The organism is Acidimicrobiales bacterium (assembly GCA_016794585.1).
Classification (GTDB): Bacteria; Actinomycetota; Acidimicrobiia; order Acidimicrobiales; family DATDAH01; genus JAEUJM01.
Genome location: JAEUJM010000005.1, coordinates 1 through 54,976, shown reverse-complemented (window position 1 = coordinate 54,976; position 54,976 = coordinate 1). Strand labels below are relative to the sequence as shown.

Here is a 54,976-nt window from a genome sequence, read left to right as displayed (position 1 = left end):
ACGTCACCCGGGAGGACCACGTCCAAGGGCTCATCGACGCCACCGTCGACGCCCACGGCGCGCTCGACGTCCTGGTCAACAACGCCGGCCTCGGCGGTACCGCCTCGATCATGGAGATGACCGACGAGCAGTGGTCGAGCGTGCTCGACGTCACCCTCAACGGCACCTTCCGCGCCACCCGCGCCGCCCTCCGCCACATGACCGCCCGTGGCACGGGGGTCATCGTGAACAACGCCTCGGTGGTGGGCTGGCGCGCCCAGGAGGGCCAGGCCCACTACGCCGCGGCCAAGGCCGGTGTGATGGCCCTCACCCGCTGCGCCGCCATGGACGCGGCGCCCTACGGCGTGCGCGTCAACGCCGTGTCGCCCAGCCTGGTGATGCACCCCTTCCTGGCCAAGGTCACCACCGACGAGCTGCTCGACGACCTGACCCGGCAGGAGGCCTTCGGCCGCTCGGCCGAGCCGTGGGAGATCGCCAACGTCATCGTCTTCCTGGCGAGCGACTACTCGACCTACCTCACCGGCGAGGTCCTCTCGGTCTCCTCGCAGCACCCCTGACACTGGCTCCTCGTCCCTCGGAGCGCCTTCGGCATCCGGTTCGGCCTCGGCGCGGCTCCGCTCCGCTCCGCCACGTCAACCGCGAGCAGGACCGGCTCCTCGTCCCTCAAGGCGCGCGACGATCGCGCGGCCGGTGACCATCACCCACTTTCGTGGCGCGAGGTGGGATTCTGGTCCCCATGGCGCCCGAGACGCTCACGCTCGAGTTGGAGGAGGACCGGGCCGCCACCGCTGTCGAGGACGAGCCCCAGAGCGGCCTCGGCAAGGGCCTCGCCGCCATCCTCGCCGCCACCGCGGTCGAGAAGCCCCGCCGCGGTGGCCTCGCCAGCCTGATCCCCGAAGCGTCCGGGTCGACCGCGCCCGCCGCACCCGAGGACGACGGGCCCGAGCTGCTCACACCGCCCACGCTGGGCCACGGCGGCGACACCGACGCCGACGACCTCGGGGCCGACCTGGTCCGGGCCCTGCTCGACGGCCTCGGCTCCTCCATGCCGCTCGACCTGTGCGCCTACCTGCACCAGGGGCGCACGGAGCGCCCCCGCCTCACGCTCCGCTCTCCCTCGTTCTCCTCGTTCGAGCCCTCCGACGGCTTCGAGCTGTGCGACCTGCTCGGGCGGCGCCTCCGCAAGGGCCAGTCCGGCCCCTTCGAGGCCGCGGGCTACGTCGGTACCACCGTGGCCACCGCCGGCTGGGCCAGCAGCGGGATCTACGCCGTCGGTCGCCGCCGTGGCCTGCTCGGACCGCCCGAGATCGCCGCGGTCGAGGCCTTCTGCACCAGCCTCGGCGCCAGCATCCACCAGCTCTCCGAGCACCACGACGAGCCGCTCTACGTGCCCGAGTTCCAGATCCGCTTCGCCGAGGCCGCCATGGGCGCCGAGGCGGCGGTGCGCCTGGCCACCCCCAACGGCCCCCGCCAGGCCCACGCCTGGGCCACGGGTCGGGTCGAAGCCGTCGCCACCGCCCTGCTCAAGGCCATCGACTGCGGCCGCATGTTCCGCTACGCCAGCGAGACCGAGGTCGACGGCGAGCGCCGGGCCCTGGCCCTGCTCCAGGGCGACGACGGCAGCACGGCGCTGCGGGGTGCCTCGGTGCCCGGCGGCACGCCCGGGACGGCGGTCGTGCTGGCCACCTTCCGGGCGGCGGCGGCGCTCCAGGCCGCCAGCGACCGCCTCGAGCAGGGCGAGGCCCTCAGCGACGGCGAACGTGCCGATCTCGAGGCGATCGAGCGCGGCGCCGGCCTCGCCCGCACCGCCGAAGCCTCGTAGCACCGGGGCGACAGGACCCGTCGAGCCACGGGGGTGGCCCCACCGAGTCACCCGTAAAGAGCGAGGTCCTTGGCCCGAAGCCGCGCCGCGAGGGCGGCGAGGATGGTGCGGGCGAAGCCGGGTGAGCTGTCCATCAGGCCCACGAACTCGCGTTGGCCGAGCACCAGCAGCCGCATCGCGGTGACCGCGGTGACGGTGGCGTTGCGGGGCGACCGGTCGACGAGGGCCATCTCCCCGAAGGGGGCGCCCGGCCCGATGGTGGCCACGTTGGTGCCGTCACGCGAGACCGTTGCCTCGCCGGACACGATCACGAAGGCCTCCTTGCCCATCTCGCCTTCGGTCACCAGCACGCGTCCGGCCTCGACCTCGATCTCGTCCACCGCGGCGGCGATGGCGGCGAGATCCGCGTTCGTGCAGTTCGAGAACAGCGGGACGGCCCGCAGGTGCTCGAGGTAGTCGTCGGCCATGGCCGCCGAGCTTAGGGCGGCCACCCGTACCACGCTGCCGCGACAGGGTCCCGACGAGGGCGGGGCGTCGTTCACGCCCTATGCTGGAACGTCGGGCATTTCGCCCCTCGCACCACCACACCAGTAGGAGATCAGTGGCCAGGCAGAAAGACGACGTCATCGTCACCGAGGGGATCGCCACCGAGGCGCTTCCCAACGGCATGTTCCGGGTGCAGCTCGAGTCGGGCCACGAGGTCCTCGGGCACATCTCCGGCAAGATGCGCCGGGCCCGCATCCGCGTGCTCCCCGGCGACCGCGTGCAGATCGAGGTCTCGGCCTACGACACCTCGCGCGGCCGCCTCACCTACCGCTACAAGTAGCGGACACGTTGGCTCCCGCCGAGGCGGGCATCGGGCGCGCCCACCGGGTGGTCGCCGAGGTGCTGGCCGCACTCGTCCTGGCCCAGGCCGTCGTGGCCGGCCAGGCCCTCTTCGGGGACTGGTCGATCCGCGTCCACGGCTTCATGGGCAACGCCTCGTTCGTCCTGGGCCTGGCACTCGTCGTGCTGGCCGCCGTAGGTCGCGCCGATCGCATCCGCCTGCTCTGGTCCGCCGTCCTCGTGGCGGCCCTCTTCGCCCAGACCGGCCTCGGCTATGTCGGGCGGGAGACCGCGGAGGCGGCCGCATGGCACGTTCCGTTGGGCGTGGCCATCTTCGGCCTGTCCGTGTTCCTGGGCACCCGTGCGTCGTCGTCGGCGCCGTCCGCGCCCTCGGCCTGATCAGCCGGCCGTCCGACCCGGCCGCACCGACGGTCAGCCCGCCGACGCGGCCTCGAGGAACGGGGGGCGCTCGCCGGCGGCGTCGACCACCAGGTTGGCGCCGCTGATGTAGGACGCCAGCGGCGAGGCCAGGAACACGCAGGCGTCGCCGATGTCAGCCGGCGTGGCCAGGCGGCCCAGGGGGACGGTGGCAGCCACACGGGCGATACCGGCGTCGTCGCCGTAGAAGAGGTGGGACTGCTCGGTCTCGATCATGCCGCCGGTCACGCAGTTGACCCGGACCTTCGGGGCCCACTCCTGGGCCACGCTGCGGGTGAACCCGATGACCCCGGCCTTGGCCGCGCTGTAGGCCGCGGTGCCCGGGGAGGGGCGCAGCGCGCTGACGCTGGTGATGTTCACGATGGCGCCGCCGTCGTCCTGGTCCTGCATGACCCGGTTGGCGGCCTGTGACACGTGGATGACAGCCAGCAGGTTGAGGGCCACGATCGAGGTGGTGAAGCGGGGGGAGGCGCTGGCGGCCTCCGCGGCGGGCGAGCCGCCGGCGTTGTTCACCACGGCGTCGAGGCGGCCGTGGCGCTCGACGATCGCCGCCACCAGAGCGTCGACCTGCTCGGGCTCGCGCACGTCGGCGGCCACGAACATCGGACGCCGCCCGTCGACCTCGGGCCCGTCCTCGGGCTCGTTCCGCCCGCAGATGGCCACGTCGGCGCCGGCGGCGAGGAAGCGCTCGGCGATGCCCCGACCGACGCCACGGGCCCCGCCGGTCACGAGGACGACGCGTCCGGTGAAGTCGAGGAGGTCCCCTGGTGCAGGCACGGCCCGGAAGCTACCGGAACCCTGCGCGTCCGGCCCATCCGCCCATCGGGAACTAGCGGAGGCCGCAGCCCCGGCCGTACGGTCTGACGGTCCGTCAGATCCGCCGGGCCGCGCGCTCGCGTGCGGCCCGGCACGCACAGGAGGCATCGGTGGGGAACAGCTACCAGGTCGACGACCTCGGCATCGCCGAGATCGTCATGGACAACCCACCGGTCAACGCCCTGACCGTCGCCGGGTGGTTCGAGGTCGCCGAGCTCTGTGACCGCGCCAGCGCCGACCGCGCGGTGCGCGCCGTCGTGTTGCGCGCCGAGGGCCGGGGCTTCAACGCCGGCGTCGACATCAAGGAGATGCAGGCCACCGAGGGCTACGACGCGCTCATCGGCGCCAACCGGGGCTGCTATGCCGCGTTCGCCGCCGTGTACGACTGCGCGGTGCCCGTCATCGCCGCCGTGAACGGCTTCTGCCTCGGCGGCGGCATCGGCCTCGTGGGCAACGCGGACATCATCATCGCCGCCGAGGACGCCACCTTCGGGCTGCCCGAGGTGGACCGGGGGGCGCTGGGCGCCGCCACCCACCTCGCCCGCCTGGTGCCCCAGCACAAGATGCGGGCCATGGTCTACACGAGCGCCACCGCCACGGCGGCCGAGCTGCACCACTTCGGCTCGGTCCTCCAGGTGGTGCCGCAGGCCGAACTGCGCGACGCCGCCTTCGCCGTGGCCCGCGACATCGCGGCCAAGAGCCCCACCGTGGTCCGGGCGGCCAAGGAGTCCCTCAACGGCATCGACCCCATCGACGTGAAGCGCAGCTACCGCTTCGAGCAGGGCTTCACGTTCGAGCTCAACCTCTCGGGTGTGGCCGACGAGGCCCGCCAGGCGTTCGTCGACAAGCGCGACGCCGACTTCGACCAGTAGGGAGCGCTGACACCCATGCCCGACAAGCGCATGACCATCGACGAGGTCGTGTCCGAGCTGTCCGACGGGATGACCATCGGGATCGCGGGGTGGGGGTCGCGGCGCAAGCCGATGGCCTTCGTGCGCGCCATCCTGCGGTCGTCGCTGAAGGACCTGACCATCGTCTCCTACGGCGGCCCCGACGTGGGCCTGCTCTGCAAGAGCGGCCAGGCGCGCAAGATCGTCTACGGCTTCGTGTCGCTCGACTCGATCCCGCTGGAGCCCCATTTCCGGGCCGCCCGCCAGAACGGCACGGTCGAGGCGGAGGAGTACGACGAGGGCATGTTCGTCCTGGGCCTGCGGGCGGCGGCCCAGCGGGTGTCGTTCCTGCCCACCCGGGTGGGCCTCGGCACGGACCTGCTCGAGTCCAATCCCCGCCTGAAGCTGGTCACGTCCCCCTACGAGGACGCCGAGCAGTACGTGGCCATGCCCGCGCTGCACCTCGACGTCGCCCTCGTGCACATGAACCGGGCCGACCAGGGCGGAAACGCCCAGTACCTGGGGCCCGACCCGTTCTACGACGACCACTTCTGCCTCGCCGCCGACAAGCGCTACGTGTCGTGCGAGCGCATCGTCGAGACCGAGGACTTCCTGAAGGAGGGTCCCATCCAGAGCCTGCGCCTCAACCGCCTCATGGTCGACGGCGTCGTCGAGGCCCCTGGCGGCGCCCACTTCACGCTGTGCGCCCCCGACTACGGGCGCGACGAGGCCTTCCAGCGTGAGTACGTGGCCACCGCGGGTGACGAGGACAAGTGGCTCGAGTTCAAGGCCCGCTACCTCGACGTGAGCGAGGCGGACTACCAGCGAGCCGTGAAGGAGCGCGACCAGTGAGCGACGTGACCACCTCCGCACCCGCCGAGACCTTCACCCGGGGTGAGGTCTGCGTGGCCGCCCTGGCCGACGTGTTCCGGGGCGACGGCGAGATCCTCGGCAACCCCATCGGCAACGTGCCCGTGATAGCCGGCCGCCTGGCCCGGGCCACCTTCGAGCCCGACCTTGTGATGACCGACACCGAGGCCCTGCTCGTGGCCAACACCCTGCCCGTCGGGGTGGCCGTGCCCTTCGAGGACAAGCTGGTCGAGGGATGGCTGCCCTTCGCGTCGATCTTCGACGTGGCGGTCTGGCCCGGCCGGCGCCACATCATCATGGGCCCGAGCCAGATCGACCGGTACGGCAACATGAACATCGCCTGCATCGGCGACTGGCGCCAGCCCAAGGCGCAGCTGCTCGGCGTTCGGGGTGCCCCCGGCAACACCATCAACCACACCTGCTCGTACTGGGTGCCCAACCACGGAACCCGCTCGTTCGTCGAGAAGGTCGACTACGTGTCGGGCGTGGGCTATGACCGGGCGGCGGCGCTGCCGGGTGACTCCGCCCGCTTCCACGAGATCCGCCGGGTGGTGTCCAACCTCGGCGTGTTCGACTTCGAGACGCCCGACCACACGATGCGACTGCGCTCCGTGCACCCTGGCGTGACGGTGGACGAGGTGATCGAGGCCACCGGCTTCGAACTCGTCGTCCCCGACGACGTGCCCGAGTCCCGGCCGCCGACGGTGGAGGAGCAGCAGCTCATCCACGAGGTGATCGACCCCAACGGCCTCCTGGCCAAAGAGGTCAAGGAGCCCGAGTGAGCGAGGCCTCCGCTTCCCCGGTTTCCCCTTCGCCCTTCCACACCCGGTTCTGCGACCTGGTGGGGGTGCGGTACCCCATCGTGCAGACCGGCATGGGCTGGGTGGCCGGGCCGCGCCTCGTGGCCGCTTCGGCCAACGCCGGCATCCTCGGCATCCTCGCCGCCGCCACCATGGACTACGACCAGCTGGTCGGAGCAATCCGTGAGGTGAAGGAGCAGACCGACCGGCCCTTCGGCGTGAACCTGCGGTCCGACGCGCCCGACGCCGGCGACCGCATCGACCTGCTCATCAAGGAGGGCGTGAAGGTCGGATCGTTCGCTCTCGCGCCGAAACCCGACCTCATCAAGAAGCTGAAGGACGCCGGCGTGGTGGTGATGCCCTCCATCGGGGCGAAGCGCCACGCCGAGAAGGTGGCCGAGTGGGGCGTCGACGCCGTGCTCGTCCAGGGCGGGGAGGGCGGTGGCCACACCGGCGACGTCCCCACCTCCCTGCTGCTGCCCCAGGTGGTCGACGCGGTGGACCTGCCCGTCATCGCCGCCGGCGGCTACTTCGACGGCCGGGGGCTGGTGGCGGCACTGGCCTACGGCGCCGCCGGCATCGCCATGGGTACCCGCTTCCTGCTCACGTCGGACTCACCTGTGGGCGACGACGTGAAGCAGGTGTACCTGGGCAAGGGCGTGAACGACACGCTGCGCACCACTCAGGTCGACGGCGTGCCCCACCGGGTGCTGCGCACCGAGTTCACCGAGGCCCTCGACCGCACGGGCCCCGTCACGTCGCTGCCCCGGGCGGTCAGCAACGCCCTGCGCTTCAAGAAGCTGTCGGGCACCCCGTGGAGTCAGATCATCCGTGAGGGCGTGGCCATGCACCGCTCCCAGGAGCTGAGCTGGAGCCAGGTGATCATGGCCGCCAACACCCCGATGTTGCTCAAGGCCTCGATGGTCGACGGCCGGCCCGACCTCGGCGTGATGTCGAGCGGTCAGGTGGTCGGCATGATCGACGACCTCCCGACGGTGGACGAGCTGGTGCAGCGCATCGTGGCCGAGGCCGAGCAGGCCCGCGGCCGCCTCTGCCCCTGAGCCGACCCGGCCCCCGCCCGACCGCCGTTCGACTCAGGCCGCGTGGCCGGTCGAGTCCGCAGGGCCCTCGCCAGGCGGCAGGTGGTCGAACACCACGGCCTGGAGCGAGCCCAGCACGTCCTCGAGGAGTTGGCGCGCCCGGGGGTCGGCCGTGGTCCGGAGCGACTCGTAGGCCTCGTCGAGGTCCGCGAGGTGCTCACGGAGCGTCTCCCGGGAGACCGGGATCGGATCGGGACGCGACGCCCGCCGGCGCTCGTCGCGAGGTTCGGGGGTTCCGCCCATGGCTTCGACTCCTCGTCTGCCAGTTCCAGAAACCGAGAACATAGAAGGTTCTATGTGGAAGGTCAACGGCCGGTTCGCCTACCGTGGTACCCGTGGCGGAGCGCAGGCGACGGCGGGCCCGACGCAACTCGGAAGAAGGCCGACGTGCGCTGCTCGACGCCGGTCGCTCGCTGGCCCACGAGCAACCCGCCGGGCCGCCGCTCGAGCACATCCGCCTGACCGACGTGGCCGAGCGCGCCGGGGTGTCGGTGGGGGCCCTGTACCACTACTGGGACAGCCAGGACGACTACCGGGACGACCTGCTCGACGAGGTCTTCGCTCCCGCCCGCTTCGAGCCGCCGTCCGAGGCGCCGGTGTTCGCCGGGCCGCTCGACGAGGTCATCCGGGTCGGTGCATCAGCCGAATTCGAGCGCCTGCGGTCGAGTGCCGACCTGCGGGTGTTGATGGCCATGTGGTCGGCGGCCGACCCGGACATCACCCCGCGTGTCACAGAGCACTTCCGCACCGTGGGGGCGCAGTGGGCGACCTTCTACGAGGCCGCCTTCTCGGCCTACGGCCTCGAGGTCCGCCCGCCCTTCACCTACGACTCGCTCGCGGCGCTGCTGGCGGCGATCGGCGACGGACTCGCGGTCCGGGACTCGGCCGACCCGGGTTCGGTCCCGACGACGACGGCTGCGAACCCCGCGACCGACGAGGAGGCCGACGCGGCCTGGACGCTCCTCGGGGCTGCGCTCGTGGCACTCCTGCCGGCCTTCAGCCGCCCGCGGGGCAGCGACGCCACCTTCGCCGACTTCCTCGACGAGCTCCGTGCCTCGTTGCCGGCGTCGGCGGACGACGCCTGACGGACGCAGCCCGGGCCGGGGACGCTCAGTCCAGGCGCTCGATGATGGTGACGTTGGCCTGCCCGCCGCCCTCGCACATGGTCTGGAGGCCGTAACGGCCGCCGGTGCGCTCGAGCTCGTTGAGCAGGGTGGTCATCAGGCGCACGCCGGTGGCGCCGAGGGGGTGGCCCAGGGCGATGGCGCCGCCGTTGACGTTGACCTTGGCCAGGTCGGCGCCGGTCTCCTTCTGCCACGCCAGCACCACCGAGGCGAAGGCCTCGTTGATCTCGACGAGGTCGATGTCGTCGATGGTCATGCCCGCCTTGGCGAGGGCGTACTCCGTGGCCGGGATCGGCGCCGACAGCATGAAGATCGGGTCGGCGCCCCGCACCGAGAGGTGGTGGATGCGGGCCCGGGGCTTCAGGCCGTGCTCCTCGACCGCCTTCTCGGAGGCGATGAGCATGGCGGTGGCGGCGTCGGAGATCTGGCTCGACACGGCGGCGGTGAGGCGCCCGCCCTCGACCAGCGTGCGCAGTCCGGCCATCTTCTCGAGGGTGGTGCCCCGGCGAGGGCCCTCGTCGGTGGTGATCTCGCCGTAGGGCAGGATCTCGCGCTCGAAGCGGCCCTCGTCGATGGCCGTCAGCGCCCGCTCGTGGCTCTCGAGGGCGAACGCCTCCATGTCCTCACGGCTGATGTCCCACTTCTCGGCGATGAGCTCGGCGCCGCGGAACTGGCTGACCTCCTGGTCGCCGTAGCGCTTGACCCAGCCCTCGCTGCCGGAGAACGGGTCGGTGAAGCCGAACTGCTCGGCCACGGTCATGGCGGAGGCGATGGGGATCATCGACATGTTCTGCACGCCGCCGGTCATGATCAGGTCGTTGGTGCCGCTCATCACTGCCTGGGCGGCGAAGTGCACGGCCTGCTGCGACGAGCCGCACTGGCGGTCGATGGTGGTGCCGGGGATCTCCTCGGGGAGGCCGGCGGCCAGCCAGGCGGTGCGGGCGATGTCGCCGGCCTGCGGGCCGATGGCGTCGACGCAGCCGAAGTAGACGTCCTCCACGGCGGCGGGGTCGACGTCGACCCGCTCGAAGATGCCGTTCAGCACGTGGGCGCCGAGGTCGGCGGGGTGGGCCTCGCTGAGCCCGCCGCCCCGCTTGCCAACGGGGGTGCGCACTGCGTCGATGATGTAGGCCTCGGCCATGTCAGTTGCTCCTGGTGCTCGGATCTCGTGCGATTCGTTCGTTCTCGACGCAATGACTGTCGCTTTCCGACAGCTATTGCGTCGAGTTCGGTGGGGGTGGGTGGCTAGCGGGTGACGATCACGGACGAGCCGTGGCCGAACAGGCCCTGGTTGACGGTGACGCCGACCGTGGCGCCCTCGACCTGGCGGCCGGTGGCCTGGCCCCGGAGCTGCCACGTCAGCTCGCAGACCTGGGCGATGGCCTGGGCGGGAACGGCCTCGCCGAAGCAGGCCAGGCCGCCGCTCGGGTTGACCGGCACGCGGCCGCCCAACGAGGTGTCGCCGTCGTTGAGGAGGCGCTCGGCCTCACCCTCCTTGCAGAGCCCGATGTTCTCGTACCAGTCGAGCTCGAGGGCCGACGACAGGTCGTAGGCCTCGACCACGTTGACGTCCTCGGGGCCGATGCCGGCCTCCTCGTAGGCGGCGGCGGCGATGGCGTCGCGGAACGGCAGCGCCGGCTCGGCCGCCACCGCGGACGAGTCGGTGGCGAAGTTGGGCATCTCGATCACGGTGTTCGGATACGTCGGCGTGACCGTCGAGACCGCCGCCACCTTCACGAAGCTGCTGGCGTGCTTGCGGGCGAAGTCCAGGCTCGACACCACCAGGGCGGCGCCGCCGTCACTGGTGGCACAGATGTCGAGCAGGTGGAGTGGGTCGGCCACGACCGGGGACTCCAGCACGTCCTCCACACTGACCTCCTTGCGGAAGCGGGCGTAGGGGTTGGCCAGGCCGTGGCGGGCGTTCTTCACCTTGACCTTGGCGAAGTCCTCCTGGGTGGCGCCGTACAGCGCCATGCGCCGGCGGGCGTAGAGGGCGAAGTAGGTCGGGTTGGTGGCGCCGATGAGGCGGAAGCGCAGCCAGTCGGGGTCGTCCTGGCGCTCGCCCTTGTTCGGGGCGAGGAAGCCCTTGGGGGTGGTGTCGGCGCCGACCACGAGGGCGACGTCGCACAGGCCGGCGAGGATCTGGGCCCGGGCGATGTTGAGGGCCGTGGCGCCGGACGCGCAGGCGGCGTAGCAGCTCGACACCCGGGCGCCCGTCCAGCCCAGGGCCTGGGCGAAGGTCGCGCCCGCGACGTAGCCGGGGTAGCCGTTGCGCATCGTGTCGGCGCCGGAGACGTACTGGATGTCGGACCACTGCAGGCCGGCGTCGGCGAGGGCGTCGTTGGCGGCGGCGATGCCGTACTCGACGAAGTTGCGCCCCCACTTGCCCCACGGGTGCATGCCCGCACCCAGGATCGCGATCTCGTTGCTCATCGGACCACCTTCCACTTCCAGACGAGGTGCTCGGCCTCGTCGTCCTCGTACAGGGGCTCGAGCACCAGCTCGACCTGGTCGCCGACGGCCACGTCGGCGGTGGTCGAGCCGGCGGTCAGCTGGCCCAGGATCACGAGGCCCTCCTCGGCGAGCTGCACCGCGGCGATCACGTAGGGCTCGAAGGGGTCGGGCGAGATGTAGGGCTCGGGCGGCTGGTAGCGGTTGTCCGTGAAGGACCAGACCGTGCCGGTGCGGCTGAGCTCGACGGTGTCGAACTCGGTGCCGGCGCAGGCCGGGTTGCCGCAGAAGTGCGAGGCGGCGGGGAAGGCGTAGGTGCCGCAGGCGGTGCACTTCGACCCGAGCAGGTGGGGCTGGTCGGCGTCCATGGTGAACCAGCCCTCGATGGCCGGCAGGCGATTCACCTTGCGCCTCGTCCCTCGGCGCCCCTTCGGGATCCGTGTCGAATCTGTGCGGCTGCTCCGCTCCGCTGCGCAGCGTCAGTGTCCATCTCGAGAGCGTACCGGTGAGGTTGCACCGAATCTGACGAGGCGTCAGGCTTCGCCCCCGTGGACCTGACCTTCTCGCCGCAGCACGAGGCGTTCCGGGCCGAGGCCCGGGTGTGGCTCGAGGCCAACGTGCCGTCGGGCCTCGCCTCCATGAACACCGCCGAGGGCTACCGGCAGCACCTCGAGTGGGAGCGCAAGCTGTTCGACGCCCGCTGGGCCGTCGTGTCCTGGCCCGAGGAGTACGGCGGGCGCGAGGCCGACCTCATGGAGTGGCTGATCTTCGAGGAGGAGTACTACCGGTCGGGCGCCCCGGGACGGGTCACCCAGAACGGCATCTTCCTGCTCGCGCCGACGCTGTTCGAGCACGGCACCCAGGACCAGCGGGATCGGTACCTGCGCGACATGGCGTCGGGCGCCAAGACCTGGGCCCAGGGCTGGAGCGAGCCCAACGCCGGCAGCGACCTCGCCGGCCTCACCAGCCGCGCCCGCCAGGACGGCGACCACTGGGTGCTCAACGGCCAGAAGACGTGGTCCACCCGGGCGGTGTTCTGCGACTACCTGTTCGGCCTCTTCCGCACCGACCCGGAGGCCACCCGCCACCGGGGCCTCACGTACTTCCTGGTGCCGCTCGACGCCGAAGGCGTGACCGTCCGCTCCGTCGGTGGCCTCCACGACGACGAGGCCTTCGCCGAGGTGTTCTTCGAGGACGTGCGGGTGCACGAGCGCGACGTGCTCGGAGGCGTCAACCAGGGCTGGGCCGTGGCCATGGCCACCGCCTCATCCGAGCGGGGCCTCTCCCTGCGCAGCCCGGGCCGCTTCATGGCCACCGCCGACCGCCTGCTCGACCTGTACCGCCGCTGCGTGTCCGGCGAGGTCGGGGGCGGGCCGCTGTCGCTCGACCCCCGCCTGGCCGACGACGTCGTCCGCTGCTGGATGGACGCCGACGCCTACCGGCTCTACACCTTCCAGGCCGTCACCGCCCTGATGGGCGGCGGCACGATGGGGCCCGAGGCCAGCCTCAACAAGATCTTCTGGAGCGAGCTGGACGTGCGCCTGCACGAAACCGCTCTCGCCCTGCTGGGCCAGCTCGCCGAGCTCGACATCGACGCCGACGAGGCGGTCGACCACGGCCGCTGGATGGACGGCTTCCTCTTCTCGCTTGCCGGGCCCATCTATGCCGGCACCAACGAGATCCAGCGCAACGTCGTCGCCGAGCGGGTGCTCGGCCTCCCGAGGGTCAAGTGAGGGCCGTCTGATGGACTTCTCGTTCTCTGCGGACCAGCGCCTGTTCCAGGAGGCCGTCCGCGACCTGCTCGACAAGGAGTGCCCGCCGGACGCAGTGCGTGACGCATGGGAGTCGGACGGCCCCGGCCGCTCGGAGTCCCGCTGGGCGCAGCTCGCCGACATGGGGGTGCTGGGCCTGACCACGCCAGAGGCCTTCGGCGGCCTCGGCATGGACGAGCTCGACCTCGTGCTGCTCCTGGAGGAGGCCGGGCGGTTCTGCCTGCCCGAGCCCCTCGTCGAGACGGTCGCCGTCGCCGCCCCGCTCCTGGCCGATCTCAGCGCGGGCAATGGCGGGGCCGCCGCGTCCGAGTGGCTGCCCAAGATCGCCGCCGGCGACGGCGTGGTCACGGTCGGCTTCGAGCGGGACGTCTACGTCTCCGAGGGCGCCACCGCCGAGCTGCTGCTGCTCGAGCGCGACGGTGAGCTGCACGCGGTGCCGTGGGCCGACGCCGCCGTGGCCTCTCAGCGCTCGGTCGACCGCGCCCGGCGCATCGCCCGCGTCGAGTGGTCGCCGACGCCCGACACCCTCCTGGCCTCGGGGCACGAAGCCGCCGTCGCCCTCGCCGCCGCCTTCGACCGTGGGGTCCTCGGCGTGTCGGCGATGCTGCTCGGGGTCACCCAGCAGCTGCTCGACGTCACCGTCGAGTACGCCACCGCCCGCGAGCAGTTCGGCCAGCCCATCGGCGGGTTCCAGGCCGTGAAGCACCACCTTGCCGACACCAAGCTGCGCCTCGAGTTCGCCCGTCCGATGGTCTATCGGGCGGCCTGGACGGTCGCCGGCCGCGGCGGTGCGGTCGACGCCCGAGAGCGGGCCACCCACGTGTCGATGGCGAAGTCCTACGCCGCCGAGGCGGCCGCGTTCGCCGCGAGGACGTCGCTCCAGGTGCACGGCGCCATCGGCTACACGTTCGAGTACGACCTCCACCTCTGGATGAAGCGGGCGTGGGCGCTCGCCGGCCAGTGGGGCGACGCCGCCTGGCACCGTCGCCGGGTCGCCGCCGCCGTTCTCTAGCGCTCTGACGCGTTCTGGCTCCCGATTCGATCGCCAGGGCGATCGAATCGGGAGCCAGTTCGGTCGTGCGCCGACTCAGTCGAGCTCGGCCAGCACTTCGCCGATGATCTTGGTGGCCTCATGGGGCGGAAGGGGCTCGCCGCCCTCCGCCTCGGCCACCTCGCCGGCGAAGTCCTCGACGGCGTGCACGCCACCCACGAGCACGTGGCGCAGGGCTTCGGCGCTGGCCTCGGGGTCGTCGACCTCGGCGACGGCGGCGGCCACGTCGTGGTCCTCGGACTCGGCCACGGCGTGCACCACGGCCATCGCCTCCTCACGGCCGCTGGCGGTCGACACCGCCGCCTCACGATCCGGGTTCTGCTGGCGGTCCCACTCGGCGAGGGCCTCGTCGTAACCACCCTCGCCCGGGTGCAGCACCCTCGTGGTCGCCGCCGCGTCGGCGGCGCGAGCCTCGTCCTTGTCCTCGCCGGCCTCGATCAGGTCCTCCACCACGTGGCGGTCGGGCTCCACCGGCACCACCAGGCTGCCGTCGTCGTTGCGGATGATCTCGGTATCCATATCCTCCCTCTACCCCGATCGGGAGGTCCTCACCCCGCCGTCGGCGTAGCGTGCGGGGGTGGGGAGACGATCCGAGCGGCGGGCCCGCAGCGAGACGGCGGCGTTCCGGGGACGGACCGCCATCGTCACCGGCGGCGCGTCGGGCATCGGTCGGGCGCTCGGCGAGCGGCTGGCCGAGCTGGGAGCGAAGGTCGTGCTGGCCGACGTCGACGGTGACGCGGCCGAGCGAACGGCCGCCGAGCTCGGCGATGCGGTGGTCGGCCGCAGCCTCGACGTCTCCGACGGCTCTGCGTTCGCGGCCCTGGTGGACGAGGTGATCGAGCGGGACGGCACGCTCGACCTGCTCTTCAACAACGCCGGCGTGTCCCTCGGTGGGCCCACCCACGAGATGACCGCGGCCCACTGGGACCGCGTCCTCGACGTGAACCTGGGTGGTGTGGTCAACGGCGTGCTCGCCGCCTACCCGCGCATGATCGAGCAGGGGCACGGCCACATCGTCAACACCGCGTCGGGTGCCGGCCTGTCGCCGCCGCCCTTCCTCACCGCCTACTCGACCTCGAAGTTCGGAGTGGTCGGGCTGTCGCGGGCGCTGCGCCCCGAGGCGGCGCTGCATGGCGTGAAGGTCAGCGTCTTCTGCCCGGGGCCGGTGGACACCCCGTTGCTGGACGTCTCCGGGCCGCCAGGGCTGCCGCCGACGTCGGCGCAGGAGATCTCCGGTCGGGACTTCCTGGCCATCGTGGGCCAGAAGCCCGTCCCCCCGGACGGCGTGGCCCGCCGGGCCCTCGAGCTCGTGGCCGCCAACAAGTCCATCATCGTGGCGCCCGCGGCGGCGAAGACGCTCTGGTACGCCGACCGCTGGTGCCCGCCCGTGGGCACCGCGGTGCTCGGCTACATGACCCGCCGCGTCGACCGCCGCCTCTGACCACACCGGTCTCGTGCTTCTGGCCCCCGATTCGATCGCCATCACGGCCGAATCGGGAGCCAGAACGAACGAGGTCTCGGTGACCCGACGGGCGATCGGCGGACCGACGGTCAGACGCCGAGGGAGCGGCCGATGATCTCCTTCATGATCTCGGTGGTGCCCCCGTAGATGGTGGTGATGCGGGCATCGGCGTAGGCCCGGGCGATGGGGTACTCGAGCATGTAGCCATAGCCGCCGTGGAGCTGGACGCACTTGTCCACCACCCGCTTCTGCAGCTCGGTGCACCACCACTTGGCCATGGCCGCCTCCTCGGCGCTGAGGGTGCCGGCGTTCAGCCCCTCGATACAGCGGTCGACGTAGGCCTGGCCCACCTCGACCTCGGTGGCGACCTCGGCCAGCACGAAGCGGCTGTTCTGGAAGCTGCCGACGGGCTGGCCGAAGGCCTGGCGGGTCTTGGCGTACTCGAGCGTCCAGCCGAGCGCGGCCCGGGCGGCGGATACGCCGGCGGCGGCGATGGAAAGGCGCTCCTGCGGCAGGTTGTGCACGAGGTGCACGAAGCCTTGGCCTTCCTCGCCGAGCAGGTTGGTGACGGGCACGTGGACGTCGGTGAAGAACAGCTCGGCGGTGTCCTGGGCGTGCAGGCCGACCTTCTCGAGGTTGCGCCCCCGCTCGAAGCCGTCCATGCCCCGTTCCAGCACGAGCAGGCTCATGCCCCGGTGCTTCTGGCTGGGGTCGGTCTTCACCGCGGTGATGACGAGGTCGGCGTTGATGCCGTTGGTGATGAAGGTCTTGGAGCCGTTGACGACGTAGTGGTCGCCGTCCTTGATGGCGCTCGTGGACATCGAGGCGAGGTCGCTGCCGATGCCCGGCTCGGTCATGGCGATGGCGGTGATGAGCTCGCCCGAGGCGATGCCGGGCAGCCAGCGGGCCTTCTGCTCGTCGGTGCAGTAGGCGAGGAAGTAGGGCAGGCAGATGTCGTTGTGCAGGGTGATCCCCAGCCCGCTCGACCCCACGCCGGCGGCCTGCACCTCCTCGCCGATGACGAGGTTGTAGCGGAAGTCGTCGACGCCTCCGCCGCCGTACTCCTCGGGGATCGACATCCCCAGGAACCCGTGCTCGCCCGCCTTGGCGAACACCTCACGGGGGACGATGCCGTCCTTCTCCCAGTCCAGGTAGTGGGGGACGATCTCCGCCTCCACCCACCGCCGGAACGACGCCCGGAACTGCTCGTGCTCGTCCTCGAAGATCGTGCGCTCCATCCCGGCGACGCTAGCGGCGCGTGGCCACGCCGCCGTCAGCTGGCGGCGTCGCCTCAGGCGGGGTCGCGGTCGAAGATGACGTGGTTGCCGACGACGCCGGCGGCGCGCAGGACCTGGTCGACGTGGACCTTCTCTCGCCACTCGGGAATGTGGCCCCTGACGCGCACGACGCCGGGGGAGATCGACAGGCCGATGACGGTGAGGCCGCGGTCGAAGGTGGGCAGGTCGATGGTGTGGCGGTCGGGTACCCAGCGGAGGCGTCGGAAGCTGAAGGGGCCGACCCAGACCCGCAGCACGTCGACGTGGATCTGCTCGCTTTCGAGGACGGGGGCGACCTGGGCCCGCACGCCCCACCGCCGCCAGTCGTGGGGGTGGGCGGTGGCGGTTCCCTCGCCGTCGAGGACGATGTCGAAGGCGGCGCCGGCCGAGCGCAGCCACTCGTCGAAGGTGGCCTGGCCGATCTCGCCCTCGAGCTCGACGGGCCGGGCGTAGACCGTGGCCACGACGCCGGGGTCGAGGGTGACGTTGCGCACCCCGATGCGCAGGGTGTCGATCTGGCCGGCGTCCCACCGCACGGTGGAGACGGCGATGTCGATCTCGTCGACCACCTCGAGCTCGTTGCCGGGGATCCACGGCACGACGGGCGGGTCGTGGTCGTAGGTGACGTCGTCGAGCACGAGGGTGACGTCCGAGTCGCCGGTGCGGATCTCCAGTTCGCGACCGGCGACGCTGCGGGCCACGGACTGCACCATGTCGAGGAACATGCGCGACGGCGAGCGGCGAACCTCGTCGGCGGCGTCGCGCCACTCGGCCGGCGTGAGGGGGATGGACGCCGCCGCCTCGAAGAACTGCGCCGGCGTGCGCGGCCACTTGTCGGGCCGGAAGAACGACGCCGGGCTCATGCGCTCACCGCTGCTGAAGGTGGAGGCGACAGCTTCCGGATTCCGGACGCGCTCGCCTCCACCTCGTCGTCGACGGCGGCGTCGCCGCGGGCGGCCCGCCGGTCGAGCCACTTCAGCGCCTCGCGCTTGGACAGGCCGGACAGCTCGGCGTCGTGGTCGGCCACGAAGCGGCGAACGGCGGCGGCGTCGGTCTTCGTGTACTCCCGCAGCGCCCAGCCGATGGCCTTGCGCAGGAAGAAGTCGGTGTCGGCGGCACGCGCCAGGCAGGCGGCGAAGAGCCAGTCGTCGTCGGTGTCGGCCTTCCACCTCAGCTGGTGGAGGATGGCCGAGCGGGCCAGCCACAGGTCGTCGGACACGAGCCAGCGGTCCATGTCCGCCCGCAGCGCCGGCGTGGCCGCCACCAGCGGGCCGACCACGTTGGCGGCGAGCAGATCGACCGTGTCCCACCACGACTTGGTCGAGACGAGGCGCTCCGCCACGGGCAGGAAGTCGGGGGAGCAGCGCCGCACCCAGCGCACCGCGTAGTCCACGGCGGCGTACTGGTACTCGCGCGGGTCGAGCGCCCAAGCGGCCGCCGCGACCGCCATCACATCGGCCTCCTCGGGGGCCGGCAGGCCGGCGACCGCAGACCGGGCGAGCGCGCGGCGCTGCGGCGTGGTGATGCCGAGGAAGGGGAAGTGACCCTTCATGTAGGCGGTCATGGGACCCGCCCGCTCGGGATCCGCCGCCGGCTCGAAGGCCGCCTGCCATCGGGCCACGACCTCGTCGGCGAGCGCCGTCGGCGGCGCCAAGAGCGCCTCCGCGGCAGCTCCGTCGGTCGGGGTCACGCCCTCGTCCTACTATCCCGAGCCATGACGCGCACCGACGACACCGAGGTCCCCGACTACCCCAGCCGCCTGCGGCTCGACGGCAAGGGCTACATCGTCCTCGGCGCCGGCCAGGGCATCGGCCGCCAGGCCAGCCACGCCCTCGCCTCGGTGGGGGCCAACGTGGTCACCGTCGACCTCGACCCCGACCTCGCCGCTGACATCGCCGGCGAGGTGGGCGGCACCCCGTGGTCGGGTGACTGCACCAGCCGCGAGGACGTCGAGCGCCTCTTCGCCGAGGCCAAGGACACCTTCGGCGGGAAGGTCGACGGCTTCGTCGACATCATCGGCATGGCCCAGTACATGGGCCTGCTCGACATCGACGACGACCTGTGGGAGTGGCACCAGAACATCGTGCTGCGCCACGCCTACCTCGCCATGCAGGTCGGCGGGAAGTGCATGGCCGAGACCGGCGGCGGCGTGATGACCTTCGTGGCCTCGGTGTCGGGCATCAGCTCGGCGCCGCTGCACGCCGCCTATGGCGTGGCCAAGGCCGGTCTCATGTCCCTGGTGCGCTCGGGTGCGGTCGAGCTCGGCCCCAAGAACCTGCGCATCAACGCCGTCGCCCCCGGCATGGTCTGGACGCCCAGGGTGTCGGCCTACGTCGGCGAGGAGGGCCGCAACAAGAACATCGAGAACACCCCGTTGCGTCGCGTCGCCCTGCCCGAGGACATCGCCTCGGCCCTGCTCTTCCTCTCGTCGCCCCTCTCGTCCTACGTCAACGGCCAGACCCTCGTGGTCGACGGCGGCGTGGGCGTGAAGTTCCCCTACCCCATGGACTTCTGATGACCACGACTCCCGACAGTCTCGCCGCCGCCTACGACCTCACCGGGCGGGTGGCCATCGTGACCGGCGCCGGCAGTGGCATCGGCCGGGCCAGCGCGCTGCGCCTCGCCGAGGCCGGGGCCAGTGTCGTGTGTGCCGACCTCGACGGCGACGGCGCCGAGGACACCCGTGGCCGCATCCGCCACCGGGGCGAGCTCGCCGACGCGGTGACCGTCGACGTCACCGACCGCGAGGCGGTCGAGGCGCTCGTGGCCGACACGGTCGAGCGCCACGGCCGTCTCGACGTCATGGCCAACATCGCCGGGATCATCATCACCAACCCGGTCGACGCCATCAGTGAGGACGAGTTCGACAAGATCCTCGGGGTCAACCTGAAGGGCCCGTTCTTCGGGTGCCAGGCCGCCGCTCGCCACATGGTCGGGCAGGGGAGCGGGTCGATCATCAACATGGTCTCCGCCGCCATCGACGCGCCCGCACCCAACCTCGCCGGGTACGGCATGAGCAAGGCGGCGCTGGCCCAGCTCACCCGCGTGCTGGCCCGCGAGGTCGGCCCCGCCGGCGTGCGGGTGAACGCCATCGCCCCCGGTTTCATCATCAGCGAGATGACCACCCGCAACTTCACCGACGCCGAGGGCAACGTCGACCCCGACCTGAAGGCCGAAGTGGAGAAGCGGATGAGCAAGGGCGTGGCCCTGCGCCGTGTGGGCCAACCCGACGACATCGCCTTCGCCGTCGTCTACCTCGCCTCTGACGCCTCGTCGTTCATGACCGGCCAGATCGTGCGCCCCAACGGCGGCGCCGCGATGCCGTTCTGAGTGGCCCTTCTGACGCCGGCGGGCTGAGCCGGACACCGGATCTGGACGCCTGTCCAGTTCGATAGAACCTGTTACCGTTTTCCGATGGAGTTCGGCCTCTTCACCCAGACCCACGTCCCGAAGTACTACCGGGACGAGGATCCGCACGCGGAGCACAACCGGTTCCTCTACGAGATCGAACTGGTGAAGACGGCCGACCGCAACCGGTTCAAGTACGTCTGGGCGAGCGAGCACCACTTCCTCGACGAGTACTCGCACCTGTCCGCCAACGAGTCGTGGCTGGGCTACATGGCCGCGGTCACCGACTTCATCCACGTCGGTTCGGGCATCTTCAACGTCACCCCGCCGGTCAACCACCCCGCCCGCATCGCCGAGCGGGTCGCCATGCTCGACCACCTCAGCGACGGCCGCTTCGAGTTCGGCACCGGGCGCGGCTCGTCCACCACCGAGCAGGCCGGCTTCGGCATCACCGACCCCGAGCTCACCCGCGAGATGTGGGACGAGGTGATGCCCGAGTTCAAGAAGATGTGGGCGCAGGAGACGTACTCCTTCGACGGCAAGTTCTTCTCGATGCCCGAGCGCAACGTGCTGCCCAAGCCGTGGAAGGCGCCCCACCCGCCGATGTGGGTGGCCTGCGGCAGCCCCGAGACCTTCGCCAAGGCGGGCAAGCTCGGCCTCGGGGCCCTCGGCTTCACCTTCCGTGAGCCTCAGGCCCTCACCCCGATGGTCGAGGCCTACAAGGAGGCCATCCAGGACGCCGACCCGGTCGGCGGGTACGTGAACGACAACGTCACCCTGGTCAGCACCATGCTCTGCATGGAGGACGGCCAAGAGGCCCGGGACTGGTTCCGCAAGGCCGGCGGCGGGTACTTCCAGAGCAACGTCTACCGCTACCTCGACACCTTCCCCCGTCCGCCCGGGGTGCCCCCGTGGCCCGAGGTGCTCCCCGAGATCTCGCCCGAGCTGCTCGACGCGGGCATCGAGGCGGGGATGCTGCCGGCGGGCACGCCCGAGGAGTGCGCCCGGGGCGTCCAGTCCTTCGCGGACACCGGTGCCGACCAGCTCGTGTTCGGTGTCAACATGCTCCCGCTCGAGATCGTGCAGGGTTCGATCGAGCTGTTCGCCAAGGAGGTCCTGCCGCAGTTCGACAAGGACCCGGTCCACCGCACCACTCGCATGCGCGACGCCGCCGCGCCGACCTGACCGGCCGCTCAGGTGCTGCGGGCGAAGCGCTCGACCGCCTCGTTGCGACCCGCGACCAACAGGACGGACCCCTCGTCGAGTCGGGTGTCCGGCGTGGCGTAGGTGAAGTGGCCGCCGAGGGGCTTCACCGACACCACGGTCACGTCGTAGGCGGCCCGCAGCTGGGCCTCCTGCAAGGTCTTGCCCAGGTGCTTCGCCGGTGGCCCCGTCTCCACCAGGGCGAAGTCCTCGTCGACCTGGATGTAGTCGATGATCTGGCCGGTGACGCGGTGGGCGATGCGCCGGCCCATGTCCGCCTCGGGGAAGACGACGTGGTCGGCGCCCACACGTTCGAGGATGCTGGCGTGCGACGCAGTCACCGCCTTGGCCCAGACGTTGGGCACGCCGAGGTCCGAGATGGCGGCAGTGGCGAGGATGCTCGACTCGATGTCGTCGCCGATGGCCACGACGGCGTGCGTCAGGTCGGGGACGCCCAGGTTGCTCAAGACGTCTGGATCGGTGGCGTCGCCCTGGACCGCGTGGGTGACGAGCGATGCGTAGCGCTGCACCGCCTCCTCGGAGGCGTCGATGATGAGCACCTCGTGGCCGAGGTCCTCGAGCTCGAGCGCGACCGCGGAGCCGAACCGGCCGAGGCCAACCACCAGGATCGTCTCGCCGCGGTTTCGCCTAGCCAATGAGGGGAGCCTCCTCGGGGTTGCGGATCGCTCCCGCCCGCTGGCGCAGGACGAGGGCGGTGAAGAGTGTGACGGGACCCACCCGGCCGATCAACATCACCGCGACCAGCAGCAGCTTGCCCGGTGCCGGCAACTCAGGGGTGATGCCGGTGCTGAGCCCGACGGTCCCGAAGGCCGAGACCGCCTCGTAGGCGACGTCGGTCAACCGCAGGTGGGTCACCGCCATCAGGACGGTGGTGGTGACGGCCACGACTCCGACGCTCAGCAGGGCGACCGTCAACGCCTGGCGTTGGATGGCCTCGGGGATGCGACGCCCGAACGCGACCACGTCCCGGCTCCCGCGCAGTTCGGCGAGGATCACGAGGCCGAGCAGGAAGAACGTGCCGACTTTGATGCCGCCGCTGGTCCCCGCGCTGCCGGCACCGATGAACATGAGGAACGTGGTCCCGAGGTTGGCCTGATCGGTCATGTCCACCGGGCTGATCGTGTGGAATCCCGCGGTGCGTGGCGCCACCGAGCCGAAGGTCGCCACCCAGGCCTTCTCGGGAACCTCCATCGGGCCCAGGGTGGCGGGGTTCGACCACTCGAAGGCGAGGACCATCGCGAGACCGGCCACCAGCAAGATGGCGGTGCCGACCAGCGTGAGTCGTGAGTGCATCGACAGCCGCCGTCCGGATCGGCGCTGCACGTAGAGATCGACGAGTACCGGAAAGCCCAGCCCGCCGATGACGATCCCGACCATCACCGGGCCGGTGATCACCACATCCGTCGCGAACTGGTTCAGCGAGTCCGGGTAGAGCGAGAAGCCCGCGTTGTTGAAGGTCATCACCGAGTGGAAGACGCCGTACCAGATGGCCTTGCCGGGGCCGTAGCCGTAGGTGATGGCGAACCGCAGGGCGAGGATGGCCGCCAAGGCCACTTCGACGAGGACCGTCACCATGGCGACGCCCCAGAGGACCCGCCGCACGTCACCGAGTTGCAGGGTCGAGCGCTCGGTGGTCGTGACGAGGGACATGCGCAAGCCGAGCCGGCGGGAAAGCAGGAGCGCGATCAGCGAGGCGATGGTCATGAGGCCCAAGCCGCCGAGCTGCGCCAGGACCACCAGCACGGCCTGGCCGAAGCCGGTGAGCCCCTGCCCGGTGTCGACCACGGACAGCCCGGTGACGCAGACCGCGCTGGTCGCGGTGAACAGGGCGTCGAGGGGGCTCAGACGCGCACCTGCCGGGGACGACCACGGCAACCACAGCAGGCCGGTCCCGACGGCGATCGCGATCGCGAAGGCGATGACGACGAAGCGCGCCGGGTGGTCGGCCAGGCGCTGCATCCCGCGAAAGCGTGCCTTCATGGTCAGTCGGTGGCGGTCGCCGCGTGCCGGGAGGTCACTCGATGCGCCGGCGGATCGGGTGCTCGGGCGGTACCTCGACGAGGCAGAGGCGGTGGCCGTCGGGGTCGGTGGCCCACATCTCGATCAGGCCCCAGGGCATGCGCTGTGGCGGGTCGGTGATGGGGACGCCGGCGGCCGCCAGGCGCTCGTGCTCGGCGGCCACGTCGGGGACCTGGAGCCACAGGGTCACCACGCCCTGCGCCGCGGTGCTGCCCGAGCGGCTCAGCTCGAGGTGGCCGCCGCCGAGGAAGAACACGACGCCGGTGCGCCGGCCGGCGACCCCGTACTCGCGGTAGATGCGCAGGCCGAGGGTGGCCTCGTAGAAGGCCGCCGAGCGCTCGAAGTCGGTCGGGGCGATCAGCACCCGGCTGGACAGGACCTCCATCGACTCGACCGTCCCGGCCTCAGCCGTTGAGGTGGGGCGCCACCTCGGCGTGGAAGCGCTCCATCTGGTCGAGCAGCTCGTCGAGGGAGCGGCTGCGGAAGCGGATCTGGGCGTGGTTCACGCCGAGCCCGGCGAAGCCCCGGATCTGCTCGGCGATGGCCTCGCCCGATCCGGTGGTGGTCCAGGATCCGACGTCCCACGTGGGCTCGCCGACGTAGTAGATGCCGGTGATGGCCCCGATGTCGATGGGGTCGTCGGCCCGCCCGGCGGCGGCCCGGGCCTCGCGCAGGTAGGCGATCGAGTCGGGCATGTCCTTCTTGGGCGTGCCCTGGGGCAGCCAGCCGTCGCCGCGCGCTCCGGCCCGGCGCAACGCCGGCTTGGACGACCCGCCGATCCAGATGGGCAGGTGCTCCTGGCGCGGGCGGGGACCGACGCCGGCGTCGGGGTAGGTGCCGTCGAAGACCGAGCGCAGCACGTCGACGGCCTCGTCGGTGGCGGCGCCCCGGCCGGCGAAGTCCACCCCCAGCCGCTCGAACTCGGGCTCGACGTGGCCGGCGCCCACGCCGAGGATCGCGCGGCCGCCGGAGAGCTCGTCGAGGGTGCTGAAGGCCTTGGCGGTGACGAGGGGATGGCGGTAGGCGGCGACGTAGACGTGCGAGAGGAGGCGGACGTGCTCGGTGATGCCGGCCAGCCAGCCGAGCGTGGCGACGGTGTCGTACCAGACGTCGCCCATGCGCTCGGCCTGCTCGGCCGGGAGGGTCACGTGGTCGCACACGGCGATGTAGAAGAAGCCGGTGGCGTCGGCCTTGCGGGCCACGGCGGCGAGCTCGGGGGCGCCGGCCTCGAGCTCCCACGGCTCGACGTAGATCCGGCTCTGGGACTGGATGGGCAGCTGCATGCCGTAGACGAGCTGCCCGGCGGGGACGATCGAGGCCATGGCGTCAACGTAGTGGCGCCGGGTCCTGCCCTCCGGCCGAACTGGCTCCCGATTCGACCGCCAGGGCGATCGAATCGGGAGCCAGAACGGTCAGGCCTCGTGCGCGTGCCAGGATCACCCGATGCTCCTCCAAGACCGCGTCGCCATCGTCTCCGGGGTCGGCCCCGGCATGGGGCGGGACATCTCGCTCGCCTTCGCCCGCGAGGGCGCCGACGTGGTGCTCGCCGCCCGGACCCCGGGCAAGCTCGAGTCTGTCGCCGCCGAGGTCGAGGCGCTCGGTCGGCGGGCCCTGTGCGTGCCGACCGACATCACCGTCGAGGACCAGTGCCACGCCCTGGCCAAGGCGGCGGTCGACAAGTTCGGCCACGTGGACGTGCTGGTCAACAACGCCTTCGTCCAGCCGCCCCTCGAGACCATCGAGGACAACGACATGAAGACGTGGCGCAAGGGCTTCGAGGTCAATGTCTTCGGCACGATCCAGATGACCAAGGCCGTGCTCCCCGCCATGAAGGAGCAGGGCAAGGGCTCGATCGTGTTCATCAACTCGATGTCGGCCCGGCGCATCCAGCCCGAGTTCGGCATCTACGCCGCCGCCAAGTCCGCGCTGCTCACCGCCGTGCAGACCCTCGCCCGCGAAGTCGGCCCGTACGGCATCCGGGTGAACTCGGTGCTGCCGGGCTACATCTGGGGCGACTCGGTGGAGTGGTACTTCCGTTTCCTGGCCGAGCAGGAGGGCATCACCGCCGAGGAGAAGTACGACCAGGTGGCGAGCGAGACCTGCCTGCACCACCTGCCTACATCGGCCGAGATCGCCGACTCGGTGGTGTTCTTCGCTTCGGACCTCAGTCGGGTCGTCACGGGCCAGTCCCTCGACGTCAACGCCGGCCACTGGTTCGCCTGAGCCGGACGCAGGGCCATTGCTAAACTGTGCAGAAATCTGTACGGTCTGATCATGGTCCTTGTGTCGAGTTCGGCGGAGACCCTCTCGGTCACGCAGGCGGCGGAGCGTGGGGTGAGCGCGATCGTGCGTGGCGCGCACGAGGGTCGAGACGTCGTGGTCGAGCGCCACGGTCGGCCGATGGCGGCCATCGTGGGCATGCAGCGGCTCGAGGCGCTGGCCGATCTGGAGGCCGATCTGCGCAGCGCCGCGCTCGTCCTGTCCCGTCTCGCGACCGACGGCGGCCGCCGCACGTCGCTCGACGACGTGATCGCCTCGCTCGGGTTCGATCGGGCCGAGCTGGAGGCCGAGCTCGACGCGGACCTCGCTGCCGGCGTCGACTGAGCACGAGGTGGACGGCGGTGCGGATCGGACGCGCTCCTACGTCCGACTGATCGACGCCGCCGTCGACGACCTCGTTCGCCTCGTCCGCATCGACCCGCAGGTCGTGCGCCAGGTCCTGAAGAAGATGCTCCTCCTCGAACGGGACCCGAACGCGGGGGACCCGCTCCTCGGGGCGCTGGTGGGCTTCCGGAAGCTGACCATCGGCGATCGGCACTGGCGCATCGTGTGGCGGACCACCACTGACGACCTCGGCCGCGTCGTCGTCGAGGTCGCCGAGGTCTGGGCGGTCGGGGCCCGAGCCCACGCAGCCATCTACGCGGAGATGGAGGGCCGGGTGGCCGACCTGCCGGACAACCCCCGGACCCAGGCGCTGGCCGACGTCATCGACCTGCTGGGCCGGACGGTGAGCGCCGTGGGCTCGGCCGCACGCGAGCCGGCAGTCGAACCGGTGCCGCAGTGGCTCGTCGAGCGACTCGTTCATACGGCGGGCCGCGACGAGGACGAGGTCCGCGCCATGGATGCCGAAGCGGCGATGGAGGCGTGGGAGGCCTTCATCACCGGGCCCCGGGCCTGACGGGCATCGTTGCCGCCGCGTCGGCGCCGTCGCCTCGGCGACGCCGGCGGGCTTCGGGCGGGGTGGGGCGCTGGGGCTAACCTGACGCCCTGTCAGATTCCGGTGGAGTGGGGGACATGAGCAGCGACGAGGGGTGGCAGACGTGGGGCACGATCCCGGGGCTGGTGCCCAGTGGGGTCGCACGCTTCGGTGACGCCGAGGCCCTGGTCGACGGCGACCTGCGCCTCTCGTACGCCCAGCTCGCCGAGCGGGTCGAGCACTCGACCCGGGCCGCCATCGCCGCCGGCATCGAGCCCGGTGACCGGGTCGCCATCTGGGCCCCGAACGTCTGGGAGTGGATCGTCGCCGCCCTCGGCCTGTTGGGCGCCGGCGGGGTGCTGGTGCCCGTCAACACCCGCTTCAAGGGCGGCGAGGCCGCCTACGTGCTCGAGAAGTCGGGCGCCAAGGTGCTCTTCACCGTCAACGGCTTCCTCGGCACCGACTACGTGGCCATGCTGCGCGGCGCCGGCGCGGCCCTGCCCGCCCTGGACAAGATCGTCGTGCTCCGTGGGGACGCCCCAGAGGGCACCGAGACCTGGGAGCACTACCTCGAGGCCGGTGGCTCGATCGACCCGGCCGAGGCCTCGGCCCGCACCGCCGCGGTCCGACCGGACGACCTCTCCGACATCATCTTCACCTCGGGCACCACCGGCCGCCCCAAGGGTGTGATGGTCACGCACGCGCAGACGCTGCGGGTGTTCGAGACGTGGTCGTCGTTCGTGGGCCTCGCCGAGGGCGACCGCTACCTCGTGGTCATGCCCTTCTTCCACACCTTCGGCTACAAGGCGGGCTGGATGGCCGCGCTCATGCGGGGGGCCACCATCGTCCCCCAGGCCGTGTTCGACGTCGACGAGGTGCTGCGCAACGTCGAGAAGGAGCGCATCTCGATGCTCCCCGGCGCCCCCACGCTCTACATGGCCATCCTCGAGCACCCCGACCGCGACCGGTACGACCTGTCCAGCCTGCGCCTCGCCGTCACCGGCGCCGCCGCGGTCCCGGTCGAGATGATCAAGCGCATGCGCACCGAGCTGACGTTCCGGACCATCCTCACCGCGTACGGGCTCACCGAGTGCACCGGCACCGCGACGATCTGCCGCCCCGAGGACGACCCCGAGACCATCGCCAACACCTCGGGCCGGGCCATCCCCGACGTCGAGGTGCAGGTGGTCGACGACGCCGGCAGCGAGGTGCCCCGCGGCGAGCCCGGCGAGGTCGTGGTGCGGGGCTACAACGTCATGCTCGGCTACTTCGAGGACCCCGAGCAGACCGCCGAGGCCATCGACGCCGACGGCTGGCTGCACACCGGCGACATCGGGGTGATGGACGACCGCGGCTACCTCGACATCACCGACCGCAAGAAGGACATGATCATCCGCGGCGGCGAGAACATCTATCCCGCCGAGGTGGAGAACCTGCTCCTCGGCCACGGCGGCATCGCCCAGGCCGCGGTGGTGGGGGTGCCCGACGAGCGCTTCGGTGAGGTGGTGCTGGCCTACGTGATCCCCCGCGCCGGCGCCGACCTCGACCCCACCGGGGTCATCGAGTGGGCACGGGCCAACATGGCCAACTACAAGGTGCCCAAGTTCGTCGAGGTGGTGGACGAGCTGCCGCTCAACGCCAGCGGCAAGGTCCTGAAATTCGAGCTGCGCGAACGGGCAGCCCAAGCACATCCGTGAAGCAGGTCCCGAGGCTGCGCAACGAAGCGGAGCAGCGGGGCCGATGAGTGTCGGATCCCGAAGGGGTGCCGACGAAGGAGGCACAACGTGAGGGGCATCGTGTACGACGGGACGGCGCCGGCCGTCCGCACCGACGTCGAGGTGCGCCCGCCCGGGCCCACCGACGTCGCCATCCGCATCGTCAACGCCGGGGTCTGCCACAGCGACCTCAGCGTGCTCGACGGCAGCATCCCGTTCCCCACGCCGCTGGTGATGGGCCACGAGGGCGCCGGCGTGGTCGAGGAGGTGGGCAGCGAGGTCACCAAGCTCAAGGTGGGCGACCACGTGGTGCTGTCCACGCTCAAGTACTGCGGCCAGTGCTCGGCCTGCAACACCGGCTTCCCCACCCGTTGCCGGCGCAGCTTCGGCGTGATGAGCCAGCCCTTCACCGTGGGCGGTGAGCCCGCCTACAACTTCGCCGCCACCTCGGTCTTCACCGACGTGACCGTGGTCGACCAGGTGCAGGCCGTGAAGGTCAGCAAGGACATCCCGCTCCAGTCGGCCTGCCTCATCGGCTGCGGCGTCATCACCGGCGCCGGCGCGGTGCTCAACACCGCCGACGTCACCCATGGCCAGACCGTGGCGGTGTTCGGCGTGGGCGGCATCGGCCTCAACGTGATCCAGGCGGCCAAGCTCTGCGACGCCTCGCGGATCATCGCCGTCGACACGATGGCATCCAAGAAGGAGCTCGCCATGGAGTTCGGCGCCACCGACTTCGTCGACGCCAGCGACGGCGGCTCCGTCGAGCAGATCCAGCAGCTCGTCAAGGGCGGCGTCGACTGGTCGTTCGAGTGCGTCGGCCACCCGGCCGTCGTGGGCGACGCGGTCAAGGCCCTCGACTGGGGCGGCAACTGCGTGATCATCGGCGTGCCCGCCCCCACCGCGAAGATGGAGGTGCCCATCACGCACCTCACCCACATCGACCGGGGCGTTCGCGGCTGCCGCTACGGCGGCGCCCGCCCGCACCACGACATCCCGCTGCTGGTGCAGCTCTACCTGGACGGCAAGCTCAAGCTCGACGAGCTGGTGTCCAAGACCTATCCGATGGAGTCCTTCGCCGAGGTGGTCGAGGACATGCACGCGGGCCGTCTGGCCCGAGGAGTCCTGACCTACTGATGGCCGACGCATCGCAGTGGACCAGCACGAGTGAGAAGGGCCCCGACCACGAGGCCCTCGACGTCCTGCCGCGGGCCCGGGGCAAGGTGGCCATCGTCACCGGCGCCGGCTCGGGCATCGGGCAGGCCACGGCCAAGCGCCTCGCGGCCGAGGCCGGGTCGGTCGTCTGCGTCGACCTGTTCGCCGAGACCGCGGAGAAGACCGCCGCCGACATCACCGAGGCCGGTGGCACCGCCATCGGCGTCGCCTGTGACGTCTCGTCGGCGGCCGACTGCGAGGCCACGGTGGCCGCGGCCGTCGAGGCCTACGGCCGGGTCGACGCCCTGTGCAACATCGCCGGCATCGGCACCTTCGCCAACACCCACGAGATGGACACGGCCCAGTTCGACAAGATCGTGGCCGTCAACCTCAACGGCTCGGCCTACATGATCCGCTTCGTGCTGCCCCACATGCTGGAGCAGGGCGGCGGCGTGATCGTGAACACCTCGTCGAGCGCCGGCCTGTTCGGCCAGCCCTACAGCGCGGCGTACTGCGCCTCGAAGGGTGGCGTGATCCAGCTCACCAAGGCCATCGCCGAGGAGTACAAGGACCGCAACGTCCGCTGCAACGCGATCTGCCCGGGTGGCGTGGACACGCCCATCATCCACTCCTTCGTGGAGCTGCCCGAGGGCGGCGACTACAAGAAGATCCGCAAGATGATGACCCCGATGGGCGCCTCGAAGCCCGAGGAGATGGCGGGGCTGTTCGCCTACATGGTGTCGGACGAGGCCCGGTACATGACCGGCTCGATCGTCCCCCTCGACGGCGGCATCACGTGCTGAGCGCGGGAGGGTGGGCCCGATGAGCACGCCCACCCTCTCGCTCACCATCGCCGGCCTGCACCGCACGTTCGGCGCCGACCACCGGGTCATCGTCGAGGTGGCCCAGCGCGCCGAGGCGGCCGGGTTCGACCAGGTGGTCCTGCCCGACCACGTGGTGATGAGCGCCAACGTCGAGCCCTATCCGTACGGCGACTTCCCCTTCCCGCCCGGCGATCCCTGGATCGAGCCGCTGACCACGCTCGCGGCCATCGCCGGCGCCACCAGCACCGTGCGCCTGGGCACCGGCGTGCTCATCACGCCGCTGCGGCCCGCGGTGCTGCTGGCCAAGACCGTGGCCACCCTCGACAACCTCTCCGGTGGTCGCGTGGACCTCGGCGTCGGCCTGGGCTGGCAGCGCGAGGAGTACGCCGCCGCCGGCGTGCCGTGGGAGCGGCGCTGGAGCCGCCACGACGACACCATCCGGGCCTGCCGGGCGCTCTGGGCGGGCCGGGGCGAGCCCGTGTCGTTCGACTCGCCGACCGTGTCCTTCGCGGAGATCTGGTGCGAGCCGGCGCCGGCGCAGGAGCGACTGCCGATCTGGTTCGGGGCCAAGCCCACGCCGAAGCTGGCGGCCCGCCTCGCCGAGCAGGGCGACGGCTGGCTGCCGTTGGGGCGCATGCGCCCCGACGACGTGGTGGCCGAGTCGGCCGTCCTGCGAGAGGCCTTCGTCGCCGCCGGCCGCGACCCGGCCGAGCTCGGCATCCGGGTGGGCCTGCCCCTCAAGCGCGACGCCGACGGCGCCATCGACGCCGCGGCCACGGCCGACCGGGTGGCGGCGCTGGTCGAGGCCGGCGTGACCTCCTTCTCCACCAACGTCCCTCCCGGAGCCAGCACCGTGGCGGAGATCGGCGAGGGCCTCGACGCCATCGCCGGCGCCTTCCCCCGCTGATCCAGGCGGAGGCGGGCAGGATCTGACGGGCCGTCAGATCGTCCGTACACTCGCCGCCCGTGGACCTGCGTTACTCGGACGAAGAAGAGGCCTTCCGGGCCGAGTTGGTCGAGTGGTTGGACGAGGTGCTGCCCACCGTCGGCCCGCCGCCCGCCGACCAGAACGACTGGGAGGCCCGCCGGGCCTACGACACGGCCTGGCAGCGGATGCTGTTCGACCAGGGCTACGCCGGCATCAACTGGCCGAAGGAGGTCGGGGGCCGTGGCGCCTCGCCGGCCGAGCACCTGATCTTCCTGGAGGAGACCGAGCGCCGCAACGCCCCCTACGTGGGCGTCATGTTCGTGGCCCTCCTCCACGCCGGCCCGACCATCGTGACCGAGGCCACCCCGGAGCAGAAGGCGGCCCACCTGCCCGCCATCCTCCGGGGCGACGAGGTGTGGTGCCAGGGGTTCTCCGAGCCGCAGGCCGGTTCGGACCTCGCCTCGCTGCGCACCCGGGCCGTCCGTGACGGCGACGAGTACGTCATCAACGGGTCGAAGATCTGGACGTCGAACGCCCAGGTGGCGGACTACTGCGAGCTCCTCGTGCGCACCGACCCCGACGCCCCAAAGCACAAGGGCATCACCTGGCTGATGCTGCCCATGGACACCCCGGGCATCGACATCCGCCCGCTGCGCACCATCGCCGGCTCGGACGAGTTCAGCGAGGTGTTCCTCGACGACGTGCGGGTGCCGGTGGCCAACCGGGTCGGCGACGAGAACGACGGCTGGCGGGTGGCCATGGTCACCTTCAGCTTCGAGCGGGGCACCGCCTTCGTGAGCGAGATGCTGGCCTCGATGCAGCTCGTCGAGCAGCTCGCCGCCGCGGCCAAGCAGATCACCCGGGGCTCGGGCACGGCGTGGGACGACGCCGGCCTGCGCCGGGACATCGGCCAGGCCGCCGCCGACCTCGACGCCCTGTGGGCGCTGGTCAAGCGCAACGTCACCCAGGCGTCGCGCACCGGTGTGCCCGGTCCGGGCGGCTCGGTGTTCAAGCTGCACTACTCGGAGGTGCGGCACCGCCTCGGCCTGCTCGGCGAACGGGTCTTCGAGCGGGCCGGCCTGGCCGTCGACGACGTGGCCGGCATGAGCAACCGCCCCCACGTCGAGGGCCTGCTGCACGCCATCTCGATCTCCATCGCGGCGGGCACCACCCAGATCCAGCGCAACATCGTGGCCGAGCGCATCCTCGGCCTCCCCAAGGACCGGTAGCGGAGGCGACGACGTGGACTTCGATCTGAACGAGGACGAGGCCGCCCTCCAGGGGGGCATCCGCAGCTTCTGCGCCGGCCGCTTCGACATGGAGACGGTGCGGGGCCTGGAGGCCAGCGCCGGCGTCGACCGGGGCCGCTGGCGCGAGCTGGCCGACACCGGCGTGTTCGGCCTGCGCCTGCCCGAGGCCGACGGCGGCGTCGGTCTGGGCATGACCGAGGCCGTGCTGGTCTTCGAGGAGCTGGGCCGGGCGGTCGTGCCCGGTCCGATCCTCGCCACCCACCTGGCCGCCGGCCTGGTCGATGGGGCCGTGTCGGGTGACCGGATCGTGGGCCTGGTCGAGCGCCCCGCCCACCCGATCCTGGTCGAGCACCTCGACGCCCTCGACGCCCTCGTGGCCGTCGACGACGAGGGCCTGCACCTCATCGAGTCGGGGGCCATCTCGGGTGAGCCCGTGGGCCACCCCCTCGACCCGCTGACGCCGCTGCACGTCGTGGCCGACCTGCCCGCGGGCGAGGCCATCGGCGGCCCCGAGGATGCCGCCCGTTGGCGCCTCGAGGGCTCGGTGCTCGCCGCCGCCCAGCTCCTGGGCATCGCCGGCGCCACCGTCGAGCTCGGCACCGCCTACGCCAAGGAGCGCGAGCAGTTCGGCAAGCCCATCGGCACCTTCCAGGCCGTGAAGCACATCCTCGCCGACATGCTCACCCGGGCCGAGGTGGCCCGCGCCGCGGTCTACGCCGCCGGCGTCACCCTCGACGACCCGTCGGTCGGCGACCCGGACCGCGCCGCCCACGGCGCCAAGCTCATCGCCGGCGAGGCGGGCATCGCCAACGGCAAGGCCTGCATCCAGGTCCACGGCGGCATGGGCTTCACCTGGGAGGTGGACGCCCACCTCTACCTGAAGCGCGCCTTCGTGTTGGACACGGTGTTCGGCAGCGGCGACATGCACGCCGAAGCCATGGCGGCGCTCGTCTGAGCCGAGGCCAGTTGCTGGGTGCCAGTGATCTACATCAGTGTCCGCGGCGGTCGCGCAACTCGGTGCCCCGGGACGATCGGGCCATGGCGACCGATGCGATTCGCGATGGGGCCGCTCGCTCTGCCCGAGCCGGCGCGGGCCGAACTGGCTGCCGAGCTCCTGGCCAGTCACGATGTCTCACAGATGTTGGACGAGGATGAGCTTCGTCGAGCCTGGGATGCCGAGCTCGTGCGCCGAGCCGCTCGGCTCGACGCAGGTGAGGAGCAAGGGGTCCCGTTGGACGCCGCCCTCGACCAGGTACGAGCCAACCTGACGGTGTGACATACACCGTTCGGATCGCGCCTCCTGCACTACAGGAGCTCGACGAAGCGGCGCGTTGGTACGACGAACGGAGCTCGGGACTCGGGGTCCAGTTCGTGGATGCGTTGCAGCGGCGGCCGCCATGCTGAGCCGATGGCCGGAGGCGGGATCGCTGATCTCGACCCCGGGTGCTCACACGTTCCGTCGAGCTCCGGTCAGGGGCTTTCCGTACCACCTGGCGTACCGGGTGGTCGTCGATGTCGTCGACGTCCTGGCTGTCGCCCACGACCGCCGGCGACCCGTGTACTGGGCGGGACGGACACCGAGCTCCTGAGACTCCCGTCGGCTGCTCAATCCTCGCGGTCGGGCGTCGGCGCCAGCTCGTTGAGGGTCTCGACGCTGGGCACGAAGTAGTAGGCGCCGCTGACCGGGCGGACGAAGTCCATGAGGCGGTCGTGGACGCCGTCGCCGGAGGTCCCGTACATGTTGGCCAGCATCCGGTCGAAGGTCTCGAGCTCGTCGTTGAAGGCGATGAAGTAGAGGCCGAACTCCTCGCTGTTCCCGTAGGGGACGGAGCGGCGGTAGATCTCGATCTCCTCGCCGTCCTCGTCCTCGATCTCCACCCGGGAGATGTGGGCGTCGGCCGGCTTGTCCTCGAGCTCGACGCTGTCGGCCTTCGTGCGCCCGACGGCCGCCTCCTGGGCGGCGAGGTCCAAGGCGTGGAAGCGGTCGAGGTCGTGGAGGTAGCGCTGGGTGATGACGAAGCTGCCGCCGGCGCCCGGGCCGTCGGCCACGACGGCGAGCTCACGGGCCTCCTCGACCGGCGGGTTGGCGGTGCCGTCGATGAAGCCGGTGAGGTCGCGGTTGTCGTGCCACACCCACGACACCGTCTCGCGGGCCAGCGTGGCCAGGCCGTCGAGTGCGCGCCGGGCCGCCCGCGCCACGTCGAAGTTCCGGTCGATGCGGTTGCTGTGGGCCCAGAGGAAGAGGTCCTCCTGGGTGGCGACCGCCACCGGGCCGGGCTCTGCCCCCACCTGGGTGAAGGGGTGGAAGCCCTCGGGCACCTCGTCGGGGGCCAGGCGGGCCAGCAGGTCGGGGCCGAAGCCGACGGCCAGGTTGACGGCGTCGGTCGGCGTGATGCCGGCGGCCTCGCCGCGGACGGTGGAGACGGCGGCGCGGACGGCGCCGAGGTCGGCGCCCTCGCTCAGGCGGTAGTGGAGGAACCAGTGGGCCTGGGTTCCCTCCGCGAACACAGCGGGTTGCGGTTGAGGCATGGGGCGCTTTCTAGTTCTTCTAACGTGCTCCCGTGACCAACAGCGACCACGGATCGGCAGGCATCAGGGGCAAGGCGGCCCTCGTCACGGGTGGCGGCAGCGGCATCGGGCTCGGGTGTGCGGCGCGCTTCGCCGCCGAGGGCGCCCACGTCACCATCTGCGGCCGCAGCGAGGAGCGCCTCGCCGCCGCGGTGGCCGAGATCGAGGCCGGCGCCGCCGAGGGCGTGACCGTCACGTCGATCTCCACCGACGTGACCGACGAGGCCCAGGTCGCGGCGGCGGTAGCCAAGGCGTGCGAGCCGACCGGCGGGCTCGACATCGTCCTGACCTCGGCCGGCGGCTCGCTGACCGCCGGGCCGGTGCACTCGATCGACGTGGACTTGTGGCGCCAGACCGTCGACCTGAACCTCACCGGCACCTTCCTCACCCTGAAGCACGTCGGGCCGGTCATGGTGCGGGGCGGTGGCGGCTCCTTCATCGCCGTGTCGTCGATCGCGGGATCGCTGACCCACCGATGGTTCGGGGCCTACGGCCCGTCCAAGGCGGGCATCGAGCAGCTCGTGGCCATGGCCGCCGACGAGCTCGGCCCGTCCAACGTGCGGGTCAACGCCATCGCCCCCGGGATCATCGACACCGAGCTGATGGACGCCGTCACCTCCGGCAGCCCGGTGCTCGACGACTACCTCTCGCAGATGCCCATCTCCCGGGTGGGCACGGTGGAGGACTGCGCCGGCGCGGCGATGTTCTTCGCCGGCCCCGACTCGACGTGGGTGACGGGTCAGACCCTGCAGGTCGACGGCGGGCACAGCCTGCGCCGGGGCCCGGACTTCAGCTCGTTCTTCGAGCCCCTGTTCGGGGCCGAGGGGCTGCGCGGCGTCGTGGCGGACGAGGGCTAGGGGGCACGAGATGAGCGAGAGCTACAACCCCGGGTACGACGAGTTCGGGATGCTGCACGAGAACGCGTCGGAGGTGGGCCTGCCCCACCCGGGCGACGTGGTCGTGGAGCGGGTGTTCCTCGAGGTGGACGCCGCCGGTCGCCGGGTGAGCGCCCTCAAGTGGGGAGACGGCGACCCCGAGGTCGTCCTCATCCACGGCGGCGCCCAGAACGCCCACACATGGGACACGGTGGCGCTGGCGCTCGACCGGCCCGCCCTCGCCGTCGACCTCCCCGGCCACGGTCACTCGGACTGGCGCGACGACCACGCCTACTGGCCCCCGATGATGGCCGCCGACCTCGCCAAGGTCGTCGGCGCCCTTGCGCCCGACGCCGACCTTGTGGTGGGTATGTCCCTCGGCGGGCTCACGTCGCTCTGCCTGGCCGCCACCCACCCGTACCTGGTCGAGCGCCTCGCCGTGGTCGACGTCACCCCGGGCACCGACCACGCCAAGGCCGAGCCCATCGTCACCTTCATCAGCGGGCCCGAGACCTTCGCCAGCTTCGACGAGATCCTCTCCCGCACGATCGAGCACAACCCCACCCGCTCCGAGTCCTCCCTGCGCCGCGGCGTCCTCCACAACGCCAAGGAGAACCCCGACGGCACCTGGTCGTGGCGCTACGACGCCGTCCGGGACTGGAACGCCGCCGGCGGCGACGACGCCAGCCGCATGGCCGACTTCACCAACCTCTGGGAGGCGGTCGACGCGGTGGACTCGCCGCTGCTGCTCCTGCGGGGCGCCAACTCCGGCGTCGTCGGCGACGAGGACGTCGTGGAGCTCCAGCGCCGCCAGCCCGACGCCGAGGTCATCGTCGTGCCCGATGCCGGCCACAGCATCCAGGGCGACCAGCCCCTCGTCCTCGCCCAGCACCTCCACGAGTTCATCACCCGCACCGAGCGCTCGTAGTCGGCACGTCCGTTGCCGCCCGCCTCGCGTAGGCGTATGGTCAGGCGTATGCCGCGGATGCAGGTGTACCTGCCCGACGACCTCTACGACGAGGTGAAGGCCCGCAAGCTGCCCGCGTCCGAGCTGCTCCAGGCTGCGGTTCGCGCCGAGCTCGAGCGCCAGGCGATCGTCGAGGCCGCCGACGAGTACCTCGTCGAACTGATCGAGGAGGTCGGTGACCCGTCGCCGGCGGACGTTGCGTGGGCCGAGGCCATCGTCCGTGGGGATGCGGGTCGCATCGACAAGGCGGGCTGAGCGCTGATCGTGCTCGACAGCGGCGCCGTCTCGCTGCTCGCCGAGCGCTCGAGGCGTTCCGCGGCGCTGCTCGCCGTGATGCGGCGCGCCCACGAGTGGCCACCCGTGGTGCCGTCGCCGGTGCTGGTCGAGTGCCTGCGGGGAGACCTGAGGGGTGACGCCCGGACCAACCGGTTCCTGAAGGGCTGCAAGATCGAGATCGAGCTACCGCTGGCTCGGGCGCGGCGGGCCGCCGAGCTGCGACGGCGTGCGGGTCGAGGGTCGGCCGTCGACGCCATCGTGGTGGCGGCCGCCGAGCCGGACGGAACGGTGTACACCGGCGACGAGGCGGACATCCGGGCGCTCGCGGCGCACGCCGTTCGAGTCTCCGTGCGGGCGATCTAGGCCCGCAGTCAGTCGCCCCAGAAGCGTTGCCAGGACCCGTAGCGGTGGGGGATGGTCCCCACGCCGACCTGGTTGGCGGGCCAGTGCGCCGGCGGCTGGGCCAGGGGCCGCTCGTCGAGCTCGACGCCCCAGAAGAGCTCGTGCTTGCGGCCCACGAACTGCCACTCGCCATCGCGGCGCTCGTAGCGGTCGGAGTACTGGATGGCGTGCTCGATCATCCGGGCGCTGCCCGGGTCGGCCTGGATCCTCCCGAGGCAGTAGACGGTGCCTCGCGCCCGGTCGGGATCGTCGGCGTCGAGCTCGACGAGGTGGTTGCCCACGAACAGCATCGTGACGCCGACGGCCCGCAGGCTCTCGGCGAACGACGCCTTCAGCGCCTCACGTCCGACGCCGTGGGGCCCTGCGTCGACGTCGTCCACGAACAGGGCGACGAGGGCGTCGAGGTCACGTCGGTCGACCGCGAGGGCGTAGCGCAGGGCGAGGTCGCGGATCTCCTCGATGGCGACGAGGTCGTCGGGGGTCAGCCCGCTCACGCCGCCGGAACCCGGCCGTGGACGGACTGGGTGACCGCGGTGGCGCCGGCCACGAGGCGCTCGGCGAGGGCGGCGACCTCGGCACCGGTGACCCGTCCGCGGAAGCCGATGAGGGCGAGCAGCACGGTCACATGGCCGTCGGCGTCGAAGACCGGGGCGGCGACGTGGTTGACCCGGTACGTCTCGTCCGGGTCGAGGTCGATGAGCAGGTAGTCCTGGTGGCCGAGCTCGTCCACGAGCGCGCCCACCTCGTCGCGGGAGGCGACGCCGCCGTCGCCGGTCGCCGTGGCGCGGGTGAAGCGGGCGTGGGCGTCGGCGTCGAGGGTGACCGAGTAGCCCCGCTCGCGGACGGCGGCCAGGGCGGCGTCGTAGCGGGCCCGCTCGGTGTCGGAGACCGGTGAGCCCGAGCGGGCGAGCCAGCGCTCGACCTCGACGGGGGTCTCCCACGCCACGAAGGCGGTGCCGAAGGGCGGGGCGATCGGCACCCGCTGGCCCACCGCCACGCTGACGGTGAGAGGACGGGGGGTGCCGACCTGCTCGAGGATCACCATGTCGCCGTCGACCGAGGCGGTGGCCAGGCACTCGAGGCCGGTGTCGGCGGCGAGACGCCGCATCTCGGGGCGGGCGAAGTCGACGACCGGGAATTGCGCCAGCGCGGCCCGGCCCACGCCGATCAGCGCCGGCCCCAGGGCGTAGTCCTTGCGGATCGGGTGGCGCACCAGGTAGCCGGCGTCGGTCAGCGCCGACAGGAGGGCGTGGGCGGTGGCCTTGTTGAGGTCGAGGCGCCGGGCCAGCTCGGAGAGGGTCCAGGGCTCGTTGGGGTGCGCGGCGAGGAAGTCGAGGATCGCGGTGGTGCGCTCCACCGCGGGCGACGGCCGCGCCACCGGGGTGACCTCAGGCGGTGCCGGCGACGGCCGCCACGGCGGGGCCGATGGCCGCGGCCATGGCCGCGTGGCCGGCGTCGCCGGGGTGGATGCCGTCGTCGAGCTGGTCGGGGGTGACGAGGGGGAAGCCCTCGACGAGCGAGAGCCGGGTGTCGCCGCCGGCGATGCGCTCGTTCACGACGTCCTCGAACACGGCCCGCAGGTCGACCAGCGTCGCCCCCAGGCGGTTCGGGGTGGCCTCCGCGTCGGGCCGGGTGATGGGGCTCACCGCCACGATGGGCGTGTCGGGGTGTCCCTGGCGGACGATGTCGACGAAGGCGATCAGGCCCTCGCGGAACATGCCCACCGAGAACGGGATGCGGGTCCAGCAGTTGGTGCCGTGGGCCAGGGTGATGACGTCCGCGGGCAGGGCGGCGATCTCCTCGGCGCTCGGGATCTCGCCCCGCGCCGAGCCGCTGTAGCCCATGTTGGTGACGTCGAGGCCGTGGCGGCGGGCCGCCACCATCGACCAGGAGGCGCCGGGGGTGGTGACCGTCCAGCCCTCGGTGATGGAGTCGCCGTAGGCGATCCAGCGGGGCAGGGCGGGGCCGGGCTCGATCGTGCCGTCCACGGCCCGCACCTCGTGGACCGTGGGCATCATGCGCTCGGGCAGATGCACCACCAGGCGGTCGCGGGCGGCGGGCCCGGGCAGGCGCACCGTGCCCTCGCCGACCTCGGCCTGGATCGACGCGAGCACCTCGTCGCCGTCCCACACCGTGAACTCGCCGCCCTCGCCGCCGCCCAGGTAGCCGAAGGCGGCCTGCTCGGTGGCGTAGTCGACCTCGATCTCGGCGGCGTCGCCGGTGAGCTCGAGGCGCACGCCGGCGGGCACCTTGGCCATGGTCCAGGTGTCCATGGGCACCCGCATCAGGGGCACCTCGGGCTTGGCCCGGGGGTACGGGACGCCCCCTCCCGCAGGGAAGGGGGCGCCCCGGAGGTACGGCTCGGGCTGCTCGGGGCGGCCCGTGGCGTCAGCCATGGTTCAGCTCTCGACCCGGCCCTCGGAAATGGCCTTGAACTTGGCCGCGGGAGAGTCGTCCGGCGGCACGTAGGCCTCGATCTCGGGGAGGACTTCCTTCCCGATGGTCTCGATGGTCTCCATGATCGACTCGTGCGGCAGGTAGCCGAACTGCGAGTAGCAGATCAGCGAGTCGCAGCCGAGGTCGGCGTAGTGGCGCATCTTCTCGAAGCACTTCTCGGCGTCACCGATGACGATCATGTCGCCCTTGTCGAACGCCTCGACGGGGACGTGCCCCTCCTTCAGCGGCTTCATCAGCGGGAAGATGCGGTCCACCTCCTCCTGCGGGGTGAGGGGGAACTCCCAGTCGATGGTGAACTGGGCGAGGTTCTGGTACCACCAGGCGACCGACTCCCAGACCTTGTTCTTCTCGAAGTTGGCCTCGTCTTCGCAGTGCACCAGCGTGTACGCGGCGACCCGGTTGTTGACGACCTTGGTGAGCGGGTTGTTGTTCACCTGGGCGGTGCGGTAGTTCTCGATGGCCTTGGCCATGAGCTCGATGGGCTGCATGATCGTGAACGACAAGAGGCCCAGGCCGAGTGAGCCGGCGACGGCGGCGGACTCGGCGGAGGTGGCGGCCATCCAGACCGGCGGGTGCGGGTCCTGGACGGGCTTGGGGGTGACCATGCGCTTGGGGAACGAGAAGCGCTCGCTCTCGTACTCGAAGTACTCGTCACGCCACATGCCGGTGACGATCTCGATGGCTTCCTTCCAGTCCGAGCGGCTCTGCTCGCGGTCGACGTGGAACGCGGTCTGCTCCATGGGGGTGGAGCGACCCGTGCCCCACTCGACGCGACCGTTGGAGAGGATGTCGACGGTGGCGACCTTCTCGGCGATGCGGGCGGGGTTGATGAAGCCGAAGGGGGTCAGGGTGACGCCGAAGCCCATCTTGATGTTCTCGGTCACCGTGGCCAGGCCGCCGAGCAGGACCTCGGAGGCGGGGCAGTGCGAACGGCCCTCGCGGAAGTGGTGCTCGACCACCCACACGGTGTTGTAGCCGAGGGTGTCGGCCAGCTTGATCTGCTCGATGGCCTCTCGGTACGACTTCTGCTCCGCGGCCCGCTGGCCGTAGGGGTGCGGCCCGGCGTCCCAGGGCTTCGGGCAGTCGATCTCGTACAGCATGTCCAGCTTCATCAGGATCCCCTCGGTGGGTCGCGGTGCGGGTTCGTCGGATGCACAACCGTTCGCGATAGCAAACAAGCGGTTGCAATATCGACCGCCAAACTAGAACCCGTTCTCGACTCCGGTCAATAGCCTCGGGAGGGTGGCCACCACCGCGCCGGCGGAGCACTCGGAGGGCTGGGCCCTGCACCTGCGCCTGGGCGACGTGCCGGTGCGCATCGAGCTCGGGTTCTTCCTCGTGGCGGCGCTCCTGGGGGCCAGCCTCGGCACCGTGAAGGGCGTGGCCATCTGGATCGTCGTGGTGTTCGTGTCCGTCCTCGTCCACGAGCTCGGCCACGCCGTGGCCATGCGTCTTTCGGGCGTCTCCTCACGGATCGTCCTGCACGGCCTGGGTGGACTCACCATCCCGGCCGGCGCCATCCACTCCCGGGCGAAGCGCATCGGGGTCGACCTGGCCGGCCCGCTCTCAGGACTGTTCCTGCTCGGGGTGCCCGCGGTGTGGCTGTCGCGCACCCTCGAGCGCCCGTCCTTCGAGGTCGAGCTGGTGCTGCTCTCGGTGGTGTGGGTGAACGTGGCCTGGTCGCTCGTGAACCTGCTGCCCATCCTCCCGCTCGACGGCGGCAACGTCACCAAGGAGGTGCTCGACTTCCTGACCGGCGACCAGGGCGAGGTGCCCGCCCGAGTCGTGTCGATCGTGGTGGCCGGCGCCGCCGGGCTCTTCGCCCTGCGCAGCGGGATGCTCTTCGCCGGCATGTTCGCGGTGTTCTTCCTGGCCACCAACTGGCGAGCGCTGGCCGATCGACGCGCGGCCCGGGTGGGCGACGAGGTCCGCCGTGCCTACGCCGCGCTCTCGCAGGACGACCCCGACACCGCACTCGCCCTCGTGAACGACGCCCTGCCTCAGGCCAAGGCGCTGGACCTGCGAGCCGTCGCGGTCGAGGTCGGGGCGTGGGCCCACGTCGCCCGCGGCGAGGATGACGACGCTCGTCGGGCCCTCGGGCGCATGCCCGACCAGCGTGAGGCCAGCGGTCACCTCCAGTGCGTCCTCGCCGACCCGCAGATGGTCAGCCGTGCCGACCGCATCAACCTCACCGTCGACGACTGGGTGGCCGAGGACTGCCTGCTCCCGCCGCCGGCCTACGTGCGCCGCCTCGCCGGCGAGGGTCTGCTCGACGACGTGGTCGACCGCCTCATCGCTTCGCGTGCCGAGGCCGCGCCGCGTGGCCGTCAGGCCCTGCGCCAACTGCTGTTGCGAGCCGGCCGCTACGACGAGGCCACCCGCTTCGGCCCACCCGAGCCCCTGCCCGACCACGGCCCCGCCTGACGGATCGCCGGAGAGGAGCCTGCGGGAACGGGTTCAGGCGTCGCGGAGGGTGGACCAGCCGAGGTAGGCGCCGAAGCCGGCGAGGGCGAGGCCGGACAGGACGTCGACGGGGCGCTGGACCCGCTCGCCCAGCCGGGCGCCGAGGGCACCGGACGCCAGCGACAGGATCAGGAACCACGAGAACGAGCCGAGGCCGATGGCGAGGAGCATGGCGCCGGCGCTGGGGGCGGACGTGGCCACGTCGGCGGTGTGGGCGGCGGTGAAGATGGCGGCCCAGGAGATGATGGTGGAGGGGTTGGCGGCGGTGGCGGCGAGGCCGGTGAGGAAGGCCTTGCGGGGGTCGGCCACCTCCTCGAGGGTCTCCATGCCGGTCCGCGCCCGGAGGCCCTGCCAGACGGTGCGGCTGCCGAGATAGACGAGGAAGGCCGCGCCCACGAGGCCGAGGCCGATGCGCAGGCCGGCGATCTCGAGGAGGCTGGCGGCGCCGGCGATGCCGAGGGCGGCGTAGGCGGTGTCGACCAGAGCAGCGGCGGCACCGATGGCCAGGCCGGTGGCCACGCGCCTCCTCAGGACCGAGCGGGCGCACAGGAGCCACACCGGCCCCACCTGGGCGGCGACGAGGAAGCCGAGGCCGAACCCGGTGGTGAACGCAGCAGTCATGGCGGGCAGTTTCGTCCGCCGGGGCCGCCGCCCACCACCGAATACCTGCGACGATGGGGTCATGGGGGAGCGCGGGGGAGTGGAGGCGGCGGGCCCCGCCCGCATCGGCCCGTACCGGGTGCTCCGTCCGCTCGGTAGCGGCGGCATGGGCGAGGTGTACCTCGGCGTGGACGAGCGCCCCGGCGCCTCGGTCGCCGAGGTCGCCGTCAAGGTGCTGCGCCCAGAGCTCCAGGCCGACGAAGGGTTCCGTCGCCGCTTCGCCCGTGAGCTCGATGCCGTGCGCCGGGTGCACGGCCGGTCGGTGGCCCGGGTGCTCGACGCCAACCTCCAGGCCCCCCAGCCCTGGATCGCCACCGAGTACGTGCAGGGGCCGACCCTCCGGGACGCTCGGAGCGGGGTGGACCTGCACGCGCTCGCCGCCGGGCTCGCCCGGGCCCTTGCGGACATCCACGCCGCCGGCGTCGTCCACCGCGACCTCACGCCGTCCAACGTGCTGCTCGGCCCCGACGGGCCCCGGGTGGTCGACTTCGGCATCGCCTGGTTCGACGACACCACGACGCTGACCCGCACCGGCATGGTGCTCGGGACGCCGGCGTGGATGGCCCCCGAGCAGCTCGGCGACGACCGCCACACCGCGGCCAGTGACGTCTGGGCGTGGGGAGCGGTGCTGGTCTTCGCCGCCACCGGCCGCCCGCCCGTGTCCGGGAGTCGGCCCGAGGTGATCCAGGTGCGGGCTGCCCGCGGCGAGCTCGACCTCGACGGGGTCCCGGACTGGTTGCGGGCCCTGGTCGTGCAGGCCCTCGACCCCGATCCGGGACGGCGCCCGACGGCCGAGGCGCTCGCCACCCGGCTCGGGGTCCCCGCCGACGCGGCGCTGACCCAGGTGCTCGAGCGCACCTGGGTGCAGGCGCCGCCGGGGGCCGCGACGCCCGCACCCCCCGCACCCCCGTCGGACGAGGCGGGCACCGCGGTCGGGCCCCCCGACGCCCCGACCGTCGCGGTCCCGACCGGGCCCCCGTCCGAGCCCACGCCGTCCGGCGAGCCCCACCTCGTCCCCGATCTCGCCACGCGGTGGATCGTGGGTGGGGTCGTGGCCGTCGCCGGTGGGGTGTTCGCCTGGAACGCCGACTTCCTGCCCATCGTGCTCGTGATCGGGGTGCTGGTCGTGGTCGCCGCCGTGGTGCGGGTCTGGCAGCAGGAGCGCGAGCCGCGACCGCCACATCGCTGGGTGCCGGTGTCGGGGTCGTTGGTGGTGGCCGCGCTGGCCACGGCGGGGTCCGGGCTCTCGCAGGCGCTCGGCCTGATCTGGGGCCTGCTCGCCCTGCTCCTGATCGTGGTCGTGCTGTTCTTCATGGGCGTCGACAGCATCTGACGGCCGCGGCCCCCCGGGGTGACCCACCCGCCCTGCCCGTCCGGATCGACAGCCGTCCGCGGTCGGGCCAAACTAGAACCTGTTTCAACGAGCGACGCCCACCCCAGGGGGACGATCCACATGTACGTCGGCTACGACGAGGACCAGCTGGCCCTGCGCCAGGAGCTTCGGGACTACTACGCCCAGCTCCTGACTCCGGAGGTCCAGGAACGACTGCACCACGGCCACGGGGTCGGCGCCGCGATGCGCGAGGTCGTCCGCCAGATGGGCAAGGACGGCTGGTTGGGCATCGGCTGGCCCGAGGAGTGGGGCGGCCAGGGCCGCACGCCGCTCGAGCAGTTCATCTTCTTCGACGAGTCCATGCGCTGCGGGGCGCCGGTCCCGATGCTCACCACCAACACCGTGGGCCCGACCATCATGAACTTCGGCACCCAGGAGCAGAAGGAGTTCTTCCTCCCGAAGATCGTGGCGGGCGAGATCTTCTTCTGCATCGGCTACACCGAGCCGGGCGCCGGCACCGACCTCGCCGCCCTCCAGACCAAGGCCGTGCGCGACGGCGACGAGTACGTCATCAACGGCCAGAAGATCTTCACCAGCCTCGCCAGCGACGCCGACTACTGCTGGCTGGCGGTCCGCACCAACCCCGAGGCCAAGAAGCACAAGGGCATCTCGATGGTGATCGTGCCCATGGACACCCCCGGCATCGAGGTCGTGCCCATGTCGCTGCTCAGCGAGCACGACATCAACCAGGTGTACTTCAGCGACGTGCGGGTCCCGGTGGACAACTGCGTCGGCGGTGAGAACAACGGCTGGACCCTCGTCACCAACCAGCTGAACCACGAGCGGGTCACGCTCTGCTCGTCGGGCATGATCGAGAACTCGATCACCGAGGTCCGCGATTGGGCCCAGCAGACCAAGCTGCCCGACGGGCGCCGGGTCATCGACCAGGAGTGGGTGCAGCTCAATCTGGCCCGGGTCTACGCCAAGCTCGAGTTCCTGCGCCTCATCAACTGGAAGGTCGCCTGGGGCGCCACCGCCGGCCACCCCCTCGACGTGGCCGACGCCTCGACCATCAAGGTGTTCGGCACCGAGTTCTACCTCGAGGCCTTCCGCCTGCTGATGGAGATCATCGGCCAGCAGGCGTACCTCGAGCGCGAGTCGGCCGAGTCGGTGCTGAAGTCCCGGCTCGAGATGATGTACCGCAGCCTCATCATCCTCACCTTCGGGGGCGGCACCAACGAGGTGCAGCGCGACCTGATCGGCATGTTCGGCCTCGGCCTGCCCCGGGCCACCCGGTAGCCGGCGACGGCACCCCGCCCTCCCACGAACGCACGGAAGAAAGAGCGCACACCACCATGGACTTCTCGTTCACCGAAGAGCAGGACGCGGTCAAGGACCTCGCCGCCCAGATCCTCGACGGGCAGCTGGGCAACGACGCCCTGAAGGAATTCGACAAGAGCGGCGAGGCCTACGACGCCGGCACCTGGGCGGAGTTCGCCAAGGCCGGCCTCCTCGGCATCGCCTTGCCCGAGTCGGTCGGCGGTGCCGGCCTCGGCTTCATCGAGGCCGCCCTCGTCCTCGAGCAGATCGGGCGCACGGCCGCCCCCGTCCCGTACCTCGCCACCGTGGTGCTGGGTGCCCTGCCCATCGCCGAGTTCGGCACGGACGCCCAGAAAGACGCCCTGCTGCCCGGCGTCGTGGAGGGCACCACCATCCTCACCGCCGCCTTGGTCGAGTTCGGCACCGCCCCCGACCAGCCCACCACCACGGCCCGCGCCGAGGGCGACGGGTGGCGCCTCGACGGGTCGAAGCTCTGCGTGCCCGCCGGCCGCCAAGCCAGCCGCATCCTCGTGCCCGCCGCCACCGGCGCCGGCACCGTGGGCGTGTTCCTCGTAGACCCGTCGGTCGCCGGCGTGTCCCAGGAGGACCTCATCACCACCTCGGGCCAGCCCGAGACCCGCCTCGACCTCGACGGTGTCGTGGTGGGCGCCGGTGACGTGCTGGGCGATCCCACGGCCGGTGCCGCCATCGTCGACTGGATGGTCGAGCGGGCCACCGCGGCCGGCTGCATCACCGCGGTGGGCGTGTGCGCCGAGGCCTTGCGCCTCACCGCCGAGTACACGAAGACCCGCGAGCAGTTCGAGCGTCCCATCGCCACCTTCCAGGCGGTGGGCCAGCGCGCCGCCGACGCCTACATCGACACCGAGGCCGTGCGCCTCACCGCCTGGCAGGCCGTCTGGCGCCTGTCCGAGGGGCTGCCCGCCACCGAGGCCGTGGCCATCGCCAAGTTCTGGACGGCCGAGGGCGGCCAGCGCGTGGTCCACGCCGCGCAGCACCTCCACGGCGGCATGGGCGTCGACCGGGACTACCCGCTGCACCGCTACTTCCTCTGGGCCAAGCAGATCGAGCTCACCCTCGGCGGGGGCACCCAGCACCTGCTCGAGCTGGGCCGGATCCTCGCCGACGAGCCCGTCTGACCCACACTGCGATGCGCTTCGGGATCACCATGTTCCCCACCGACCTGTCCATCGGGCCGGTGCAACTGGGACGCGAGGCCGAGGCCCGCGGCCTCGACTCGCTCTGGTTCCCCGAGCACACCCACATCCCCACCAGCCGGCGCACGCCGGCGCCGGCGGGTGAGCCGCTGGCCGAGGAGTACAAGCGCTCGCTCGACCCCTTCGTGGCCATGGCCGCGGTGGTCGGCGCCACCGAGCGCCTGCGCGTCGGCACGGGCATCGCCCTCGTGGCCCAGCGCGATCCCATCGTGATGGCAAAGGAGGTCGCCTCGCTCGACCTCGTGTCCGGTGGGCGCCTCGACCTCGGCATCGGCTTCGGCTGGAACGTCGAGGAGATGGCCGACCACGGGGTGCCCTTCAAGGAGCGCCGGGCGGTCGTGCGCGAGAAGGTGCTCGCCATGAAGGCGCTGTGGACGCAGGACGAGGCCGGGTTCTCGGGCGAGCACGTGCGCTTCGAGCCGAGCTGGTCGTGGCCGAAGCCGGTGCAGAAGCCGCACCCGCCGCTGCTCATCGGCGGCGGGGGCGGTCCCAAGCTGTTCGAGGCCATCGCCGACTACGCCGACGGCTGGATCCCCATCGGCGGCGCCGGCCTGCGCGAGGCGCTGCCCGCCCTGCACCGGGCCATGGAGGACGCCGGCCGCGACCCGGCCGAGCTCTCCATCGTGCCCTTCGGCTCGCTGCCCGACCCGGGCAAGATCGAGTACTACCGCGGCCTCGGTGTCACCGAGATCGTCTTCCGGGTGCCGCCGGTGCCCGCCGACGAGGCGCTCCCGGTGCTGGACCAGATCCGCGCCACCCTCGACCTGGTCTGACCGTCCCTGGTCAGGCGGTGCCGAAGGCGCGGCGTAGGGCGGCGCCGGCCTCGGCCTCGGCCTCGAGGGCCCGGTCGACGAAGGCCGTCATCGAGAAGAAGGCGTGGATCATGCCGTCGTAGCGGGAGACGGTGGTGGGGACGCCGGCATCGGCGAGGCGCCGCCCGTACGCCTCGCCCTCGTCGCGTAGCGGGTCGAACTCGGCGGTGATGACGAGCGCCGGCGGGAGGCCGCTCAGGTCGTCGGCCCGCAGGGGCGCAGCCCGAGGGTCGCTGCGTTGGTCGGGGTGGGTGTAGTGGTCGTAGAACCACTGCATGACCTCGCGAGAGAGCAGGTAGCCCTCGGCGTTGTCGACCATCGAGCGGGTGGTGGCGTCGAAGTCGACGACCGGGTAGACGAGGAGCTGGAAGCACAGCGGGGGCCCGCCGGCGTCGCGTGCCAACGTGGCGCACACCGTGGCGAGGTTGCCGCCGGCGCTGTCGCCGCCGATGGCCACCCGGGTGGGGTCGATCCCCAGTTCGGCGGCGTGGTCGACGCACCAGCGCAGGGCCGCCCAGCAGTCGTCGAGGGCGGCCGGGAAGGGGTGCTCGGGGGCGAGGCGGTACTCGATGGAGGCCACCGCGCAGTCACCGGCCACGGACAGGGCGCGGGCGACCGGGTCGGACTCGTCGACGCTGCCGAGCACCCACCCACCGCCGTGGATCCACACGAGCAGTGGGAAGGGCCCCTCGCCGGCGGGGGAGTAGAGCCGCACCGGCACGTCGCCGGCGGGGCCGGGTGCGACGTGGTCGGCGACCGAGTGGACCTCGACGTCGCGGGCGTTCGCCCGCATCGCGGCCATCAGCGCCCGGGCCTGCACGGGCTCGAGGGAGGTGATGGAAGGAGCGCCGCTGTTGGCGAGCAGGTCGAGCAGCGGCTGGAGCTGAGGATCGACAGGCACGGTGGCGCCGCCGTTCAGTCGAGCAGCTCGAGGACGTTCTCGGGCGGGCGACCGATCACGGCCCGGTCCCCCCGCACGATGACGGGGCGCTCCATGAGGATCCCGTGCTCGCTGAGGAGGTCGACCACCGCGTCGGCGCTCTGGTAGTCGCCGATGTCGAGGCCCAGCTCCTTGAAGTTCTGATCCCGCCGGACGAGGGCCGCGGGCTCGTCGGGGACGAGCTCGACGATGCGCTCGATGGTGGCCCGGTCGAGGGGATGGGCCTTGTAGTTCACCACCGTGGGCTCGGCGCCCCGCTCCTGGAGGATCTCCAGCGCGGACCGGGACTTGCTGCAGGAGGGGTTGTGGTAGATGACGACGTCGTCGCTGGCCATGGGCCGACCGTAGTGGCTCCAATTGACGGCCTGAGACGAGAACGTGTTCTGTTTTGGCGGTGGACACCGAGGCGTTGACGGTCAGCCAGGCCGCGCGCCGCGAGCGCGTGATCGCGGCGGCGATGGAACTGGGTGCCGACGGCGGCTACGACGCGGTCCAGATGCGCGACGTGGCGACCACCGCCGGCGTGGCCCTCGGCACCATCTACCGCTACTTCTCGTCCAAGGACCACCTGCTCGCCGCGAGCATGGTCGACTGGTCGAAGGAGCTCGAGGCCCGCGTCACCGACCAGCCGCCGGCCGAGGGCAGCGCCGCGGACCGGGTCGTGGCCGTGATCCGCGGGGTCACCAGCGGCATGGAGCAGCAGCCGAAGCTGGCGGCCGCAGTCGTCAACGCGGTCACCGCCAGCGACCCCGCCGTGGTCGAGTGCCAGCGCGAGATGACCACCACCATCATGCGGGTGCTGGCCGCGCCCATCGCCGACCTGCCCGACGCGGAGCGCGACGGCATCGTGCGCGTCCTCGCCCACGTCTGGAACTCCACCAACCTCGGATGGGTGAACGGCTGGCTGACCGTGGGCCAGGTCGGCGACGACCTCGAGCAGGCGGCTCGCCTGCTCCTGCGCGACACCCCCTGATCCCGGGCATCGCGCCCGCCGTCAGGGCGGGCAGACGCGGTTGAGGAACCGGTCGATCTTCCGGGCGTAGTTGGCCTGGCCGGTCTCGTTGAGGTGGAGGCCGTCGGCCAGGAACCAGCCCGGGTGGCCGACCGTGGCGCGGTTCCAGTCGAGGACGTGCAGGTTGGGGAAGTAGAGGTCCTGACCGGGGCCGTCGAGCGAGGCGTTGACCAGCCAGTCGTTGAAGGCCCCGGCGACCTGGGCCCACTGCTGGTGGTAGAAGGCGTTGACCCCGCGCTCCTTCACGTTCACCCAGACCACGCAGGGCACGTGGAAGGTGGCACCCAGGATCCGGGTGGCGGCGGGATAGGGGTTGAGGCCGGCGTCCATCTCGGCGATGTCCGGGTTGCCCAGTCCGAGGACCATCGCCGCGGGCCCGTTGCCGGCCATCTCCCGTGCGGTGGGCGTCATCTCCGCGATGGTGGCGCCGAGGACGCTTCGGAAGCGGGGCCGGTACTCGGGTCGCAGCCGGGTCGTCACCTTGGACTCGGCACTTCGGAACACGGAGTCACCCACTCCTCGGACCTTCGGAGCCGTGCTCGTGGCCTCGGTGGTGCCCGCCGCGGCGGTCACCGGCGGAGCGGCCGGCGGCGGGGCGGTGGTCGTCGGGATTGCGGTCGAGGGGGTGCTGGTCGCCGGGGAAGGAGCGGCGGTGCTCGGCGTCGCGGACGGTACGGACGTGGTCGTCGGCGCCGTCGACGTGACGGTCGGCGCCACCTGCGCCGCCGCGGTCGTGGTCGCCGATGAGGCCACGAGCACGATCGCCGCGACGAGGAGGAGGGGCGGTCGCCGCATGGGGAGCCACGATAGGACGCGGCCGCCCAGGATTTCGAAGCAGCGTTTGCCGCGGAAAAATAGAATGTGTTCTACTTTGCGCGTGAGCGGTCTCTGTGACGGACGGATCGTGGTCATCACCGGTGCCGGACGCGGCATCGGGCGAGGCCATGCCCTCGAGTTCGCCCGCCAGGGCGCCAAGGTCGTGGTCAACGACATCGGGGCCAACATCGACGGCAGCGGGAGCTCGGACGGGCCCGCCGGCGAGGTGGTCGACGCCATCCGCGCCATGGGCGGCGAGGCGGTGGCAAACGGCGACGACGTGGCCGACTGGGACGGGGCCGAGCGCCTCATCCGCACCGCCATCGACACCTTCGGTGGCCTCGACGTGGTGGTCAACAACGCCGGGTTCCTCCGTGACCGCATGCTGGTCAGCACCTCGGAAGAGGAGTGGGACGCCATCATGCGGGTCCACCTGAAGGGCCACTTCTGCCCGTCCCGGCACGCCTCGGCCTACTGGCGCGAGCAGGCCAAGGCCGGAGAGACGGTCGACGGGCGCATCGTCAACACCAGCTCCGGCGCCGGCCTCCTGGGCAGCGTGGGCCAGGGCAACTACTCCGCGGCCAAAGCCGGCATCGCCGCCCTCACCCTCGTGCAGGCCGCCGAGATGGGCCGCTACGGCGTCACCGCCAACGCCATCGCCCCCGCGGCCCGCACCCGCATGACCGAGGCCGTGTTCGCCGACACCATGGCCGCGCCAGAGGAGGGCGCCTTCGACGCCATGGCGCCCGAGAACGTGGCCCCTCTCGTCGTCTGGCTGGGCTCGGCCGAGTCGAGCGACGTCACCGGCCGGGTGTTCGAGGTGGAGGGCGGCATCATCGGCGTGGCCGACGGCTGGCACTCGGGCCCCCGGGTCGACAAGGGCGCCCGCTGGGAGCCGGCCGAGGTCGGCGACGCCGTCGCGAAGCTGCTCGACGAGGCGCCCGCCCCCAGCCCGGTGTACGGGAGCCAGTAGCCACCCATGGACTTCGACGACACTCCGGCCGAGGCCGCCTTCCGGGCCGAGGCCCGCGCCTGGCTGGACGATCACGCCACGCTCCGTCACGAGGGCTCGAGCATGGGCGGCTATCTCGGTCAGGGCGAGGACCACGTCGAGCGCTGCAAGCGCTGGCAGCGCACCCTCTACGACGGGGGCTGGGCCGGCCTCACCTGGCCCAAGGAGTACGGCGGCCGCGGCGCCACCGCCATCGAGGCGGCGATCTTCAACCAGGAGCAGGCCCGCTACGAGGTCGAGGCCGGCGTGTTCATGGTGGCCACCGGCATGGTCGGCCCCACGCTCATCGCCCACGGCACCGACGCCCAGAAGGAGCGCTTCCTCGACCCCATCCTCCGGGGCGAGGAGATCTGGTGCCAGCTGTTCAGCGAGCCCGGCGCCGGCTCCGACCTGGCCAACCTCTCGACGAAGGCCGTGCTCGACGGCGACGAGTTCGTGGTCAACGGCCAGAAGGTCTGGACCTCGGGCGCGCAGCACAGCGACTGGGGCATCCTCCTCGTGCGGACCGACCCCGACCAGCCCAAGCACCGGGGCATCACGTACCTGCTGGTGGACATGCGCACCCCGGGGATCGACGTGCGCCCCCTGCACCAGATCAACGGCTCGGCGCACTTCAACGAGGTGTTCCTGTCCGACGTCCGCGTGCCCGTCGCCAACCTGCTCGGCGAGATCGACAAGGGCTGGGGTCCCATCCTCACCACGCTGGCCAACGAGCGCACCGCCATCGGCGGTGGCGGCGGCGTGAACTTCGGCCACCTCGAGGCGCTGGCCCGGGAGTGCGGCCGGGCCGACGACCCGCTGGTCCGCCAGGAGCTGATGGCGTCGTACACCCGCTTCCAGATCCTCCGCTACGTCGGCTACCGGGTGCAGACGGCGCTGAGCCAGGGGCGTCCGCCGGGCGCCGAGAGCTCGATCATGAAGCTAGCCTACTCCCAGCATCTCGCCCGCAACGCCGACCTCGTCCTCGCCCTCGAAGGCGCCGGCGGCATGCTCGCCGGCGCCGACGCCGTGCAGGCGGGCGTGTGGCAGGAGTACTTCCTCATGCAGTGGGCCTCCCGCATCGGCGGGGGCACCGACCAGATCCAGCGCAACGTCCTCGGCGAGCGCGTGCTCGGGCTGCCACCCGAACCCCGCCTCGACAAGGCACTGCCCTTCCGCGACCTGCCAAAGTCCTGACGGCACCCTGAGCACCACGCCTCGACCCGGAGCGACCGCATGTTCCTCACCTACACCCCAGAACAGGAAGCGCTGCGCGACGAGCTGCGCGCCTACTTCGCCCAGCTGTTGACGCCGGAGGTCCGCGAGGGCCTCGGCGGCCCCGGCGAGGGCGGCCAGGTGTTCCGCGACACCGTCCGCCAGATGGGCAAGGACGGCTGGCTCGGCCTCGGCTGGCCCAAGGAGTACGGCGGCCAGGGCCGACCCGAGCAGGACCAGTTCGTCTTCTTCGACGAGGTGCAGCGGGCCGGGGCGCCGATCCCGTTCGTCACCCTCAACACCGTGGGCCCCACCCTCATGTCGTTCGGGAGCCAGGAGCACAAGGACAAGTTCCTCCCCGAGATCCTGGCCGGCGAGGTGATCTTCGCCATCGGCTACACCGAGCCCGAGTCCGGCACCGACCTGGCGTCGCTGCGCACCCGGGCCGTCCGCGACGGCGACGAGTACGTCATCAACGGCAACAAGGTGTACACGTCGGGCGCCGACGACGCCGACTGGGTGTGGCTGGCCTGCCGCACCGACCCGGAGGCCAAGCCCCACGCCGGCATCTCGCTCATCCTCGTGCCGACCGACGCCCCCGGCTTCAAGTACACGCCCATCACCACCGTGGGCGGGAACCGCACGACGGCCACCTACTACGACGACGTTCGCGTGCCCGTGTCCAACCTGGTCGGCCAGGAGAACGACGGCTGGCGGATGATCACCACCCAGCTCAACCACGAGCGTGTGGGCCTCGCCGCCCGCGGTGGCCAGGCCCACCAGATCCTCGAGGACACCGTGGCGTGGGCGGCGTCAACCCCGGCGGGCGACGGCACCGACCAGGTGATGATCGATCTGCCCTGGGTGCAGCGGGACCTCGCCGAGGCGGCGGCCCGGCTCGAGGCCATGAAGCTCCTGAACTGGAAGCTGGCCTCGGCAGTGGCCGCCGGCAACCTCAACGCCGCCGACGCCTCGGCGGCCAAGGTCTTCGGCACCGAGACCCACATCGCGGTGTACCACCTGCTGCTCGGCATCCTCGGTGCCGCCGGCTACCTGCGCCAGGGCTCGGCCGGCGCCGTCCTGAAAGGTCGCCTCGAGCGGGCCGCCCGCGCCGACCAGATCAACACCTTCGGAGGCGGCGTGAACGAGGTGCAGCGCGAGATCGTGGCCTGGATGGGCCTCGGTATGGCCCGGAAGTCGCGACGATGAGCGGCGGCGAGGAGCTTCTCGAGCAGCTCCAGTCCTACGCCGGCCAGCAGGTGGGCGCCCCCGTGGCCGCCCCCGACGAGGTCAACCAGGCCATGATCCGTCACTGGGTCGAGGCGGTCGACGACCAGTTGCCGATCTACACCGACGAAGCCGCCGCCGCGAATTCGGTCCACGGCGGCATCGTCGCCCCGCCGGTGATGCTCCAGGCCTGGATCATGCGGGGCTTCCGACCCACGCCCGCGGAGGGCGGCAGCGCGCAGGACGACCTCATGGCCCTGCTCGACGAGGCCGGGTTCACCTCGGTGGTCGCCACCAACTGCGATCAGGAGTACGGGCGCTACCTGCGCCCCGGCGACCGGCTCACCCTCACGAGCTTCATCGAGTCGGTCTCGCCCGAGAAGACCACCGCCCTCGGGGTCGGCCACTTCATCACCACCCGCCAGGAGTACCGCGACCAGGACGGCGAGCTCGTCGGGACCATGACGTTCCGCATCCTCAAGTTCCGCCCTGCGGCCCGCAAGGAGGCACCGGCCGAGCGGCCGAAGCGGCCCCGTCCGGTCATCACCCAGGACAGCCGGTTCTGGTTCGAGGGGGCCAAGGAGCACCGGCTCCTCATCCAGAAGTGCTCGGACTGCGGCGACCTGCGCCACCCGCCCGGGCCCATGTGCCACTCGTGCCAGTCCCTGCGCTGGGAGCCCGTCGAGGCCAGCGGTCGGGGGACGGTCCACAGCTACGTGGTGAACCACCACCCGCAGCTGCCCGCCTTCGACTACCCGCTGGCCATCGGGCTCATCGACCTCGAGGAGGGCACCCGCCTCGTGGCCGACATCGTGGGCATCGAGCCCGACGACATCGAGATCGGCATGGCCGTCGAGCTCGAGTGGGCCGACCACGACCCCGACCTCTCCCTTCCCCAGTTCCACCCTGTGACCGCCGGAGGCGCGTGATGGACTTCTCCTTCTCCGAAGAGCAGCAGGCCGTCCAAGGCCTCGCCGCCCAGATCTTCGAGGGCCAGGCCACGGCCGAGCGCGTGCGCGAGGTCGAGGCCGGCGCCGAGCGCTTCGACCG

General features: G+C 71.6%; 62 protein-coding genes (1 of these 62 cut by a window edge). 39 read left to right on the top strand and 23 right to left on the bottom strand.

Annotated elements, in window-relative coordinates; translation table 11 throughout:
- Window positions 1-557, top strand: the 3' portion of a protein-coding gene (locus JNK12_02250) for an SDR family oxidoreductase (protein MBL8774718.1). The gene continues 250 nt to the left of window position 1, outside the view; the window shows 557 of its 807 coding nt (coding positions 251-807); the start codon falls outside the window, past its left edge; its stop codon occupies window positions 555-557.
- Between the two features lie 179 nt (window positions 558-736).
- Window positions 737-1,822, top strand: a complete 1,086-nt coding sequence (locus JNK12_02245; protein ID MBL8774717.1) for a hypothetical protein — start codon at window positions 737-739, stop codon at window positions 1,820-1,822.
- A 47-nt stretch (window positions 1,823-1,869) separates the two neighbouring features.
- On the opposite strand, the gene JNK12_02240 is transcribed toward JNK12_02245, so the two are convergent.
- The gene (locus JNK12_02240; protein ID MBL8774716.1) at window positions 1,870-2,289 is read right to left on the bottom strand and encodes a cyclic nucleotide-binding domain-containing protein; all 420 of its coding nucleotides are present in this window, start codon (window positions 2,287-2,289) and stop codon (window positions 1,870-1,872) included.
- An 80-nt stretch (window positions 2,290-2,369) separates the two neighbouring features.
- Here JNK12_02240 and infA point away from each other — a divergent pair, with 80 nt between their 5' ends.
- Entirely contained in the window at window positions 2,370-2,648 is a 279-nt protein-coding gene (gene infA, locus JNK12_02235; protein ID MBL8774715.1) for a translation initiation factor IF-1, read from the top strand.
- Between the two features lie 8 nt (window positions 2,649-2,656).
- Entirely contained in the window at window positions 2,657-3,046 is a 390-nt protein-coding gene (locus JNK12_02230; GenBank protein ID MBL8774714.1) for a hypothetical protein, read from the top strand.
- Between the two features lie 33 nt (window positions 3,047-3,079).
- On the opposite strand, the gene JNK12_02225 is transcribed toward JNK12_02230, so the two are convergent.
- Entirely contained in the window at window positions 3,080-4,009 is a 930-nt protein-coding gene (locus JNK12_02225) for an SDR family oxidoreductase (protein ID MBL8774713.1), read from the bottom strand.
- 50 nt (window positions 4,010-4,059) lie between these two features.
- On the opposite strand from JNK12_02225, the gene JNK12_02220 reads away from it, so the two are divergent.
- From JNK12_02220 to JNK12_02205, 4 genes are read left to right on the top strand one after another with little or no spacing between them, the layout of a single operon-like run.
- Entirely contained in the window at window positions 4,060-4,773 is a 714-nt protein-coding gene (locus JNK12_02220; GenBank protein ID MBL8774712.1) for an enoyl-CoA hydratase family protein, read from the top strand.
- A gap of 15 nt (window positions 4,774-4,788) precedes the next feature.
- Window positions 4,789-5,643 (top strand): CoA transferase subunit A, encoded by an 855-nt coding sequence (locus tag JNK12_02215; GenBank protein MBL8774711.1) that lies wholly within the window; start codon window positions 4,789-4,791, stop codon window positions 5,641-5,643.
- Between the two features lie 5 nt (window positions 5,644-5,648).
- Window positions 5,649-6,443, top strand: coding sequence for a CoA-transferase (locus JNK12_02210; GenBank protein ID MBL8774710.1), 795 nt, complete (start codon window positions 5,649-5,651; stop codon window positions 6,441-6,443).
- The gene (locus tag JNK12_02205) at window positions 6,440-7,522 is read left to right on the top strand and encodes a nitronate monooxygenase (GenBank protein ID MBL8774709.1); all 1,083 of its coding nucleotides are present in this window, start codon (window positions 6,440-6,442) and stop codon (window positions 7,520-7,522) included. The genes JNK12_02210 and JNK12_02205 overlap by 4 nt, the downstream gene beginning before the upstream one ends.
- Window positions 7,523-7,555: 33 nt before the next feature.
- Here JNK12_02205 and JNK12_02200 read toward each other — a convergent pair whose 3' ends face one another.
- Entirely contained in the window at window positions 7,556-7,804 is a 249-nt protein-coding gene (locus JNK12_02200) for a hypothetical protein (protein MBL8774708.1), read from the bottom strand.
- 92 nt (window positions 7,805-7,896) lie between these two features.
- Between JNK12_02200 and JNK12_02195 the strand changes: the two genes are divergently transcribed.
- The gene (locus tag JNK12_02195; GenBank protein ID MBL8774707.1) at window positions 7,897-8,646 is read left to right on the top strand and encodes a TetR/AcrR family transcriptional regulator; all 750 of its coding nucleotides are present in this window, start codon (window positions 7,897-7,899) and stop codon (window positions 8,644-8,646) included.
- A gap of 25 nt (window positions 8,647-8,671) precedes the next feature.
- On the opposite strand, the gene JNK12_02190 is transcribed toward JNK12_02195, so the two are convergent.
- From JNK12_02190 to JNK12_02180, 3 genes are all read right to left on the bottom strand, one after another.
- A complete protein-coding gene (locus JNK12_02190) occupies window positions 8,672-9,826 on the bottom strand; it encodes an acetyl-CoA C-acetyltransferase (GenBank protein MBL8774706.1) in 1,155 nt (384 codons plus the stop codon).
- 104 nt (window positions 9,827-9,930) lie between these two features.
- Window positions 9,931-11,118 (bottom strand): lipid-transfer protein, encoded by a 1,188-nt coding sequence (locus JNK12_02185; GenBank protein MBL8774705.1) that lies wholly within the window; start codon window positions 11,116-11,118, stop codon window positions 9,931-9,933.
- The gene (locus JNK12_02180; protein ID MBL8774704.1) at window positions 11,115-11,540 is read right to left on the bottom strand and encodes an OB-fold domain-containing protein; all 426 of its coding nucleotides are present in this window, start codon (window positions 11,538-11,540) and stop codon (window positions 11,115-11,117) included. Before JNK12_02180 ends, JNK12_02185 begins: the two co-directional genes overlap by 4 nt.
- A 144-nt stretch (window positions 11,541-11,684) precedes the next feature.
- Between JNK12_02180 and JNK12_02175 the strand changes: the two genes are divergently transcribed.
- The gene (locus tag JNK12_02175; protein MBL8774703.1) at window positions 11,685-12,869 is read left to right on the top strand and encodes an acyl-CoA dehydrogenase family protein; all 1,185 of its coding nucleotides are present in this window, start codon (window positions 11,685-11,687) and stop codon (window positions 12,867-12,869) included.
- Window positions 12,870-12,879: 10 nt separating this feature from the next.
- Window positions 12,880-13,920 carry an acyl-CoA dehydrogenase family protein gene (locus JNK12_02170; GenBank protein MBL8774702.1) on the top strand — a complete coding sequence of 347 codons (1,041 nt, stop codon included), beginning with the start codon at window positions 12,880-12,882 and terminating at the stop codon, window positions 13,918-13,920.
- A 75-nt stretch (window positions 13,921-13,995) separates the two neighbouring features.
- Here JNK12_02170 and JNK12_02165 read toward each other — a convergent pair whose 3' ends face one another.
- Window positions 13,996-14,478 (bottom strand): hypothetical protein, encoded by a 483-nt coding sequence (locus JNK12_02165; protein ID MBL8774701.1) that lies wholly within the window; start codon window positions 14,476-14,478, stop codon window positions 13,996-13,998.
- 58 nt (window positions 14,479-14,536) lie between these two features.
- On the opposite strand from JNK12_02165, the gene JNK12_02160 reads away from it, so the two are divergent.
- Complete coding sequence (locus JNK12_02160; GenBank protein ID MBL8774700.1) at window positions 14,537-15,400, top strand: SDR family oxidoreductase; 864 nt, start codon at window positions 14,537-14,539, stop codon at window positions 15,398-15,400.
- A gap of 110 nt (window positions 15,401-15,510) precedes the next feature.
- On the opposite strand, the gene JNK12_02155 is transcribed toward JNK12_02160, so the two are convergent.
- Genes JNK12_02155 through JNK12_02145 form a run of 3 tightly spaced genes read right to left on the bottom strand, consistent with a single transcriptional unit; the run spans window position 15,511 to window position 18,388 of the window.
- A complete protein-coding gene (locus JNK12_02155) occupies window positions 15,511-16,659 on the bottom strand; it encodes an acyl-CoA dehydrogenase family protein (GenBank protein ID MBL8774699.1) in 1,149 nt (382 codons plus the stop codon).
- Between the two features lie 53 nt (window positions 16,660-16,712).
- Window positions 16,713-17,561, bottom strand: a complete 849-nt coding sequence (locus JNK12_02150) for a hypothetical protein (GenBank protein ID MBL8774698.1) — start codon at window positions 17,559-17,561, stop codon at window positions 16,713-16,715.
- Entirely contained in the window at window positions 17,558-18,388 is an 831-nt protein-coding gene (locus tag JNK12_02145) for a DNA alkylation repair protein (protein ID MBL8774697.1), read from the bottom strand. Before JNK12_02145 ends, JNK12_02150 begins: the two co-directional genes overlap by 4 nt.
- A gap of 24 nt (window positions 18,389-18,412) precedes the next feature.
- Here JNK12_02145 and JNK12_02140 point away from each other — a divergent pair, with 24 nt between their 5' ends.
- From JNK12_02140 to JNK12_02130, 3 genes are all read left to right on the top strand, one after another.
- Window positions 18,413-19,213, top strand: a complete 801-nt coding sequence (locus tag JNK12_02140; protein MBL8774696.1) for an SDR family oxidoreductase — start codon at window positions 18,413-18,415, stop codon at window positions 19,211-19,213.
- On the top strand, window positions 19,213-20,028 hold the full coding sequence (locus JNK12_02135) for an SDR family oxidoreductase (GenBank protein MBL8774695.1): 816 nt from the start codon (window positions 19,213-19,215) through the stop codon (window positions 20,026-20,028). Before JNK12_02140 ends, JNK12_02135 begins: the two co-directional genes overlap by 1 nt.
- Window positions 20,029-20,112: 84 nt before the next feature.
- A complete protein-coding gene (locus JNK12_02130; GenBank protein ID MBL8774694.1) occupies window positions 20,113-21,231 on the top strand; it encodes an LLM class flavin-dependent oxidoreductase in 1,119 nt (372 codons plus the stop codon).
- Window positions 21,232-21,239: 8 nt separating this feature from the next.
- Here JNK12_02130 and JNK12_02125 read toward each other — a convergent pair whose 3' ends face one another.
- From JNK12_02125 to JNK12_02110, 4 genes are read right to left on the bottom strand one after another with little or no spacing between them, the layout of a single operon-like run.
- Window positions 21,240-21,905, bottom strand: a complete 666-nt coding sequence (locus JNK12_02125) for a TrkA family potassium uptake protein (GenBank protein MBL8774693.1) — start codon at window positions 21,903-21,905, stop codon at window positions 21,240-21,242.
- Window positions 21,898-23,250, bottom strand: a complete 1,353-nt coding sequence (locus JNK12_02120) for a TrkH family potassium uptake protein (protein MBL8774692.1) — start codon at window positions 23,248-23,250, stop codon at window positions 21,898-21,900. The genes JNK12_02125 and JNK12_02120 overlap by 8 nt, the downstream gene beginning before the upstream one ends.
- Before the next feature lie 34 nt (window positions 23,251-23,284).
- Window positions 23,285-23,674, bottom strand: coding sequence for a VOC family protein (locus tag JNK12_02115; protein MBL8774691.1), 390 nt, complete (start codon window positions 23,672-23,674; stop codon window positions 23,285-23,287).
- A 19-nt stretch (window positions 23,675-23,693) separates the two neighbouring features.
- Window positions 23,694-24,611 (bottom strand): TIGR03619 family F420-dependent LLM class oxidoreductase, encoded by a 918-nt coding sequence (locus JNK12_02110; protein ID MBL8774690.1) that lies wholly within the window; start codon window positions 24,609-24,611, stop codon window positions 23,694-23,696.
- Between the two features lie 121 nt (window positions 24,612-24,732).
- On the opposite strand from JNK12_02110, the gene JNK12_02105 reads away from it, so the two are divergent.
- The 10 genes from JNK12_02105 (at window position 24,733) to JNK12_02060 (ending at window position 33,633) form a co-directional block, all read left to right on the top strand.
- Entirely contained in the window at window positions 24,733-25,512 is a 780-nt protein-coding gene (locus tag JNK12_02105; protein MBL8774689.1) for an SDR family oxidoreductase, read from the top strand.
- Window positions 25,513-25,563: 51 nt separating this feature from the next.
- Window positions 25,564-25,893 (top strand): type II toxin-antitoxin system Phd/YefM family antitoxin, encoded by a 330-nt coding sequence (locus JNK12_02100; GenBank protein ID MBL8774688.1) that lies wholly within the window; start codon window positions 25,564-25,566, stop codon window positions 25,891-25,893.
- Window positions 25,894-25,900: 7 nt separating this feature from the next.
- The gene (locus JNK12_02095) at window positions 25,901-26,467 is read left to right on the top strand and encodes a hypothetical protein (GenBank protein MBL8774687.1); all 567 of its coding nucleotides are present in this window, start codon (window positions 25,901-25,903) and stop codon (window positions 26,465-26,467) included.
- A gap of 116 nt (window positions 26,468-26,583) precedes the next feature.
- The gene (locus JNK12_02090) at window positions 26,584-28,182 is read left to right on the top strand and encodes a fatty acid--CoA ligase family protein (protein MBL8774686.1); all 1,599 of its coding nucleotides are present in this window, start codon (window positions 26,584-26,586) and stop codon (window positions 28,180-28,182) included.
- A gap of 87 nt (window positions 28,183-28,269) precedes the next feature.
- On the top strand, window positions 28,270-29,337 hold the full coding sequence (locus JNK12_02085; GenBank protein MBL8774685.1) for a Zn-dependent alcohol dehydrogenase: 1,068 nt from the start codon (window positions 28,270-28,272) through the stop codon (window positions 29,335-29,337).
- Window positions 29,337-30,158, top strand: coding sequence for an SDR family oxidoreductase (locus tag JNK12_02080; GenBank protein MBL8774684.1), 822 nt, complete (start codon window positions 29,337-29,339; stop codon window positions 30,156-30,158). Before JNK12_02085 ends, JNK12_02080 begins: the two co-directional genes overlap by 1 nt.
- 19 nt (window positions 30,159-30,177) lie before the next feature.
- Complete coding sequence (locus JNK12_02075; GenBank protein ID MBL8774683.1) at window positions 30,178-31,086, top strand: TIGR03619 family F420-dependent LLM class oxidoreductase; 909 nt, start codon at window positions 30,178-30,180, stop codon at window positions 31,084-31,086.
- Window positions 31,087-31,145: 59 nt separating this feature from the next.
- Window positions 31,146-32,336 (top strand): acyl-CoA dehydrogenase family protein, encoded by a 1,191-nt coding sequence (locus tag JNK12_02070; protein ID MBL8774682.1) that lies wholly within the window; start codon window positions 31,146-31,148, stop codon window positions 32,334-32,336.
- Between the two features lie 13 nt (window positions 32,337-32,349).
- Window positions 32,350-33,312 carry an acyl-CoA/acyl-ACP dehydrogenase gene (locus JNK12_02065; GenBank protein MBL8774681.1) on the top strand — a complete coding sequence of 321 codons (963 nt, stop codon included), beginning with the start codon at window positions 32,350-32,352 and terminating at the stop codon, window positions 33,310-33,312.
- A 105-nt stretch (window positions 33,313-33,417) separates the two neighbouring features.
- Window positions 33,418-33,633 carry an addiction module protein gene (locus JNK12_02060; GenBank protein MBL8774680.1) on the top strand — a complete coding sequence of 72 codons (216 nt, stop codon included), beginning with the start codon at window positions 33,418-33,420 and terminating at the stop codon, window positions 33,631-33,633.
- Between the two features lie 329 nt (window positions 33,634-33,962).
- Here the strand turns inward: JNK12_02060 and JNK12_02055 are convergent, their stop codons facing one another.
- Window positions 33,963-34,886, bottom strand: coding sequence for a Dyp-type peroxidase (locus tag JNK12_02055; GenBank protein ID MBL8774679.1), 924 nt, complete (start codon window positions 34,884-34,886; stop codon window positions 33,963-33,965).
- Between the two features lie 32 nt (window positions 34,887-34,918).
- Here JNK12_02055 and JNK12_02050 point away from each other — a divergent pair, with 32 nt between their 5' ends.
- The 4 genes from JNK12_02050 to JNK12_02035 are packed head-to-tail and all read left to right on the top strand — an operon-like array spanning window position 34,919 to window position 37,406.
- Complete coding sequence (locus tag JNK12_02050) at window positions 34,919-35,782, top strand: SDR family oxidoreductase (GenBank protein MBL8774678.1); 864 nt, start codon at window positions 34,919-34,921, stop codon at window positions 35,780-35,782.
- 10 nt (window positions 35,783-35,792) lie between these two features.
- Window positions 35,793-36,728, top strand: coding sequence for an alpha/beta hydrolase (locus JNK12_02045; GenBank protein MBL8774677.1), 936 nt, complete (start codon window positions 35,793-35,795; stop codon window positions 36,726-36,728).
- Window positions 36,729-36,776: 48 nt separating this feature from the next.
- On the top strand, window positions 36,777-37,022 hold the full coding sequence (locus tag JNK12_02040) for a hypothetical protein (GenBank protein ID MBL8774676.1): 246 nt from the start codon (window positions 36,777-36,779) through the stop codon (window positions 37,020-37,022).
- A 9-nt stretch (window positions 37,023-37,031) separates the two neighbouring features.
- Complete coding sequence (locus tag JNK12_02035) at window positions 37,032-37,406, top strand: hypothetical protein (protein MBL8774675.1); 375 nt, start codon at window positions 37,032-37,034, stop codon at window positions 37,404-37,406.
- Between the two features lie 8 nt (window positions 37,407-37,414).
- Here JNK12_02035 and JNK12_02030 read toward each other — a convergent pair whose 3' ends face one another.
- Genes JNK12_02030 through JNK12_02015 form a run of 4 tightly spaced genes read right to left on the bottom strand, consistent with a single transcriptional unit; the run spans window position 37,415 to window position 41,014 of the window.
- Complete coding sequence (locus tag JNK12_02030) at window positions 37,415-37,930, bottom strand: nuclear transport factor 2 family protein (protein ID MBL8774674.1); 516 nt, start codon at window positions 37,928-37,930, stop codon at window positions 37,415-37,417.
- A 5-nt stretch (window positions 37,931-37,935) separates the two neighbouring features.
- A complete protein-coding gene (locus JNK12_02025; protein ID MBL8774673.1) occupies window positions 37,936-38,823 on the bottom strand; it encodes an IclR family transcriptional regulator in 888 nt (295 codons plus the stop codon).
- A gap of 10 nt (window positions 38,824-38,833) precedes the next feature.
- The gene (locus tag JNK12_02020; protein ID MBL8774672.1) at window positions 38,834-39,841 is read right to left on the bottom strand and encodes a hypothetical protein; all 1,008 of its coding nucleotides are present in this window, start codon (window positions 39,839-39,841) and stop codon (window positions 38,834-38,836) included.
- Window positions 39,842-39,844: 3 nt separating this feature from the next.
- Window positions 39,845-41,014: an LLM class flavin-dependent oxidoreductase gene (locus tag JNK12_02015; protein ID MBL8774671.1), complete on the bottom strand. Its 1,170-nt coding sequence runs from the start codon at window positions 41,012-41,014 to the stop codon at window positions 39,845-39,847.
- A 130-nt stretch (window positions 41,015-41,144) separates the two neighbouring features.
- On the opposite strand from JNK12_02015, the gene JNK12_02010 reads away from it, so the two are divergent.
- Window positions 41,145-42,326, top strand: coding sequence for a hypothetical protein (locus JNK12_02010; protein ID MBL8774670.1), 1,182 nt, complete (start codon window positions 41,145-41,147; stop codon window positions 42,324-42,326).
- Between the two features lie 33 nt (window positions 42,327-42,359).
- Here the strand turns inward: JNK12_02010 and JNK12_02005 are convergent, their stop codons facing one another.
- Window positions 42,360-42,986 (bottom strand): LysE family transporter, encoded by a 627-nt coding sequence (locus tag JNK12_02005; protein MBL8774669.1) that lies wholly within the window; start codon window positions 42,984-42,986, stop codon window positions 42,360-42,362.
- A 61-nt stretch (window positions 42,987-43,047) separates the two neighbouring features.
- Here JNK12_02005 and JNK12_02000 point away from each other — a divergent pair, with 61 nt between their 5' ends.
- From JNK12_02000 to JNK12_01985, 4 genes are all read left to right on the top strand, one after another.
- The gene (locus JNK12_02000) at window positions 43,048-44,358 is read left to right on the top strand and encodes a serine/threonine protein kinase (GenBank protein ID MBL8774668.1); all 1,311 of its coding nucleotides are present in this window, start codon (window positions 43,048-43,050) and stop codon (window positions 44,356-44,358) included.
- Window positions 44,359-44,478: 120 nt separating this feature from the next.
- Entirely contained in the window at window positions 44,479-45,657 is a 1,179-nt protein-coding gene (locus JNK12_01995; protein MBL8774667.1) for an acyl-CoA dehydrogenase family protein, read from the top strand.
- Between the two features lie 56 nt (window positions 45,658-45,713).
- Window positions 45,714-46,835: an acyl-CoA dehydrogenase family protein gene (locus JNK12_01990; protein MBL8774666.1), complete on the top strand. Its 1,122-nt coding sequence runs from the start codon at window positions 45,714-45,716 to the stop codon at window positions 46,833-46,835.
- Window positions 46,836-46,846: 11 nt separating this feature from the next.
- Entirely contained in the window at window positions 46,847-47,686 is an 840-nt protein-coding gene (locus tag JNK12_01985; GenBank protein MBL8774665.1) for an LLM class F420-dependent oxidoreductase, read from the top strand.
- A gap of 10 nt (window positions 47,687-47,696) precedes the next feature.
- Here the strand turns inward: JNK12_01985 and JNK12_01980 are convergent, their stop codons facing one another.
- Both JNK12_01980 and arsC read right to left on the bottom strand, forming a co-directional pair.
- Complete coding sequence (locus JNK12_01980) at window positions 47,697-48,626, bottom strand: alpha/beta hydrolase (protein ID MBL8774664.1); 930 nt, start codon at window positions 48,624-48,626, stop codon at window positions 47,697-47,699.
- A 14-nt stretch (window positions 48,627-48,640) separates the two neighbouring features.
- Window positions 48,641-49,000, bottom strand: coding sequence for an arsenate reductase (glutaredoxin) (gene arsC, locus JNK12_01975; GenBank protein MBL8774663.1), 360 nt, complete (start codon window positions 48,998-49,000; stop codon window positions 48,641-48,643).
- A 59-nt stretch (window positions 49,001-49,059) separates the two neighbouring features.
- Between arsC and JNK12_01970 the strand changes: the two genes are divergently transcribed.
- The gene (locus tag JNK12_01970; protein MBL8774662.1) at window positions 49,060-49,638 is read left to right on the top strand and encodes a TetR/AcrR family transcriptional regulator; all 579 of its coding nucleotides are present in this window, start codon (window positions 49,060-49,062) and stop codon (window positions 49,636-49,638) included.
- Window positions 49,639-49,659: 21 nt separating this feature from the next.
- On the opposite strand, the gene JNK12_01965 is transcribed toward JNK12_01970, so the two are convergent.
- Entirely contained in the window at window positions 49,660-50,472 is an 813-nt protein-coding gene (locus tag JNK12_01965) for a hypothetical protein (protein ID MBL8774661.1), read from the bottom strand.
- Between the two features lie 82 nt (window positions 50,473-50,554).
- Here JNK12_01965 and JNK12_01960 point away from each other — a divergent pair, with 82 nt between their 5' ends.
- From JNK12_01960 to JNK12_01945, 4 genes are read left to right on the top strand one after another with little or no spacing between them, the layout of a single operon-like run.
- On the top strand, window positions 50,555-51,466 hold the full coding sequence (locus JNK12_01960) for an SDR family oxidoreductase (protein ID MBL8774660.1): 912 nt from the start codon (window positions 50,555-50,557) through the stop codon (window positions 51,464-51,466).
- A 6-nt stretch (window positions 51,467-51,472) separates the two neighbouring features.
- Window positions 51,473-52,681: an acyl-CoA dehydrogenase family protein gene (locus tag JNK12_01955; protein MBL8774659.1), complete on the top strand. Its 1,209-nt coding sequence runs from the start codon at window positions 51,473-51,475 to the stop codon at window positions 52,679-52,681.
- Window positions 52,682-52,720: 39 nt separating this feature from the next.
- A complete protein-coding gene (locus tag JNK12_01950; GenBank protein ID MBL8774658.1) occupies window positions 52,721-53,908 on the top strand; it encodes an acyl-CoA dehydrogenase family protein in 1,188 nt (395 codons plus the stop codon).
- Window positions 53,905-54,855, top strand: coding sequence for a bifunctional MaoC family dehydratase/OB-fold nucleic acid binding domain-containing protein (locus JNK12_01945; GenBank protein MBL8774657.1), 951 nt, complete (start codon window positions 53,905-53,907; stop codon window positions 54,853-54,855). Before JNK12_01950 ends, JNK12_01945 begins: the two co-directional genes overlap by 4 nt.
- The last annotated feature ends 121 nt before the right edge of the window (window positions 54,856-54,976 follow it).

Coding starts and splice junctions, on each gene's coding strand:
- JNK12_02075 (MBL8774683.1), top strand. CDS start 30,178: ATGAGCACGCCCACCCTCTCGCTCACCATCGCCGGCCTGCACCGCACG.
- JNK12_02015 (MBL8774671.1), bottom strand. CDS start 41,014: ATGAAGCTGGACATGCTGTACGAGATCGACTGCCCGAAGCCCTGGGAC.
- JNK12_02155 (MBL8774699.1), bottom strand. CDS start 16,659: ATGGAGCGCACGATCTTCGAGGACGAGCACGAGCAGTTCCGGGCGTCG.
- JNK12_02170 (MBL8774702.1), top strand. CDS start 12,880: ATGGACTTCTCGTTCTCTGCGGACCAGCGCCTGTTCCAGGAGGCCGTC.
- JNK12_02060 (MBL8774680.1), top strand. CDS start 33,418: ATGGGGCCGCTCGCTCTGCCCGAGCCGGCGCGGGCCGAACTGGCTGCC.
- JNK12_02185 (MBL8774705.1), bottom strand. CDS start 11,118: ATGAGCAACGAGATCGCGATCCTGGGTGCGGGCATGCACCCGTGGGGC.
- JNK12_02150 (MBL8774698.1), bottom strand. CDS start 17,561: ATGAGCCCGGCGTCGTTCTTCCGGCCCGACAAGTGGCCGCGCACGCCG.
- JNK12_02215 (MBL8774711.1), top strand. CDS start 4,789: ATGCCCGACAAGCGCATGACCATCGACGAGGTCGTGTCCGAGCTGTCC.
- JNK12_02225 (MBL8774713.1), bottom strand. CDS start 4,009: ATGCCTCCTGTGCGTGCCGGGCCGCACGCGAGCGCGCGGCCCGGCGGA.
- JNK12_02105 (MBL8774689.1), top strand. CDS start 24,733: ATGCTCCTCCAAGACCGCGTCGCCATCGTCTCCGGGGTCGGCCCCGGC.
- JNK12_01985 (MBL8774665.1), top strand. CDS start 46,847: ATGCGCTTCGGGATCACCATGTTCCCCACCGACCTGTCCATCGGGCCG.
- JNK12_02140 (MBL8774696.1), top strand. CDS start 18,413: ATGACGCGCACCGACGACACCGAGGTCCCCGACTACCCCAGCCGCCTG.
- JNK12_02240 (MBL8774716.1), bottom strand. CDS start 2,289: ATGGCCGACGACTACCTCGAGCACCTGCGGGCCGTCCCGCTGTTCTCG.
- infA (MBL8774715.1), top strand. CDS start 2,370: ATGCTGGAACGTCGGGCATTTCGCCCCTCGCACCACCACACCAGTAGG.
- JNK12_02055 (MBL8774679.1), bottom strand. CDS start 34,886: ATGCCTCAACCGCAACCCGCTGTGTTCGCGGAGGGAACCCAGGCCCAC.
- JNK12_02110 (MBL8774690.1), bottom strand. CDS start 24,611: ATGGCCTCGATCGTCCCCGCCGGGCAGCTCGTCTACGGCATGCAGCTG.
- JNK12_02000 (MBL8774668.1), top strand. CDS start 43,048: ATGGGGGAGCGCGGGGGAGTGGAGGCGGCGGGCCCCGCCCGCATCGGC.
- JNK12_02220 (MBL8774712.1), top strand. CDS start 4,060: ATGGACAACCCACCGGTCAACGCCCTGACCGTCGCCGGGTGGTTCGAG.
- JNK12_02040 (MBL8774676.1), top strand. CDS start 36,777: ATGCCGCGGATGCAGGTGTACCTGCCCGACGACCTCTACGACGAGGTG.
- JNK12_02045 (MBL8774677.1), top strand. CDS start 35,793: ATGAGCGAGAGCTACAACCCCGGGTACGACGAGTTCGGGATGCTGCAC.
- JNK12_02080 (MBL8774684.1), top strand. CDS start 29,337: ATGGCCGACGCATCGCAGTGGACCAGCACGAGTGAGAAGGGCCCCGAC.
- JNK12_01945 (MBL8774657.1), top strand. CDS start 53,905: ATGAGCGGCGGCGAGGAGCTTCTCGAGCAGCTCCAGTCCTACGCCGGC.
- JNK12_02190 (MBL8774706.1), bottom strand. CDS start 9,826: ATGGCCGAGGCCTACATCATCGACGCAGTGCGCACCCCCGTTGGCAAG.
- JNK12_02100 (MBL8774688.1), top strand. CDS start 25,564: ATGGTCCTTGTGTCGAGTTCGGCGGAGACCCTCTCGGTCACGCAGGCG.
- JNK12_01995 (MBL8774667.1), top strand. CDS start 44,479: ATGTACGTCGGCTACGACGAGGACCAGCTGGCCCTGCGCCAGGAGCTT.
- JNK12_01965 (MBL8774661.1), bottom strand. CDS start 50,472: ATGCGGCGACCGCCCCTCCTCCTCGTCGCGGCGATCGTGCTCGTGGCC.
- JNK12_02165 (MBL8774701.1), bottom strand. CDS start 14,478: ATGGATACCGAGATCATCCGCAACGACGACGGCAGCCTGGTGGTGCCG.
- JNK12_02115 (MBL8774691.1), bottom strand. CDS start 23,674: ATGGAGGTCCTGTCCAGCCGGGTGCTGATCGCCCCGACCGACTTCGAG.
- JNK12_02005 (MBL8774669.1), bottom strand. CDS start 42,986: ATGACTGCTGCGTTCACCACCGGGTTCGGCCTCGGCTTCCTCGTCGCC.
- JNK12_02135 (MBL8774695.1), top strand. CDS start 19,213: ATGACCACGACTCCCGACAGTCTCGCCGCCGCCTACGACCTCACCGGG.
- JNK12_01990 (MBL8774666.1), top strand. CDS start 45,714: ATGGACTTCTCGTTCACCGAAGAGCAGGACGCGGTCAAGGACCTCGCC.
- JNK12_01955 (MBL8774659.1), top strand. CDS start 51,473: ATGGACTTCGACGACACTCCGGCCGAGGCCGCCTTCCGGGCCGAGGCC.
- JNK12_02245 (MBL8774717.1), top strand. CDS start 737: ATGGCGCCCGAGACGCTCACGCTCGAGTTGGAGGAGGACCGGGCCGCC.
- JNK12_02130 (MBL8774694.1), top strand. CDS start 20,113: ATGGAGTTCGGCCTCTTCACCCAGACCCACGTCCCGAAGTACTACCGG.
- JNK12_02020 (MBL8774672.1), bottom strand. CDS start 39,841: ATGGCTGACGCCACGGGCCGCCCCGAGCAGCCCGAGCCGTACCTCCGG.
- JNK12_02120 (MBL8774692.1), bottom strand. CDS start 23,250: ATGAAGGCACGCTTTCGCGGGATGCAGCGCCTGGCCGACCACCCGGCG.
- JNK12_01950 (MBL8774658.1), top strand. CDS start 52,721: ATGTTCCTCACCTACACCCCAGAACAGGAAGCGCTGCGCGACGAGCTG.
- JNK12_02200 (MBL8774708.1), bottom strand. CDS start 7,804: ATGGGCGGAACCCCCGAACCTCGCGACGAGCGCCGGCGGGCGTCGCGT.
- JNK12_02090 (MBL8774686.1), top strand. CDS start 26,584: ATGAGCAGCGACGAGGGGTGGCAGACGTGGGGCACGATCCCGGGGCTG.
- arsC (MBL8774663.1), bottom strand. CDS start 49,000: ATGGCCAGCGACGACGTCGTCATCTACCACAACCCCTCCTGCAGCAAG.